General features: G+C 37.3%; 55 protein-coding genes and 1 tRNA gene (2 of these 56 only partly in view). 32 read left to right on the top strand and 24 right to left on the bottom strand.

Annotation, left to right across the window (positions count from 1 at the left end; all coding sequences use genetic code 11):
* From ND855_RS14130 to ND855_RS14110, 5 genes are all read left to right on the top strand, one after another.
* On the top strand, window positions 1-934 hold the 3' portion of the coding sequence (locus ND855_RS14130; protein WP_100715797.1) for a mannose-1-phosphate guanylyltransferase. It extends 137 nt beyond the left edge of the window; 934 of the gene's 1,071 nt are visible here — the last part of the coding sequence; the start codon falls outside the window, past its left edge; its stop codon occupies window positions 932-934.
* Between the two features lie 231 nt (window positions 935-1,165).
* Entirely contained in the window at window positions 1,166-1,843 is a 678-nt protein-coding gene (locus tag ND855_RS14125; protein ID WP_265358860.1) for a hypothetical protein, read from the top strand.
* A gap of 20 nt (window positions 1,844-1,863) precedes the next feature.
* The gene (locus ND855_RS14120; RefSeq protein ID WP_265358859.1) at window positions 1,864-2,340 is read left to right on the top strand and encodes a chemotaxis protein CheW; all 477 of its coding nucleotides are present in this window, start codon (window positions 1,864-1,866) and stop codon (window positions 2,338-2,340) included.
* A gap of 19 nt (window positions 2,341-2,359) precedes the next feature.
* Complete coding sequence (locus ND855_RS14115; protein WP_265358858.1) at window positions 2,360-3,076, top strand: phosphate signaling complex PhoU family protein; 717 nt, start codon at window positions 2,360-2,362, stop codon at window positions 3,074-3,076.
* A gap of 167 nt (window positions 3,077-3,243) precedes the next feature.
* The gene (locus ND855_RS14110) at window positions 3,244-5,019 is read left to right on the top strand and encodes a methyl-accepting chemotaxis protein (RefSeq protein ID WP_265358857.1); all 1,776 of its coding nucleotides are present in this window, start codon (window positions 3,244-3,246) and stop codon (window positions 5,017-5,019) included.
* A 12-nt stretch (window positions 5,020-5,031) separates the two neighbouring features.
* Here ND855_RS14110 and ND855_RS14105 read toward each other — a convergent pair whose 3' ends face one another.
* Window positions 5,032-7,080 (bottom strand): ATP-binding protein, encoded by a 2,049-nt coding sequence (locus ND855_RS14105; protein WP_265358856.1) that lies wholly within the window; start codon window positions 7,078-7,080, stop codon window positions 5,032-5,034.
* 150 nt (window positions 7,081-7,230) lie between these two features.
* Window positions 7,231-7,899 (bottom strand): hypothetical protein, encoded by a 669-nt coding sequence (locus ND855_RS14100; RefSeq protein ID WP_265358855.1) that lies wholly within the window; start codon window positions 7,897-7,899, stop codon window positions 7,231-7,233.
* A 176-nt stretch (window positions 7,900-8,075) separates the two neighbouring features.
* On the opposite strand from ND855_RS14100, the gene ND855_RS14095 reads away from it, so the two are divergent.
* Window positions 8,076-10,058, top strand: a complete 1,983-nt coding sequence (locus ND855_RS14095) for a tetratricopeptide repeat protein (RefSeq protein WP_265358854.1) — start codon at window positions 8,076-8,078, stop codon at window positions 10,056-10,058.
* On the opposite strand, the gene ND855_RS14090 is transcribed toward ND855_RS14095, so the two are convergent.
* From ND855_RS14090 to pgsB, 5 genes are read right to left on the bottom strand one after another with little or no spacing between them, the layout of a single operon-like run.
* Window positions 10,042-10,593, bottom strand: coding sequence for an LIC_12238 family plasminogen-binding lipoprotein (locus tag ND855_RS14090; RefSeq protein ID WP_265358853.1), 552 nt, complete (start codon window positions 10,591-10,593; stop codon window positions 10,042-10,044). The two genes, ND855_RS14095 and ND855_RS14090, sit on opposite strands and share 17 nt — an antisense overlap.
* Window positions 10,594-10,644: 51 nt before the next feature.
* Window positions 10,645-10,833 carry a hypothetical protein gene (locus tag ND855_RS14085; protein WP_265358852.1) on the bottom strand — a complete coding sequence of 63 codons (189 nt, stop codon included), beginning with the start codon at window positions 10,831-10,833 and terminating at the stop codon, window positions 10,645-10,647.
* A 6-nt stretch (window positions 10,834-10,839) separates the two neighbouring features.
* A complete protein-coding gene (gene pgsW, locus ND855_RS14080) occupies window positions 10,840-11,970 on the bottom strand; it encodes a poly-gamma-glutamate system protein (protein ID WP_322113575.1) in 1,131 nt (376 codons plus the stop codon).
* Window positions 11,970-12,434 (bottom strand): poly-gamma-glutamate biosynthesis protein PgsC, encoded by a 465-nt coding sequence (gene pgsC / locus ND855_RS14075; RefSeq protein WP_265358850.1) that lies wholly within the window; start codon window positions 12,432-12,434, stop codon window positions 11,970-11,972. The genes pgsW and pgsC overlap by 1 nt, the downstream gene beginning before the upstream one ends.
* On the bottom strand, window positions 12,427-13,623 hold the full coding sequence (pgsB, locus tag ND855_RS14070) for a poly-gamma-glutamate synthase PgsB (protein ID WP_265358849.1): 1,197 nt from the start codon (window positions 13,621-13,623) through the stop codon (window positions 12,427-12,429). Before pgsB ends, pgsC begins: the two co-directional genes overlap by 8 nt.
* Before the next feature lie 84 nt (window positions 13,624-13,707).
* Here pgsB and ND855_RS14065 point away from each other — a divergent pair, with 84 nt between their 5' ends.
* Entirely contained in the window at window positions 13,708-16,104 is a 2,397-nt protein-coding gene (locus ND855_RS14065; protein ID WP_265358848.1) for a SpoIIE family protein phosphatase, read from the top strand.
* 37 nt (window positions 16,105-16,141) lie between these two features.
* On the opposite strand, the gene ND855_RS14060 is transcribed toward ND855_RS14065, so the two are convergent.
* The 5 genes from ND855_RS14060 to ND855_RS14040 are packed head-to-tail and all read right to left on the bottom strand — an operon-like array spanning window position 16,142 to window position 23,554.
* A complete protein-coding gene (locus ND855_RS14060; RefSeq protein ID WP_265358847.1) occupies window positions 16,142-16,480 on the bottom strand; it encodes an STAS domain-containing protein in 339 nt (112 codons plus the stop codon).
* Window positions 16,481-16,524: 44 nt separating this feature from the next.
* Entirely contained in the window at window positions 16,525-18,573 is a 2,049-nt protein-coding gene (locus ND855_RS14055) for a serine hydrolase domain-containing protein (protein ID WP_265358846.1), read from the bottom strand.
* Window positions 18,574-18,588: 15 nt separating this feature from the next.
* Window positions 18,589-20,241: a 2,3-bisphosphoglycerate-independent phosphoglycerate mutase gene (gene gpmI, locus ND855_RS14050; RefSeq protein ID WP_265358845.1), complete on the bottom strand. Its 1,653-nt coding sequence runs from the start codon at window positions 20,239-20,241 to the stop codon at window positions 18,589-18,591.
* A gap of 35 nt (window positions 20,242-20,276) precedes the next feature.
* Window positions 20,277-21,476: a hypothetical protein gene (locus ND855_RS14045; RefSeq protein WP_265358844.1), complete on the bottom strand. Its 1,200-nt coding sequence runs from the start codon at window positions 21,474-21,476 to the stop codon at window positions 20,277-20,279.
* Window positions 21,476-23,554, bottom strand: a complete 2,079-nt coding sequence (locus ND855_RS14040; RefSeq protein WP_265358843.1) for a TonB-dependent receptor plug domain-containing protein — start codon at window positions 23,552-23,554, stop codon at window positions 21,476-21,478. The genes ND855_RS14045 and ND855_RS14040 overlap by 1 nt, the downstream gene beginning before the upstream one ends.
* Window positions 23,555-23,637: 83 nt before the next feature.
* Here ND855_RS14040 and ND855_RS14035 point away from each other — a divergent pair, with 83 nt between their 5' ends.
* On the top strand, window positions 23,638-24,639 hold the full coding sequence (locus tag ND855_RS14035) for an adenosine kinase (RefSeq protein ID WP_265358842.1): 1,002 nt from the start codon (window positions 23,638-23,640) through the stop codon (window positions 24,637-24,639).
* 9 nt (window positions 24,640-24,648) lie between these two features.
* Here ND855_RS14035 and ND855_RS14030 read toward each other — a convergent pair whose 3' ends face one another.
* Together ND855_RS14030 and ND855_RS14025 are read right to left on the bottom strand one after the other, a co-directional pair.
* On the bottom strand, window positions 24,649-25,044 hold the full coding sequence (locus ND855_RS14030) for a response regulator (protein WP_108959972.1): 396 nt from the start codon (window positions 25,042-25,044) through the stop codon (window positions 24,649-24,651).
* A complete protein-coding gene (locus ND855_RS14025) occupies window positions 25,041-26,555 on the bottom strand; it encodes a PAS domain-containing sensor histidine kinase (protein ID WP_265358841.1) in 1,515 nt (504 codons plus the stop codon). Before ND855_RS14025 ends, ND855_RS14030 begins: the two co-directional genes overlap by 4 nt.
* Before the next feature lie 32 nt (window positions 26,556-26,587).
* Here ND855_RS14025 and ND855_RS14020 point away from each other — a divergent pair, with 32 nt between their 5' ends.
* Genes ND855_RS14020 through pheS form a run of 7 tightly spaced genes read left to right on the top strand, consistent with a single transcriptional unit; the run spans window position 26,588 to window position 34,219 of the window.
* The gene (locus ND855_RS14020) at window positions 26,588-27,517 is read left to right on the top strand and encodes an ABC transporter ATP-binding protein (protein ID WP_265358840.1); all 930 of its coding nucleotides are present in this window, start codon (window positions 26,588-26,590) and stop codon (window positions 27,515-27,517) included.
* Window positions 27,514-28,245 (top strand): ABC transporter permease, encoded by a 732-nt coding sequence (locus ND855_RS14015; RefSeq protein ID WP_265358839.1) that lies wholly within the window; start codon window positions 27,514-27,516, stop codon window positions 28,243-28,245. The genes ND855_RS14020 and ND855_RS14015 overlap by 4 nt, the downstream gene beginning before the upstream one ends.
* 3 nt (window positions 28,246-28,248) lie before the next feature.
* The gene (locus ND855_RS14010) at window positions 28,249-30,120 is read left to right on the top strand and encodes a motility-associated ABC transporter substrate-binding family protein (RefSeq protein WP_265358838.1); all 1,872 of its coding nucleotides are present in this window, start codon (window positions 28,249-28,251) and stop codon (window positions 30,118-30,120) included.
* On the top strand, window positions 30,117-31,190 hold the full coding sequence (locus ND855_RS14005; RefSeq protein ID WP_265358837.1) for a hypothetical protein: 1,074 nt from the start codon (window positions 30,117-30,119) through the stop codon (window positions 31,188-31,190). Before ND855_RS14010 ends, ND855_RS14005 begins: the two co-directional genes overlap by 4 nt.
* Window position 31,191: 1 nt before the next feature.
* Window positions 31,192-31,806 (top strand): hypothetical protein, encoded by a 615-nt coding sequence (locus tag ND855_RS14000; RefSeq protein WP_265358836.1) that lies wholly within the window; start codon window positions 31,192-31,194, stop codon window positions 31,804-31,806.
* On the top strand, window positions 31,803-33,197 hold the full coding sequence (locus ND855_RS13995; protein ID WP_265358835.1) for a UDP-N-acetylmuramate--L-alanine ligase: 1,395 nt from the start codon (window positions 31,803-31,805) through the stop codon (window positions 33,195-33,197). The genes ND855_RS14000 and ND855_RS13995 overlap by 4 nt, the downstream gene beginning before the upstream one ends.
* A complete protein-coding gene (gene pheS, locus ND855_RS13990; RefSeq protein ID WP_265358834.1) occupies window positions 33,194-34,219 on the top strand; it encodes a phenylalanine--tRNA ligase subunit alpha in 1,026 nt (341 codons plus the stop codon). Before ND855_RS13995 ends, pheS begins: the two co-directional genes overlap by 4 nt.
* Before the next feature lie 109 nt (window positions 34,220-34,328).
* Here pheS and ND855_RS13985 read toward each other — a convergent pair whose 3' ends face one another.
* The 4 genes from ND855_RS13985 to ND855_RS13970 are packed head-to-tail and all read right to left on the bottom strand — an operon-like array spanning window position 34,329 to window position 38,082.
* The gene (locus ND855_RS13985; protein ID WP_265358833.1) at window positions 34,329-35,855 is read right to left on the bottom strand and encodes a thiolase C-terminal domain-containing protein; all 1,527 of its coding nucleotides are present in this window, start codon (window positions 35,853-35,855) and stop codon (window positions 34,329-34,331) included.
* Window positions 35,856-35,870: 15 nt separating this feature from the next.
* Window positions 35,871-36,665 carry a hypothetical protein gene (locus tag ND855_RS13980; RefSeq protein ID WP_265358832.1) on the bottom strand — a complete coding sequence of 265 codons (795 nt, stop codon included), beginning with the start codon at window positions 36,663-36,665 and terminating at the stop codon, window positions 35,871-35,873.
* Window positions 36,662-37,801, bottom strand: a complete 1,140-nt coding sequence (locus ND855_RS13975; RefSeq protein ID WP_265358831.1) for an LIC_10450 family protein — start codon at window positions 37,799-37,801, stop codon at window positions 36,662-36,664. The genes ND855_RS13980 and ND855_RS13975 overlap by 4 nt, the downstream gene beginning before the upstream one ends.
* The gene (locus tag ND855_RS13970; protein ID WP_100715768.1) at window positions 37,798-38,082 is read right to left on the bottom strand and encodes a hypothetical protein; all 285 of its coding nucleotides are present in this window, start codon (window positions 38,080-38,082) and stop codon (window positions 37,798-37,800) included. Before ND855_RS13970 ends, ND855_RS13975 begins: the two co-directional genes overlap by 4 nt.
* Before the next feature lie 120 nt (window positions 38,083-38,202).
* On the opposite strand from ND855_RS13970, the gene rpsT reads away from it, so the two are divergent.
* From rpsT to ND855_RS13930, 8 genes are all read left to right on the top strand, one after another.
* Entirely contained in the window at window positions 38,203-38,478 is a 276-nt protein-coding gene (gene rpsT / locus ND855_RS13965; RefSeq protein ID WP_100715767.1) for a 30S ribosomal protein S20, read from the top strand.
* 104 nt (window positions 38,479-38,582) lie between these two features.
* Window positions 38,583-38,655, top strand: a tRNA-Val gene (locus ND855_RS13960).
* A gap of 105 nt (window positions 38,656-38,760) precedes the next feature.
* Window positions 38,761-40,137, top strand: coding sequence for a phosphoglucosamine mutase (gene glmM, locus ND855_RS13955; RefSeq protein WP_265358830.1), 1,377 nt, complete (start codon window positions 38,761-38,763; stop codon window positions 40,135-40,137).
* Entirely contained in the window at window positions 40,122-41,957 is a 1,836-nt protein-coding gene (gene glmS / locus ND855_RS13950; protein ID WP_265358829.1) for a glutamine--fructose-6-phosphate transaminase (isomerizing), read from the top strand. The genes glmM and glmS overlap by 16 nt, the downstream gene beginning before the upstream one ends.
* Before the next feature lie 3 nt (window positions 41,958-41,960).
* Window positions 41,961-42,992: a GlmU family protein gene (locus tag ND855_RS13945; protein ID WP_265358828.1), complete on the top strand. Its 1,032-nt coding sequence runs from the start codon at window positions 41,961-41,963 to the stop codon at window positions 42,990-42,992.
* 3 nt (window positions 42,993-42,995) lie between these two features.
* Window positions 42,996-43,901 carry an alpha/beta fold hydrolase gene (locus ND855_RS13940; protein ID WP_265358827.1) on the top strand — a complete coding sequence of 302 codons (906 nt, stop codon included), beginning with the start codon at window positions 42,996-42,998 and terminating at the stop codon, window positions 43,899-43,901.
* Window position 43,902: 1 nt separating this feature from the next.
* A complete protein-coding gene (locus ND855_RS13935) occupies window positions 43,903-45,504 on the top strand; it encodes a carboxyl transferase domain-containing protein (protein WP_265358826.1) in 1,602 nt (533 codons plus the stop codon).
* A gap of 44 nt (window positions 45,505-45,548) precedes the next feature.
* Complete coding sequence (locus ND855_RS13930; protein WP_265358825.1) at window positions 45,549-45,908, top strand: STAS domain-containing protein; 360 nt, start codon at window positions 45,549-45,551, stop codon at window positions 45,906-45,908.
* Here the strand turns inward: ND855_RS13930 and ND855_RS13925 are convergent.
* The gene (locus ND855_RS13925; RefSeq protein WP_265358824.1) at window positions 45,905-46,462 is read right to left on the bottom strand and encodes a DJ-1 family glyoxalase III; all 558 of its coding nucleotides are present in this window, start codon (window positions 46,460-46,462) and stop codon (window positions 45,905-45,907) included. The genes ND855_RS13930 and ND855_RS13925 overlap by 4 nt on opposite strands.
* A gap of 123 nt (window positions 46,463-46,585) precedes the next feature.
* Between ND855_RS13925 and ND855_RS13920 the strand changes: the two genes are divergently transcribed.
* The 3 genes from ND855_RS13920 to ND855_RS13910 are packed head-to-tail and all read left to right on the top strand — an operon-like array spanning window position 46,586 to window position 49,659.
* On the top strand, window positions 46,586-47,734 hold the full coding sequence (locus ND855_RS13920) for a trypsin-like peptidase domain-containing protein (RefSeq protein WP_265355563.1): 1,149 nt from the start codon (window positions 46,586-46,588) through the stop codon (window positions 47,732-47,734).
* Between the two features lie 22 nt (window positions 47,735-47,756).
* Entirely contained in the window at window positions 47,757-48,761 is a 1,005-nt protein-coding gene (ruvB, locus tag ND855_RS13915) for a Holliday junction branch migration DNA helicase RuvB (protein WP_265359412.1), read from the top strand.
* Window positions 48,742-49,659: a TonB family protein gene (locus ND855_RS13910; RefSeq protein WP_265358823.1), complete on the top strand. Its 918-nt coding sequence runs from the start codon at window positions 48,742-48,744 to the stop codon at window positions 49,657-49,659. The genes ruvB and ND855_RS13910 overlap by 20 nt, the downstream gene beginning before the upstream one ends.
* 3 nt (window positions 49,660-49,662) lie before the next feature.
* On the opposite strand, the gene ND855_RS13905 is transcribed toward ND855_RS13910, so the two are convergent.
* From ND855_RS13905 to ND855_RS13885, 5 genes are all read right to left on the bottom strand, one after another.
* Complete coding sequence (locus tag ND855_RS13905; RefSeq protein ID WP_100726106.1) at window positions 49,663-49,974, bottom strand: hypothetical protein; 312 nt, start codon at window positions 49,972-49,974, stop codon at window positions 49,663-49,665.
* A 4-nt stretch (window positions 49,975-49,978) separates the two neighbouring features.
* Window positions 49,979-51,160 carry a serine hydrolase domain-containing protein gene (locus ND855_RS13900; protein ID WP_265358822.1) on the bottom strand — a complete coding sequence of 394 codons (1,182 nt, stop codon included), beginning with the start codon at window positions 51,158-51,160 and terminating at the stop codon, window positions 49,979-49,981.
* A gap of 73 nt (window positions 51,161-51,233) precedes the next feature.
* Window positions 51,234-51,647 (bottom strand): SufE family protein, encoded by a 414-nt coding sequence (locus tag ND855_RS13895; protein ID WP_265359411.1) that lies wholly within the window; start codon window positions 51,645-51,647, stop codon window positions 51,234-51,236.
* Window positions 51,631-52,014, bottom strand: coding sequence for a hypothetical protein (locus ND855_RS13890; protein ID WP_265358821.1), 384 nt, complete (start codon window positions 52,012-52,014; stop codon window positions 51,631-51,633). The genes ND855_RS13895 and ND855_RS13890 overlap by 17 nt, the downstream gene beginning before the upstream one ends.
* Window positions 52,011-53,027, bottom strand: coding sequence for a hypothetical protein (locus ND855_RS13885; RefSeq protein WP_265358820.1), 1,017 nt, complete (start codon window positions 53,025-53,027; stop codon window positions 52,011-52,013). Before ND855_RS13885 ends, ND855_RS13890 begins: the two co-directional genes overlap by 4 nt.
* A 70-nt stretch (window positions 53,028-53,097) precedes the next feature.
* Here ND855_RS13885 and ND855_RS13880 point away from each other — a divergent pair, with 70 nt between their 5' ends.
* The 6 genes in view from ND855_RS13880 to ND855_RS13855 are tightly spaced (at most 49 nt apart) and all read left to right on the top strand, a layout consistent with a single transcriptional unit that may run on beyond the window.
* Complete coding sequence (locus ND855_RS13880; RefSeq protein ID WP_100715752.1) at window positions 53,098-53,277, top strand: hypothetical protein; 180 nt, start codon at window positions 53,098-53,100, stop codon at window positions 53,275-53,277.
* A 49-nt stretch (window positions 53,278-53,326) separates the two neighbouring features.
* Window positions 53,327-53,806, top strand: coding sequence for a tol-pal system YbgF family protein (locus ND855_RS13875; RefSeq protein ID WP_265358819.1), 480 nt, complete (start codon window positions 53,327-53,329; stop codon window positions 53,804-53,806).
* Window positions 53,807-54,421, top strand: coding sequence for an RsmD family RNA methyltransferase (locus tag ND855_RS13870; protein ID WP_265358818.1), 615 nt, complete (start codon window positions 53,807-53,809; stop codon window positions 54,419-54,421). It abuts the gene before it with no gap.
* A gap of 37 nt (window positions 54,422-54,458) precedes the next feature.
* A complete protein-coding gene (gene pbpC, locus ND855_RS13865; RefSeq protein WP_265358817.1) occupies window positions 54,459-56,555 on the top strand; it encodes a penicillin-binding protein 1C in 2,097 nt (698 codons plus the stop codon).
* A 5-nt stretch (window positions 56,556-56,560) separates the two neighbouring features.
* Window positions 56,561-56,986, top strand: a complete 426-nt coding sequence (locus ND855_RS13860; RefSeq protein WP_265358816.1) for an acyl-CoA thioesterase — start codon at window positions 56,561-56,563, stop codon at window positions 56,984-56,986.
* A protein-coding gene (locus ND855_RS13855; protein WP_265358815.1) for a PP2C family protein-serine/threonine phosphatase crosses the window boundary here: on the top strand, window positions 56,983-57,671 show its 5' portion. It continues 595 nt past the right edge of the window; 689 of the gene's 1,284 nt are visible here — the first part of the coding sequence; its start codon is at window positions 56,983-56,985; its stop codon lies off the right edge, out of view. The genes ND855_RS13860 and ND855_RS13855 overlap by 4 nt, the downstream gene beginning before the upstream one ends.

Raw genomic sequence — 57,671 nt, 5'->3', positions numbered from 1 at the left:
GACAATCGACAGAGCCCTAACCATCACATCATTGGATCGCATTTACATTGGGACCAATGCAACTCTGAAGGCAGAAATTCTCAAAAAAGATCCTAAATTCCCATCTGGAAATTTTATCATCGAACCAGAAGGAAAAAACACAGCACCTATCATTGCCCTTTCTGCACTTTACTTCCAAAAAAAATACGGAAATCCCAACCTCATTGTACTTTCTGCAGATGCGTTTATTGATCCTGTCAAAGAGTTCACAAAAACCATCGAACAAGCCTTGTTCGAAACAGAAAATGGAATGGTTTTACTTGGGGTAAAACCAAACCGACCTGAAGTTGGATATGGATACATTAGTACGGGGAAACCAACTGATGTAGGTTACACGGTGAAAGCATTTTTTGAAAAACCTGATTTCAAAACCGCGCTTAAATACATCAAAAAGAAGAATTTTTATTGGAATCCGGGGATCTTTCTTTTCCGCACGGAAACCATTCTGTCGGAACTGGAACGACATGCGCCACATATCCTAGGTCCATTAAAAAATGGATTTCCATTTAAGAACTTCGGGGATTTAAAAACTGCATTCCAGATGTTACCTTCTGAAGCCATCGACACTGCGATCATGGAAAAATCCAATCGTATCCGAATGGTGGAAGCTACTTTCAATTGGGATGATGTTGGATCGTGGATGTCTCTCGAACGCATTTTGCCAGGGGACAAAGAGAAAAACCACCACCAAGGAAAAGAAGTACATTACCACAAAGCTTCAGGGAATATTTCCTCCGTTCAAAAAGAGCTCATCACATTTCTTGGTGTGAAAGATCTAATCGTTGTGGAAGAACCAGATGTACTCCTTATCACTTCGCGTGAAGGAGTGGGTGATATCAAAGCGATGTTATCCAATATGAGGAAAAATAAAGTTTTACAAAAGTACCTCGACTAGAAATTTGACAGAACAGGCTTGATATAAGGAGGAAGGAATGCCTTCCGGAAAAAAGAGAAAGCGTAGAAAAATCGCAACCCACAAACGTAAGAAAAAACGCAGAGCCAACAGACACAAAAAGAAGAAATAATCTTTCTTCAGTGACTTAATGTTTCCTCCGATAGATTTGTTATGAAACAAGTCTGGAGGAAACAGAAACCCCGCACCCCCGGTTTCATCCGAGCATTTACCATGGAAACACCTCTCGGGGATGTCCTGGAGGCTGAGTTCAACTTTCACGAACGACTCGTTCGTTTATCTGTCGAAATCAAAGAAGAGAAGGGACGTATGTACGGAGCCACTGTGAAAAACGGTACCGTACAAACTGAGAAGGATATTACTTCTGGGCGTGCCTACCCCGTCTTTCGTAAGATCTGGCCCTTTCGGGAATACTTCAGTTCTCTCCCTGACAAAGACATGTTGGTTAGCATTGGCGGAGCGTATGAAATTTACCCTCCCTTCCAACCAGAGGTTTCGGAAAAAACCAGGACCTCTCGTGGGCCATTGGAGTCGGCATTATTCCCCTCCACTCGGTATGATTCCATTTTTGGTATTATTCGGGAAACTCGGTTCCAACGTTGGAGACGAGAACGGAGAGAGGCAAGAGAAGCGCGAGGATCGCTCTGGACACGTTTCAAACGAAGGGTCTGGGGAGATTTGCAAGATGTTTGTCTTGGCATCGGATTTGGTTGTTTGGTCTATTATGTATACTATGATTATGTCGTATTAGGACTCAGTTTAGCAGTCTTAGGGATGATCGCAGGCCTACTCGATTTTCTTGTGAGAAAACGTTCTGTACTAATGACAAAAGTGTTGTCATTTCTCAGTTTCGGCTCATATTTTTTCTACAACGGCTACGTCTATTTTTAGACGTAGTAGTAGAAATTGATATGGCCAAAGAAACATCCCAAGCAAACCAATTCATCCATGAGCAATACATCATTTTCAATTTGGGAGATGAAGAGTATGCCATCCCCATCACAATTGTTGAAGAAATTGTTAAAATCACAAATTTAATCCGCGTTCCACAATCCAAAAGTTACTTTGCCGGGATCATGGACATCCGAGGCAAGGTGGTAAGGATGATTGATCTTGCCAAACGATTGAACATCAAAAATGTAACAGAGTCGGCAGACCGTGCGATTGTAATCAATGTATCAGGTAAATCAATCGGTGTGATTGTGGACAAAGTGTCCCATGTCGTACATTTTCCAGCTAACCAAGTCGATCCACCACCTCCATCTGTAAAAGGGATTTCCTCTCGTTATATCACAGGTGTTGGAAAAAAAGACAACCGGTTCATCATCCTAATCGATATCGAAAAAATTCTCACTGTTGAAGAGATGACGGAACTAGCTACCATATAACGGAAGTTAAAAAATTCACATGATCATCTCTAAATTTTATTACTTACGTAAAAACTTATATTCCATGGCGGAACTTGTTTTGGAGCAAGTGATACTACTCAGTGAGGCTCTCGAATCAGATGATTATGCCCAAGCTGAAAAAATTGTAGAACGTGATGACCTCATCGATGATTTAGAAAAGGAAAACGATAACCTTTCCCAAAATGCCATATTAGAAGCCGTGAGTAACCGTAACATTCTTGGGATGGGCGATGTGGACAATGACATCGTTTTGAAAAAAGATCCTTTGCGATTTGCTCTTTCTGCTATACGGATTACTCGGAATATGGAACGGATGGGAGACCAAGTAGTTAACTGTGCTGATGTATTTCGTCATAAAACCATCCGCAAAGGCCTCTTTAAAAATGAAGAACCAATGACTTTGATTCTTTCAAGAGTCACGACTCTTGCAGGAATGGCGATCGAATCTTTAGTAGAAGAAAAAGAGAGGTTTATGGGGAGTGTGAATTCTCTGGAAGACGAACTCAATGACCTATGTGACCAAGCATTCCAAAAATATCGATCTGTCCCTGATATGGAAAAACAAGAATTTGCCGACGTGTATAGGATCATTCTCGCACTTGAAAGGTTAGGTGACTATGCTGTGAATGTGGCGGAAGAACTTGTCAGGTTGAATACTGGAAAAGACATCCGCCATTTAGAAAACGTCAAATCAAAATCTTCCACTTACCCTTAAACCTTTTCCCCAATCAATTCCAAACAATTGTCCATGTTTCGCACAAACTGTACGGATGGGATCTAAAGTATTAGAATATTTCTGAATATAAAATCATTATGGAATGTGAATGAAGCTTTAATTTCAATTGACAAAGGAAAATGCTATTGTTATAGAATTCACTGCCAATGAAACCAAAAGAGTATGTTTCCCAACCGAAACAAAAAAGTTTTTTCCTTTCTTACTTACTCATCACCAATCTAGATCCTTTTCTTTTTTTTGCTGGAATGTTACTTATCTTTGGATTGGGTAATTTTGAATCCATACTGAAAATTTTACTCTACTTGGCCCCACCCATTATTGGTGCACATGCCATCATTTTCTTTTTCAAGGATAGAAATTTCAAAAAACAAATGAATCGTCCGGAAGGAATCATTTATACAGACAAGGAACTTACATTGATTCGGAACCATTCTAAAAATGGAGCTCTCAATATTCTATCCACCAATGTTGGCGGACCTATTCTCACGATGGTACTTTCATATCAGTTTGGTTTGGTCAAAACATATGGGGAAGTTCTGTTTTTTTCCCTACTTGGTGTATTACTTGCAATGGCGATTTCATCCTTCTTCTACATTTATGTTGAGAAAAAGATGTATGATGTGTACAATGAATTACGTTTAAAACCACTTAGTTTGTTTGCGAATTTGCTTTTTCCTATTTTTTCTACATTTGTAATCGAATACTTTATGTTTTCATTTTATATCTACTCTCAGTTTAGAAACTTCGTAAGTGATCACCAATTGGAAATGGTATGTCTGGGTTTAAGTGCTTTTCTTCTGATCATGATTTCTATTTTGTTTTTTGTGTTATGGAAACTGACTGGAAATACATCTGCAACCATTAGGGATGTATCAAATATTTTAAAATTATTTGCGGAAGGAGATTTGAGATCAGATCTTCGCATCAATCAAACTAGAAATGAGATTGGTGTGATCTCTCTTTATTTGGAAGAAGCAAAAATCAAACTCAATCGATTATTAACATCCATTACCAAACATTCTACAAAAATTCAGACAGAAGCAAAAACACTTGAAGGTTTATCCGGTGATTCCGCGGAACATTCACAAGTACAAGCAGCATCTTTGGAGGAGGTAGCAGCAGCATTAGAAGAAAACGGTTCTTCTATCAATGGTATATATACCGATGCGTTAGAACAAAAAAAATTAACGGCTGCCACTAATGAATCCATCGAACATCTATTTACCATTTCATCAAGTGTGAAAGAAATATCACTCCATGCAAAATCGAAAGCAGATTCAGTTGAAGCAGAAGTCATCAAAAGTGGAAAATCAATTTCTAGTGCGATCCAATCTATCGAAGAAGTAGATAAAAATGCTTTGGAAATTGGAAAAATATTAGAAATCATTAAAGATATTTCGGAACAAGTCAACTTACTCGCATTAAATGCGTCCATTGAAGCTGCTAGGGCAGGTGATGCTGGAAGAGGGTTTGCCGTTGTTGCATCGGAAGTGGGTAAACTGGCAGAGAGAACTGCTTCTTCCACAAAAACAATTTCAGAGCTCATCAAAAAAGTTTCGATTTCCACACATATGTCAGTTTCATCAGTTAAATCAGCAAGTGAAACCTTTCAATATTTATCAGAGAGTGTCATCGAGATCATCAACAATATCGATAGAGTGAACCAAGCAAATTTAGAACAAATTGCTGAAGTTGAGGAAATTAGAAAACAATCTGAAAATATTGTCAACAGATCCACTTCCGTTTCCTTTGCTACCGAAGAACAAAAGAAAGTAAATGAAGAAATGGGAACCTCTGTCCACCACTTGGCAAATGATACTGCAAAGTTATCGATGATGTCAGAAAAAACAGCAAAATCTTCTGCAGAATTAAATTCTCTCATTGTCGAATTGAATCAGGAATTATCTATGTTTAAATTATGATTTCTGCTACCTTTATTTGAGTCGTTTATTATTTAATACTTTCGTATATGTCTGCAATAAATCATCAATGTAAAACGGTTTGCTGATAAAACCATCCATCCCTACTTCAGAACACCTTTGTTTATGTTCATTTAAAACGTGTGCTGTGACAGCGATGATGACTGATTTTTGTTCTTTATTTTTTTCTATTTCCCTAATTTTGGTAGTAGCTTCAAATCCGTCCATGATTGGCATTTCACAGTCCATTAAAATCAAGTCATAGTGTTTCTTTTGGAACATTTCAACAGCTATTTTCCCATTCTCGGCCAAATCAAAATTGATGTTTTGTTTTTTTAGTAATCCACCAATCACCTTCTGGTTCAAAACATTGTCTTCTACAACTAAGAATGATTGGTTGGTAAAATTTTCAGAATCATTTTGTTCTGTGCTTTTATCTTCTGTATCTTCTCGACTAAGTATTTGATTAGAAACTGTTTCCTCCGGTATGGAAAGGGGAATCATACACCAAAATGTGCTACCAACTCCTTTCACACTTTTTACGCCAATTTTCCCATCCAATAACTTTACTAAACGTTCTGAGATAGCCAAACCAAGTCCAGTTCCACCATACTTTCGTGAGGTGGAGGCATCTAGTTGTGAAAATGTTTGGAATAAAGACGAGAGTTTCTCTGATGAAATGCCAATTCCAGAATCCTTAATTTCAAAGAGAATCATTTGGTCTTTGATTTCGACATGAAGGATAACGTATCCAGTTTCTGTAAATTTGATCGCATTTCCGATTAGATTAAATAAAATCTGACGTATCCTACTTGGATCTGATATAATGGTATCAGGAACCTTGGAATCAATTTGATAGGAAAATTCTAAATGTTTTGCTTGAGATTCGATCACAAATAAATCGAAAATTTCTTTGATTAAATTTGGTAAATGGAATGGTATATTTTCAATTTTTAATTTCCCAGCATCAATCTTAGAGAAATCTAAAATATCGTTTAAAATATTTAAGAGAGCTTTTCCAGCATCGACAATGGTTTTTAGATAGTTCTTTTGTTCTGTATCTAAATTGGTTTTAAATAAAATTTGAGTGATACCAATGACTCCATTGAGAGGAGTGCGGATTTCATGGCTCATGGATGCTAAAAATTCTGATTTTGCATGACTTGCCATTTCCTTTTCTTCATATAACTCTTGTAATCTTTTTTGTGTGATATTTAAACTGTTTAAGATTGAATTTTTATTATTTATAGTTTGAATTTCTCCTGTAAATTTACCTTCGCCAAGTAAAGAAATTCGTCGGAATACTTCATCAACACTTCCTCCCATAATGGACACTAATGATCTATGGGTTAAATATAAACTAATACCAAAAATCATTCCAGAGAGGATTAAGACAGTACGTAAGAAAAAAACTTTTTCTTTTGCATCTAAGATTGCTTGTGAAGTCCTTTCGTCGAGTTGGACATACAAATCATTAATTGGTTTCATGATCTCTGCTTTGCATTTCAAATAATGATCATCAAATAAAATCCTAATTGCTTTTGGGTTTGACCTTCCTGTTTTTAATTCTTCTTCTATCAAAGACATAGATTCAAATTCGATTTTGGTAAGTTGGTCTGATTTTTCTTTTGATAAGGAGAGTAGTGAATAATCCGATTCATTAAAACCAGCTTGTTTCATTGCATTATAAATACTGATCTGTTCCCCTTCTTCTTGTGGAGGAGGTAATTCATCTGCGATGACTAAATCCCAATATGCATAGTCATAACCTTTTGGTCTTGGTTTTTCTCCATTTCGAATTTCTAAAATTCGTTGGAAGTAGTCTTTATATTTAGGTTTTTTCTGAATAGCATACAAACGAACTAAGTTTGTTAGTTGGTCGGAAGATTGCCTGAGTTCGTTTGCAATTTGTAAGGATTTATAACGATTTTCTTCTGCAGCATCTATGTTTCTTTCGCTGGCAGTATAATAGGCAAAAGCAATGGAGACAAAAATAAATAGTACAAAATTGGTAAGTAAGTAAGGGAACAGTCTCCCTTTGGGCATCCAACTTGCATCCAACATGGCGACACTCTAATGAAAAAAGAAAAGTAGTAAAGAATAATATTCAAATCAATACTAAATTTGGTGATGAGACAAAATGAATACTAAATTCTGAATTTTTGTATCATGTACGGGCATAGTCATTGTTGTTTCTACTAAATATGCTATGTTCTAAGACTCACCTTCCATATAGGCTTGCAGTTCTTGTTGTAATCCTTCTGGAAGGCTTAGGCCTCGGGCACGGATTCTTTCATTGTACTTATTAAAAGACATACGATGTTGGTTGGTATTTAGATAACCTTCCAAAGCTTCTGAAGCCCAAGGAATGATTTCTTTTACAAAATCATGATTCTCCTCTAACTGATCACAAAAAGGAATAAAAAGTGGTCGATTGACAGGTCTACCGATATTGCGATAGAATAACAGGCAATAAAGTGTCTCATCACCTAGGACAGTTTCTGTTCTGATTTTTTCTTCTACATATTTTAGATTGATAGAATCTAAATAATCAATATTAAACGATTCAGGTGCTAATCGTTTTGTGACAAATTTTGAGATTTCTGTCTTAACGAACGTTAGATTGTTGCAATGGTGGGGGCATGATCCTTGGTCTTTGTGTAAATCACATTCGAGTAATAATATGCAATCCACATCGGAAGTTGGATCAACAATCCCAAAATTGATGGAGCCTAGTAACTCAAGAGCAACTTCATAACCCTTTCTGGAAAGTTCTTGAGTCGCAAGTCGAAAAGCTTGCATCCTTTTTAAGGCATATTTTGTATCATAATTCCTGTATTTATTTTTGAGAACGAGATACCTTTCGACTATATTTTTTGACATGAGATTTTTGTTGATTGGGTTTGGATTTGTTTTTTAGTGAACGCCATCTGGCAAAAGAATACAACACCTTTTGTATTGGGAAAATTGAAATTTCGCCGATAATTGACTTTAGGTAGGAATCACAATTGGAGTTTTCACTCTCGGACAATCAGGTTTCAAAAAGAAATAACTCCAAGTTGTCCATTTGGTTCCTTTTTTTCATTTTACAATTTTCAATTTGGGCAGGGGAAGAAGACCGCAGGAATCCACTCTCAGGTTTGTATCTCTCTCCCCTCCAGGTGATTTCCATGGAGGAAGTCAAGTCTCTCGACTCAGAAAAAAGAATCAACATCGATGAAGATTCAGGGATTGCCCTTCGAGATGAACCAAAACCAGTGGACCCGAATGCACCCGATGTACCTGTCATCCCTGGTGCTGATTTACCTGTGGATCCAGGACAGGAGACAGGTCCAAAAAATTTGGAGACTAAGATCCGTGAGGCGGAAGGTCTTCTGAAACGATATTATAGCCAATTCATCGAAGAAAAACGAATTTGGGAAGATCGCGAAAAAGGAAATGTTTATAATTCTCGCACTGAGATGAATGACATTCGGTTATTACTTTGGCAAAGTACACACAAACATTCTGAAACCTTTATCGTTCGTGACTCACCACTTTTGTATTATTTGCATACCAAACTCGCAAAACTATATGTAGAATCTGAAAAGTTTGCCCCTGCTCTAAGGCATTATATCGCTGCCTTCCGTTACCATCCATTAGAGATGACCGAAGAAGGATTCCGAATGGGAGAATGGCAAAGAGAAGATGTACTTGGATATGATGAAAGTTCGGCAAAAGAACATGAACGATTGTACAAGGAGTGGATCCAATCAGAACAAAAATTAAAAAAAGCAAAGGATGACATTCATCTTAAAGAAAGTAATTGGATTCGAGAAGGAAAACAGTTATCAGATTTAGTACCTCAAAGAAAACTTTGGAATGATGAAGTTCGTTTGATAGAAGAAACTAGAAAAAGTGCAAAATCAAATTATGAAGATTCATATAATAAAAGGTATTTGGTTTACCTTAACAAACGAAAACAAATTGAATCAAATGATCTTTATGCTTTCGCCAATGTTGTTAAAAAACTAGAAGATGATAACAAAGAAAGACTCAAAATTGTAAATAAATTAGGAACCGCAGGAAAAGGGATTTACGTTCTTTTTGATTATAAAAGAAATACTGATTTTTTTGCTTATGAGCTGATTTTAGAAAGAGCTTATCGTATTTGGAATGAAAACCCTAATGTATTAAATGACATCGCTGAACAATTTAGGCAAGATGGGAAAAAAGAAAAAGCTGCTGATTTTTATGAAAAAGCTTTAAATGAGTATTTAAAAAATCCAAATCCAACTGAAGACGAGAAAGAAAAAATAATAAAAGCCAATTTGCGTTTAGCAACGATTAATGCAGATTTAAAAAGAAATATTTTAGCTGGAAATTATTATGAAACATTTTTTAAATTAAGTCCAGATACACCTGAAAAAACAAGGGTTTCTTATGAAATCGGTGTGTTTTTTAATCAAAAGATTGGAGATCCTGAAAGAGGTGCCAGTTTTTTAACCTATTGGTTAGAGAAAAACAGTAAAGATTGGAATCCATCCCTCACGGAGGATACAGGGCTTCCAGAAATGGAATCGATTGCTTATTTTCATCTTAGTAAAAAAGATAAAAAACTCAAACAATTCGAATTAGAACAAAACAAATTAAACATTGCTCTCATGCAATGGAAAAAAATAGATGAGAAACTCATATTAGCAGAAAAAGAACGTTTGGAATTGATTGAGAAAAAACAATCTTTGAAAAAAGATTTAATGGTAACAACTCTTGATGATGCTTTATCACAATATAGATTAATGGATTTAAAAATTGAAGACCAAGAAGCTGTGATACGTGTTTTAGAAACGAAACGGAATAAAATTCCTCTCATTAAAATATTATTTCGATTGGGGGTTCTCTCAGAGGAAAACCGTGATTATAAAAAAGCCCAAGAGTATTACGAATTTGTAATCAAAGAAGGTGGGGAAACAGATATCCGTGTAGCATTAAAAGAATTGGAACGAATCAAAAAAATATTAGAAACAGGAAATATCCAACCACCGATTAACGAGAGTATTTAATGATTTCGTCGGTTTGATCACCAGCTAATTCTTGTTCTAGATTTTCCTGTGTATATCCTTCATCAGGCAAAACTCTAAATTTTACTTCATCGACCGTATCACCTTCGTGTACGATTTTAATTAGGTATTCACCAGTTCTTAATAAAGAAAATTCATCTCGTATTGCCAGACTATCTGGTTCTACTCGTTTCTTTTTAATATCAATTTCCACAAAATCCAATTCATATCGGTTGAGTGAAATATGAAAATCTGTTTCGAGTCCAGGATTCCTTGAAAATTGGTAAACATAATGAATGGTATCAGTTGGTGAAAAAATAAGATCATCCCTCATCATTTTATAATCGGTGATGGTTTGGATGTGTTGTTCCAGAATGTCCATTTCTTCCATTTTGGTAGTTGTCCAACCAAATTCACCTTTGGGAACACCACATTGGATAAATACTAACAAAGATAATGTGAATAGGAAACGAGTGGCGTTTTTTAGGTGATTCGTGTGGAAACAATGGGCAAATTTGGCCGACGAATTCTGTCTCATCTTATTTAGAATTTCGTCCAAATTGGAAATTTTCTCGTCTGAAATTGGAGGTTATTCGATTATTTTTCCACGGTCAGAGATGTCTTTTTCTTTGGATGGGGATGAATTTGGCCTATTTTGGAATGTTTCCCTTTGGTTTTTACCAAGTTCTTCTGCAATTTTTGCAGGTAAGATCAAAATGCGACTCACCCAACGTAAAATGAAAAAAAGTAAAATTGATAATACAATGATCTTTGCCATATGGAATCACCTGGAACGGAGTGTGATCGGAAGGTAACGATCTTCTTCATTTTCACCCCAACCGAGTCTCGTTACTCCATACAATCCAATGAGCAAAAAAAGGAAAACAGAAACATACAAAAACGGATTGTATTCTTCTGAATAAAATACTTTTCCTTCACCTGGTTTTGGAACTTTTTTAGGAGTTAATGGAAGCCCGAATTTTCTCGCTAATGATTCAATCTGAATGAAATTGATAACAGGGATTTCCCGTTCTAAAAACGACTTAATCACGGAATTGGGAATATGAACCTCTTCCGGTAAATCAGTGATCAATCCATTTTTAAAAACTTGTTTGCCCAAACTTGTTCCTAAAATCGTTGTACCCCCACCTACATTGATAAAAAGTTTGATGGGTTTTCCTTGCGATAACTCATCATAGTATTTCATTCTTTTTTCAATTGAGTCTTCAAAGTGGATTGGATCTAATAATTTGACTTTGTTACGTTTTAGCGCACGTAAAAGCATTTCTTTCCCTTCTTTTGAAGTTCCTGCTGCTTTGTCTTGGATACCACCTAATGATGCATAACTGGAACGATAGGAAAATATACCAGAAGATTCTAATTCATTTTCCATATCAAGCCATAACATTTGAGGATGATTCGCTCCAAATTGAGATGCGGAAGCACTCGATACAATGATAGGTTTTAGTTTTAAAGTATCTAATGCAGCAAACAAACAAATGTTTAATGCAGGAAATGAACCTGAGATGGCAACAGCTACAGTGTCACCTTCCTCTACTTTTGCTTTTTTCAGGAATTGAACCATTACAGCAGCAAAATTTGGGTTTACGGAAGTTTGTTTTGCCTGCAATGAACCACTGTTACTCGTCACTTGAGTTAAAAATTCTCCAATTAAACCTGAATTCGTTGGATCAAATTCTCTATAATCAGGTTTTTTATGTTTTAGAAGTTCGGGTTTTAAGATTTGGAACCCACGTTCAGCTAATTTAGCTGCATGTAATTTTTTTTTGAAGTAAGGTTGTTCTTTTTTTACCTTACACGTTTCGATTAATAATAATCCCATTACACCAAGGACGGCCAGTAAAAATAATGCTACACGTGAATGTTGCCAAGGTGACCAATAAACTTTTGTAATCATAAGTTTTCTAATTCATTTCCTAAAAGAAAAATTAAAAGAATTTTTACGAATATGGCAGCTAAGATTAATACGGAAGTAGTTTCCAATACTCCTTGTCTTTCATACCATACAGCAATGAGTCCAGGAATGATGAATCCGATCCCTCTTACTTCTGATAAATACGATAAATCTATGTCTGGTAAAATTTGATAATTTAATAGGTAACCAAAAAAGTATCCAAATAACAAAATGAAGACTATCTTTCTTTTGCCAAAGATCATTAAAAATTTTGAAAGAAGCTCAACACAAATAAATGATAAAAATGCGATAAGAAACGTGAGCGCGATATTTTTGGGATGTGTGAGAGATAAGGCAAGGTATCCAGGTACAACGAGTCCCGTACCTAAAATACCAAATAATTCTGAAAAAACCAAACTGATCACCAAACTGAGTCCAATCGACAAAGGGAGAATTTCATTCATATGTTTGTTCTGACCTATTCTTAAAATATAAAGACAAATCCATACCAAGTCCCACTATATTCCCCATTCCAAATACCAATGATTGTTTTGGAAGTATTGAAAGTAAAGATTCAAATATTCCATCTAAACTTAAGTGTTCCCATACATAAATAGGAACATCCGTATTCGAATATGATTTTAAACATTGAAACGCAAGTGTAGTAGATGAACCAATTAAAATGATGGCATCATAACCTTCCCAATTAGCAAACTCTTTTGTGAGTTGTATGGTTCGTTCTGGGCGATCTTCTCTTGTATGGAATAATATGAATCGTTTTTTAATATCAGGATATCTCTGTAAAATAGAATTCCAGATGAGTTTTGTGCTACTAGGATCATTGGCCGCCATTGCATTTGCATAGATAAACTCTTTCCCAAAAAAGTGAATTGGTAATACGGAAAGTGCACCTGGATCTGGATTTACTTTCCACATTGCATTTAAGGCATCATTACGTTCCACTCCCAATAATTCACAAACTTTAAGTGCAAGATATACATTCTCTTTGTGTTCCCAATATGGAAACTTTAGAATTTCTTCATCAGTAACAGATTCAATCTCTTCTTTCGATAGAATGATTGCTTTTGTATTTCGGTCCAAACAAACATCTAGGACTTCTTTTTCAAAATCGTTTGGACCGACAACAAGTGTTCCATTGATTGGGCTTGCAGATAACAATGTTTTTGCGACATCAATTAATTTTGGTCCCATAATTTCCAAGTGATCTTCTCGAATGTTTGTGATCACTCCAATGTCAGAATGTAAAATTTGACCTTCACTTGCCCACTGGTATCGTGGTTCCAAAGCCATACACTCCAAAACAACTATATCTGCCCCAGATGCTTTTGCTTTTTTGAGAATTTTGATTTGTTCCAATATGGATGGTTTTCCAAATCTTGAAATGGATTTTTCGGAACCATCCGGGAATATCATACGAGCAAGTGTTCCTGTCGTTTTTGCAAATACTGAATGTCCAGATACGGAGAGACCAGCTCGTATAAGTCTTGTTACGCTCGACTTCCCTCTTGTACCATTGACATGGATTCTATGTTTGAATTTTTTTAAAGTTAGATTATGTAAAATCACCTCAATTGTATAATAAATTACTAAAACCAAAATGATGAGAAAAAATAAGGTGGCATTTGGTTTCATATTAAAAATTCCAGATGATACATTTCCTTCAAAGGAATGTCATTTGATTGTAACGTAAATTTGCGAAGATGCACGTAGTTTTCTATGAGCATACGTTACAAATTCTTATTAATATTGAGTGTGAGTCAAATTCTTCTTGTAATTGCTCTCACAACTAGTTTCGCCTACCTTTTACAATCTGTCAAAAATATCCCGCAAACACAAAGAGCAGAAGACTTATCACGGAACTTTCAGCGAGAGTTAGAGTTCAAAGAAGAAAAACTCAGGTTATTATTAGAAGAAATTACCTTTAATGCAAGAACAAGGGAGATTTTGGAACGAGGACTTAGTGATCGTCAAGTTTTACAAAGAGAACTTCCTTATTTGCAACAAATCTTAAAACGTTATGGTCTTTCCATTTTTGAACTAGGTGATAACCAAGGAAAAGTAGTCTTTCGTGTTCATAGGCCAAAAGATTTTGGGGATGATAAAAAAAACCAACCAATCATTCAAAATGCTCTGAATGGCCAAGCGACTGCAGCCTTAGAAGATGGGCATAGTGGACTTGGATTTCGTTTGGCAGCACCTCTTTTTGGTCGAGGCACAATTCTCATTGGACAAGTCGTTGATGATAACTTTACAAAAACAATTTCAAAAGACAATCGGATCCATCTGGCAATTTTTCAGGAAGGAAAGGTGAAAACTGTAGGATCGGATATGATCCGAATGGTGATGAATGAAAATCCAGACTTACTTTTAGAAGAACAAAGATTTCATTTCCAAAATAAACCTTATTATTTAGTAAAAATTCCATACGTTGGAAGTTCTCAAACGATCAAACAACTTGTATTTCATGTGATGATTGATGAGAATGAAGTAGAATCGAAAACGTGGAAAATTTGGTCTTTTTTTGTAGTCGCATCTATAGTGTTATGTGGCGTTATCTTTCTGATCTCCTTTTTATTTTCTCGGGATATGGTGGAAGCAATCAAACTACTTACATCAGCTATGGTAGATTTGGACCAATGGAAACCTGAAACTTTACCAACCCATAGAAGTGATGAAATAGGACAAATGGGGCGTGTTTTTGTTGAAATGAAAGAGGAGTTAGCCGAACACCAAAATCATTTAGAAGAGATGGTAAACCAGCGCACGAGAGAACTGAATGATACTTTATCTGAAATGCAAAAGATGCAAGAAAAACAAGATGGTGATTATTTTTTAACGTCACTACTCATCAAACCACTCAAAGGATCTTTTGCAAAATCAGAGACCGTTTCGATTCAAATTTTCGAAAGGCAAATGAAACAGTTTCAGTTTCGAAATAAACAATCTGAGATTGGTGGTGATTTATCTGTTTCTGATTCAATTTATCTCATGGGGAAAAAATACACTGTATTCTTAAATGCAGATGCAATGGGAAAATCCATACAAGGTGCTGGCGGTGCATTGGTTATGGGAACTGTATTTAAATCAATTATCACTCGTACACAGAAACTAAGGTACATGCAGGACAGGCACCCCGAACGTTGGTTAAAGGAATGTTTCCAAGAAGTACATAATGTATTTATTAGTTTTGATGGTCATATGTTACTTTCCGCTATTTTAGGTTTGGTGGACGAAGAAACTGGTACTTTGTATTACATTAATGCAGAACACCCTTGGATTGTTTTATACAGAGACGGTGTGGCAAGTTTTTTGGAAAACGAACATTCATTGCGTAAGATTGGTTTTACGGAAATGAGTGGTGATGAAGTTGTCATTCAAATTTATCCGTTACGTCCAGGTGATGTATTGATTTTGGGGTCTGATGGCCGGGATGATTTGTTTGTTGGGCATTCTGGTGGAAACCGAATGATCAACGATGATGAAACAGTTTTTCTTCGCCATGTCACAGAAGGTGCTGGAGATTTAGCAGAGATCTGCCGTGTGATGATGTTATTCGGTGAACTAACTGATGATTTGAGTCTGATGAGGATTTCATTTTTAGAGGAAGTTGCATATGCTGCAAAAGAATCTGCAAAAAACAATACATACTATAAAATGTTAGGTGAAGGAATACAGTCCTACAGAGATGGTGAATGGAATAATGCTATTTTTGCTTTGGAACTTGCCTTGGAATCTGAACCAAATGATTTGTATTGTTTGAGAGAATTATCCAAACTCTATATGAAATCTAAGGATTACGAAAAAGCAATTGTTCTCGCAAACCGATATCTACAGTTAAATCCAGGTGATACAGACTTTTTATTTTACATCGCTTATGCCCATAAACAAAAAAGAGATTTTGTTCTTGCGACAGACTATGCAGAGAGACTTAGGTATCGTGATCCAAAGAATTTTAACAACTTACTACTATTAGCAGAGATATTGATGCATAGAAGAGACATCGAACGATCCAAAGAAGTTTTACTGGCGTTACAGGAAATGGCACCAGAAAATCCAAAAGTATTAAAACTCAAAAACTTTTGGAAAAAAATGGTAACAACGTCTGTCACTTAAAGTTAATGTTTATTAAGTGTTAAATATTTGAGAAAAATTAAGGGTGAAAGGACTCGATTGCTTCTTCTGTGGATTCGAAGATTTGGATGACAGATGAAATTTTTGAGATTCTAAAAATTTGACGGATGGTTTTTGAAACGTTTACGATTCTCAAACCTCCTCCTAATTCGGTGAGTTTGTCATTGAGAGACATGATAAGTCCAAACCCAGAGGAATCGATAAAACTGACTCCTTCCAAATCAAAGATAAATCGATGTTCGGATTGGGACGCAGATTCTTTGATCCTTTCTTTGAGAATGCCGGCATTTAACATATCTAAGTTGCCAAACAATTTAAGGACTACAATTCCGTTAGATTTAGATTCTGTATATTCCATCGAATCGCTTAGAGAATAGCCAATTTAATAATTTGGTCAATAGTTTAATTCACAAACTTATCCCATTTTTCATCCACAGAAATGGTCCTTAAAATCCGCCAGATCAGTTTGGATCCATTCTCTGAATTGGTCATGATGACCATTCCATACCCCTTTTCAGCGTTAAAAATGGCTAAAGACTTATGTCCCTTTGTATGGCCTCCATGGAAAAAATACTCTGTTTTGCCGGTCCGGTTCAGAAAAAATCCATGGGCGACTAGTGCATGTACAGTTAAACTGGCAGCACTCATTTTGGGTGAAAGTAGGTATTCAGCTGATTCTTTGCTTAAAAAATCAGAACGGCCTTGTTTGGCTTTTGCCACTTCATTAAAAACAGTTCCAATGTCTTCTGGAGTTGTCCATAAACCACCAGAGGAAAGTTCAGGAGTTACGAATTTTTTTTCAGGTAAAATCTTTCCAAGTTCATCATAACCATCACATCTATCATCTTTTTCTGTTAGATTTTGACGAAACGTACTTCGTTTCATATGTAATGGATTGAATACATAATCCTCCATCAAAGTGGGAAACGGTTCTCCTGTTCGTTCTGTTAAAATTTCTTGGACAATACTATACCCACCACCCGAATAACGAGATTTTGTTCCAGGTCTATAATAAAGTTTGAGCCCGTTCCCTTTTGAAACATTGGTATCCTTTAAATCTCTCAGGTGTTTTTTATCAGAGTTAATTGGATCATCCCAATTCCCTTTTTCAGTTAACCCACTTGTATGTGATAAGAGTAAATCTAAATTCACAATACTTCTTTTTTTGCCCTTTGGAACGGACACTTTGTACTGTTTTAGTTTGTTAATCCAATTGGAATATAAATCTAACTGCCCCGATTCAACTAATCGTAATGTTGCAGTTGCTGTCATAGTTTTGGACAATGATCCAGCTCGAAAAAGTGTCTGTTGTGTTTTTGTTCCATACATCTTTTTCCATTGTAAGTTATAATTTTTATAAACAGCAATACCAAGAGATGGAACTTTTTCTTCTTTCATAAAATCTTCAATGTACAATTCGTTTGGAGAGTTTGTCTTTTTTCTGAGATTTAATTTTTTGGCACTGAATATAATTTCAGTTAAGGTTGACTTGATTGAAGACAAATCACCTTTACTAACTCCATAAGGACTCACGATAGTGATAAAAATTCTACTCTTTAAGTCATGGTAAATGAAATTGGAAACTCCGTTTTTTTTCCCATAAGCCCAATAAAAATAGTCTCCAACATAAACTCCTTCTCCGAATGCGATTGGATCTTCTGATATAACATCCGTAAGAACAGTTCTTTTGATAAGAGATTCTTTTCCTTCTTTGGAAATTCCATTATTATTCCGAATTGCTTCTGAAAATAATTTTAAATCTTCTGGTGTACTTAAGATACCACTGTTGCCAAGGAGAAGGTCGTTTGGATCCACTTGCGAATGTTTCATTTCCAAAGGTTCAAAAATTTCTTTTTTCACAACACTTGCATAAGGTTGATTGGTTACAAACTCGATGAGATAAGCCAAAAATAAATAATCCAATCGACTGTACTTCCAATATTCACCAGGTGCAAAGTTTGGTTTGAAGTTGGATTCTAAAAATGACCTTTTGATATCATCTCGTTTTAAGTTTGATCTTTCAGAGTCAAAATTAGGCATAAACTCAATAATTTTTGGAAGGCCAGATGTATGACGTAACAAATGTTCAATTGTGATTTTAGGATTTGGAAACCATTTAAGGTGTTTTTGAATGGGATCGGCAATGTTTATTTTTTTTTCTTCTGCCAATCGATGGATTAAATAAGTAGTGAATAATTTGGAAGATTCACCTAACGGAAAAGCATGTTTTTGGAAGAGTTGTGAACGTTTCCTTCGTTTTCCAGAATAAATGGTTTCTCGGAATAATACTGTATCATCCTGGGAGATAAGGACAACACCCTGGAACCCTTCCTGTTTGATTTTTTTACGGATTTTTTCTTTGGTTTCTTCGGAGAAAGATCCAATCCCATCTTCTGAACAGTTCCATACAAATACACTGAACAAAAGATAGGTAAAGATTCGAAACATCATAGGAATTAGGAAAAATTAATTTCTATGAATTAGACTTGGGTGGTAACCTTCTGGAGCCTCATAACCTAATAAATCCATCATGGTAGCGGCTACGTTTGCAAGACCTGCTTCCTTTGAATTTGATTCGAGTTGGATTTTACCTTTTGGATCATACAGTACAAACTGTACGGGATTGAGGGTGTGACTTGTTTTGGGAACAGGTTTACCATCTTTTGCAGTTTGAGCATTTCCTTTTTTGTCTAATTGGTACATCTCGTCAGCGTTACCATGGTCAGCAGTGATACACAAAACCGTATTTGTTTCATCACAAATTTTTTTGATTCGATCCAAACAAACATCTAAGTATTCCAATCCTTTGATTGTTGCATCCATATTTCCAGTATGTCCCACCATATCTCCATTCGCATAATTCACTCTTAGGAATGGAAATTTGTGTGAAGTGAGAGCAAGGACCAAATTGTCAGTGATCTCTTTTGCTTTCATTTCAGGTTTTTGGTCAAAAGGAATGATATCAGATTTGACTTCTTCATATGTTTCTAAGTTTTGATTGAAGTAACCAGATCGGTTCCCATTCCAAAAAAAAGTCACATGGCCAAATTTTTGTGTTTCGGACAATGCGTATTGTGCTATCCCTTCATTGGCAAAGTATTCACCCATTGTGCGGTCAATAGTTGGTGGAGCAACTAAGTATTGTTTGGGGATAAATAGATCACCATCATATTGCATCATTCCTGCAAATTCTACTTTTGGAAATCGTTTACGATTGAGAAGTGGTAAATTTTCTTCTGTAAATGCCCTTGAAATTTCAATGGCTCTATCACCTCTGAAATTAAAAAATACAACAGAGTCGTTATCTAAAATTTTTCCAACAGGGTTACCACTTCCATCACCAATCACAAATCCAGGCAGGTATTGGTCGATCACAGAAGGATTTTCAGTGCGGAAAGTTTCGATAGCTTCTTTTGCAGAAGGGAATATCCTTCCTTCACCTTCCACATGGTGTTTCCATCCTCTTTCAATCATGGACCAATCTGCATCATACCTGTCCATAGTTAACTCCATCCGACCACCACCAGATGCAATGAATATGTCAATGCCTGATTTTCTATGGGAATCCAAATAGGTTTCAAATGGGATTAAGTAGTCTAACGCGGATTTTTCGGGAACGTCTCTTCCATCTAATAAAATATGTAATCTTATTTTCTTTATATTTTGTTTGATCGCATTGTCGATGAGTGCTTTTAAGTGATCTATATGGCTATGAACATTACCATCAGAAAAAAGTCCGATCAAGTGAAATGTGGATTGATGATCCAAACAATTGGAAACAATTTTATTCCAAACAGGTCCGTTGAACAAACTTCCATTCTCAATGGATAAAGAAACAAGTTTTGCCCCTTGGTCAAAGATACGTCCTGAACCAAGCACATTGTGACCCACTTCAGAGTTTCCCATGTCTTCGTCGCTCGGCATACCAACGGCTGTCCCGTGAGCTTTTAGTAATACAGTTGGGTGGTTTTTCCAAAGTCCTTTTAAAACTGGCATATTTGCCTTGGCAACGGCATTCCCATTTTCAAATCCTTTTTCTGTGTAACCCACTCCATCGAGTACGATGAGTAAAACTTGTTTGGTCAATGCACCTTGTGAATGTTTCTTAAGAGTTAACATAAATTAGATTCCCCTGTCTTTTTCCATTTTGAAAATTAGGGAAGATTTTGCAACTGGAAGATGTCGAAAGGAGTTAACTCCACGGAACTAGGAATCGGGTTTAACAAAACATTTCCAATGTTCGTGTCATACACATAAATCCCTGGCCTTGAAAAATCCGTGGAACCCACGAGTAGTTTGCCCTCGTTTGTGAGTAACAAACCCGATAAACTAATTCCAATATTGCCTGGGATTTGTAATAGAGTTCCTAGTTTTTCACCAGTGCGTGGACGAAAGACTTGGATGGTTTTGTTAAATCCTGAATCAAGTACGGACGCATAACCATACTCTTCATTTTTAATCTGAAACGATAGGATATCACCACCAGCTGTTTCTTCTGCAAACAATCGATTGGGATGAAACTGTCTTGTGCTCAATCGGAAGGCAATGATACCTGCATCAATTTGCGAAATGAAACCAACTCTCCCTACACATGAAAATACTAAATGTGGTTCCCCGAATAAAAATACTTTTTGGATTTTGGAACTTGGATTACGATAGGGAAGTGTATACACTGCTTTGATTTGATTTAAATCCATATCCACTTCTACTAAATAGGAATCGGAATTAGGAGGAAGGTAACCAGAGACATCGTTTCGATCAAGTCTTTGCAGTAAAACAAACAAACTTGAACCGTCTTGGATCATATAGGATGCTTCCACGGAACTATCTGGAATTCCGGATGTAGAAAAGGTTTCTCGAAGAGATGTAAATGATACACTCCCAGTTTTGATTCCTGAAGAGCGGTTATAAATCACAAGTTCATCAGCATTGTACAAACTGATAAAATATTTATCATTCCAAACAGATATATCTTGAGGATTTTTCCCTTGTCCAACACTAAACTCTTGTTCGGTGAGAAAACCGAATTGAGGATTTAATACTTGGATCGAATCACGATTCAATCGATTGACGATAAAAACTCGGTCATTTGTGTATCTGCCAACTGCATCAGAATGAATGGGGATCGAAGTTGGAAACGTGGTAAACGAATTTGGTTCGAAAGTTTTGAACCTCCCACCACTGGCAAAATCGGAAGTGACAACACCTACGGAAGTAGGGGATGCAGATAAAAATAAAAATTGGAATAAACTTGGTTTTTCAATTTCTAACTGGCTACACTGCACAAAAAGAAAAAGTATTATTGGGATGTTAACTAATTGTTTCCAATTTCCGTATGAACTTTGAACTTTCATTAGAATCGATAACTCCCTGTCACATAATAACTGCGACCTGGTAATGGATAACCAACCAAATCTTCTACACGTTTGTCAGTAAGGTTTCTCACTTCAAAACTTAAAATCAATTCATTTCCAGTTTCTTTGTTTTTGTAAGGTGAATACTGAACATATAGATTCCAAAATTGGCGCGCTGGTAAGTAACCCAAATATTCATTGGTTCTGTCTCGGAAATTTGCCCCAATGTACTGGTATTCAATTCCTAATTCCGACTTTTCATTAAAAAAAGCGAGTAAGGCACTGCCTTGGCTTTTGGAACGAAGTGGAAGGTATTTGCCATTTAACGCAGGTGAATCGGAGTAATTTTTTGCATCTTGGTATGTATAATTTAAATTAAACTTAACTCCTTTTTTCCAAATGATGTTTTGATTTGTTTCAACACCACGAATAAAAGCTTGGTCCACGTTTTCTGGGCGTAATGTAAACTGAGAGTTTGGCAAAAACAAAATCATATCATATATTCGTTTTTGAAAATAGGAAATGTCAGACTGAATTTTCCAATTGGAATCAATTTTTGAATTAAGATAAAATCCAATATCACCATTTCGACTTTGTTCAGGTCTCAGTTTTGTATTTCCTACGATACTTCCTCTCTCACCGAATAACTCTAAAAAGCTGGGTATTCTAAAATCCTTGCTGATATTAGCAAGTGATCCAAATTCCAAATTTTCTTTTTTAATCCATATGAATTTGATCCCGAAACTTGGATTGGTGAAGTTTTGTCTGACATAAAAAACATCAGAAGTAGGATCCAAAAGTTGATTTCGTATACTTGTTTCGTCTTTTCCAAATCGATCAGTGTATCGTTCAAAACGTACTTGTGGGACTAAAAACAATCGGTTCGAAAAGAGACGGATTTCATCTTGGAAGGTGAAACTTTGGGTATCCCTTCTTTTTTTTGGTTCCTTACGTTCTGTTTCGTGATTTGCACGTTTTTCGTATCGAGTAAAAAACTCTTGTTCTGTTTGGATCGATGTTCGCAAAACTTGATAATAATCTAACAAGTACAAAGTGGGAGAGATTTGAAATCCATATTGGTTTGTTTTTGTAAAAGAATCTGGTGTTCCAAAACTAAATTCTGATTTTGGATCAAACAAATCATCTTTTGCAAAATTCCCATAGGTTTTCGTTTCCAATGTCAAATTTGTTAATAAAAACTCATTTGTTTCTGTCGTAACTGCTGAAGATAATTTGCTAAATACCCTACCAACCGAAGTGGTTTGCCGATTGCCTGGACCTGGTAACCCTTGTTTTCTGTGGATATAATCGTTTAAAAAATTAATTTTTGTTTTACCAACTTCAAATGATACATTACCAGTGAAGCCAGTTTTCCGAAACTGTGCATTTCTCCTTTCATCGATGGTATCATCATAGGTATTAAATAATACGGTTCCTTTGTTATTCAAGTAAGCAAAGTTTTGGTCTGAAGTTTCCTGTAATGCCTGGATAAAATAAGAACCACCTGAGAATTGGTCCATATGGGTAACGGTTGCCTTTGCCGTTTTAAAACTGCCTCCCATCAAATTCACACGTGTGATTGGTTTATCAATTTTAGTTTTGGAAACCAAATTGATACTACCACCAATGGCAGATCCAGAAAACCCGGCAGGTGTTCCCGATTTGTAAATTTCAATTTTTTCCAAATTATCAAAAGGTAAGTCGGCAAGATTGATTTCACCACCTAACGAGTTGTTGATAGGAACTCCATTCCAATACACTTTTGATTGGTTGGGATTTGTGCCACGTAGGGAAAGTGTCGAATAGGAACCAAGCCCACCGTATTGTCGAACTCTGACTCCCGCTTCTCGATTCAAAATATCAGGAAGACTCATGTAGCGAGTGTTTGTTGAATCGAGATTGATCTCTTTTTGAAAACCAGTTGGATTTTTACTAAAATTTGTATTTTTAGAGGAAGATTCTACATTCGCTTTGATTTCAACTGTTTCTGGTTCTTTTGAAGGCGCAGATTGAGAAAATAGAAAATTTGGTCCGAGGAACAAACAAACTAGCAAAAATAAATTGAATTTTGAAATCATGAAGCCGTTTTTTCTCGGTACCTAGCCAAACTGGAATAGGAAAATTGAGTGTCAATTCCCTAAAGGAAAAAAGCATTGTACCCATGAGACATTACGACGTATTCGGCGTAGGAAACGCCCTGGTAGATATCATTGCTTTCATCGACCCAAACTTTTTAGAAAAACAAAATATCACAAAGGGAGTGATGACCTTAGTTGATGAAACGAGACAAGGTCAAATCCTTGCCGACCTCCATAATGAGAAAAAGGAACTTCGCTCTGGTGGAAGTGCTGCCAACACGATGATTGCAATCGCCAATTCTGGTGGGACTTGTTGTTATACTGGCAAAGTCACTCACGATACATATGGTGAATTTTATAAAAAAGATATGGAAGATGCGGGAGTTTTATTTGAAACCACTCCTGACAAAAACGGACACACTGGTACTTGTGTTGTTCTCACCACTCCTGATGCAGAACGAACAATGCTTACGAATCTTGCCATTTCAACATCTCTTGGACCAAATGACATCGATGTGGAAAACTTAAAAAAAAGTAAGTATGTTTATGTAGAAGGTTATTTGTGGGATGGGGATTCTACGAAAAAAGCAAGTGAACTCACGATGAAACTTGCAAAAGAAAATAATATCAAAGTTTCCTTTACTTATAGCGATCCATTTTGTGTAAATCGGTCTCGTGATGAATTTATCCACCTAACCAAAGAATATGTTGATGTAGTTTTTTGTAATTCGGAAGAAGGGCTTGCTTTAAGTGGAGCAAAAACTCCAGAGGAAGCCGTACAATTTGTATCTAAACTTTGTCCATTGGTATTTATGACCGCAGGAAAAGATGGAGCTTATGTAGCAGAAAATGGAAAAATTACTTTAGTTCCAGGATTTCCAGTCAAACCAATTGATACCACAGGAGCAGGGGATGCTTTTGCTGCGGGAGTTTTGTATGGACTCACACAAGGGTATTCAGCACAAAAATCTGCGAGATGGGGCAATTATGTTGCTTCTCGAATTGTTTGTGAAGTAGGTCCAAGGTTATCTGTAAGACTTATGGGTAGACAAGATGAAATTTTAACTGGGTTCCAAGACAAATAAGGAATCGATTTATTTTTTGTGAAAATCCATCCATAAGGTTTGGATTTTATCTGCAATTTCAAGAGGGGCAAACGGTTTTTCAATCACACCAATGCCCCCTCTTTTTTGGTATTCCAAAATTTCATTCTTTAGCACACGTGATGTGATGAATGCAACTGGAATCTCTTTAGTTTCTGGAAAAATTTTTAATTCTTCAATCAGTTCCATTCCATTCATTCCAGGCATCAGTACATCAAGCAAAATTAAATCAGGTTGTAGGATAATGGCTTTTTGTAATCCCTCTGGGCCAGTCTTTGCAAAACTCACTTCGTAACTTGAGTTAAATGCTAATGCAATTCTTAGAATTTCAACTATGTCTTCTTCATCTTCTACGATTAATACATGTTTTAAGTTAGGAAGAGTCATTGGCCAAATCCTGCAGGAATTTGTCCTGGTTTTACGATGGGTAACTCAATCGTGAAAACAGTGCCAGTATCATCTGATAAAAAGTAAATAGTCCCTTTCATTGCTTCAACAAACCCTTTTGTAATCGATAAACCAAGTCCAGATCCACCTACGAGTTTGTCTTTTGGAGGTGCACCTTGTGCAAACCTATGAAATAATCTAGGAGCAAAATTTGGATCGATACCAGGTCCATTGTCTTTGATTAGAATTTTTGCCTTTGTTCCCTCTGATTGAACGGAGATTGTCACTTCAGAAAATTTAGGTGTGTATTTTACGGCATTGGAAATCAAATTGGTGATGCAGTGATTTAACCTATCTTCATCCACATAAACAGTTGTTTGTGGAAAGTTAGAATCAAAGTTTAACAAAACATGGTATTGTTCGGCAAATGTGCGCATACCATCCACTGACGTTTGTAGGATTTCTTTTAATGAATAGGTTCTAAATTTAAAATTAATATTCCCTGAATCTAAGGCTTCGATATCAAGTAAATCCGTAACAAAACGAACGAGTCTTTGTGTGTTTTTCCTACAGATATTGAGTAAGGACTTGGTTTGGTTGGAAACTTCTCCGGCAACTCCCGCAAGTAACAAATCAATCGATCCTTTGATGGAAGTAAGTGGGGTTCTCAGTTCATGGCTTACCAAACTGATAAATTCATTTTTTAATGCTTCGGCTTTTTTTCGTTCCGTGATATTACGAATGATGGCAAGTGCGTCCACATCTCCAGTTTTGGTAAATCGTGCTTCAAAACATTTTTCACCATCAGAATCATGGATGGAATATTCTACTGTTTTAGTTCCTCCTAAATCAATGACCTGTTCCAATATGGAACGAATTTCCTCTAATTTGTTTTCTGGGAAAATTTCGCTTATGTCCGAATAACGAAGGTTTGTTTCTTTGTTCTTACAATCCCATCCTGTAAAATGTGGGAATTCTTTATGATTAATGGTTTTTCCATTCCTATGGATCCCATACAAGGAGTCTGGTAAGGCATTTAAAATGGTTTTGTTTTTGGTGATGATTTGGCTAAATTCATCTTTTGCATTTTTAGCGTGTGTGACTTCTGTTGCGATGATGATTGTGAAATTTTCCTGTGGGAAAACTTGCATATCATACCAACCCATTCCATCAAAGTATGTTTCCTCTGAGCGAAAGGTTTTTTTTTCTTCAATCGCTTCCATGAGATGTGTTCCGAATTCGAGGGTTTTTAAAACTGGAAATAAATTCCAGATGTTCTGCCCTAACATTTCTTCAGCGGATTTGCCTGCCATTTCTTCCGCTTTGGCATTGACATAGGTATAATTTCCTTCTCTGTCTAAGACAAACACCGAATTCGTACGTGTTTCTAGGATTTTGTCAAAGTATTGTGGGACAAAATTGTGCCAATTTTGGCCTAGAAGTTGCTTTGCATCAAAAAAGCTCTCTTCATCCTTGAAAAAGCTTTTGATTTTTTCTAGAAATTCATTCATAGGTGCAGGTATACGAAAACTAAACCAAAGTTATGATACAAGTCAGCAATTTATCCAAATTTTACGGCGAAAAACGAGCCATCTCAGGGCTCAATTTTAAATTAGAGAAAGGTGAGATTGTAGGTCTCCTCGGTTTGAATGGCGCGGGAAAAACCACAACCATTCGGATCCTCACAGGGTATTTGATCCCAAGTGCGGGGGATGCCTCCATCGATGGTAAGTCTATCTTTGATTATCCATTGGAAGCAAAACAAAAGATCGGTTATTTACCAGAAACTCCGCCACTGTATGAGGATATGACGATATCCGAATACCTCCAATTTGTAGGTAGGATCAAAAAAATTGAAGAATCAAAATTACCTTTAGAGATCGAGAAGGTGATTGAAAAAACAAATCTGAGCCATGTAAAAGACAAACTCATTGGAACCTTATCCCTTGGGTACCGCAAACGAGTGGGAATTGCACAAGCCATCTTAGGGGATCCCGAGATTGTCATCATGGATGAACCTATCTCAGGTCTCGATCCAAAACAAATTGTCGAAATTAGAAGTCTTATCAGAAGTTTGGCGGGAAGTCACACGGTTCTTATCTCCAGTCATATCTTGACAGAGATTTATAAAACCTGTGATAAATTTTTGTTCCTCCATAAGGGAAGTTTAAAACAAGAACTTTCTCTCACTCGATTAGAGGAAGAGATGAACCGTCTTGCGGGTTGGGAAGTGGGACTATCAGGGAAACCAAAAGAAGAACTAAACCAATTTATGAAATCTGTACTTTCAGATGCTGATCATTATAATGAAATGGGAACAAACAAAGAAGAAGAAATGTTTTTAGTTCGCACAACAAATCCAAAACAATTCAAAGAGTCTTTGTTTTCGAAAGCATTGTCTCTTGGGATTCAAATTGAATCTTTAAAAAAACAAGATGTGTCACTTGAACAAATTTTTATGGAGAAAATATGAACTGGCAAACGGCTGTTTGGATCTATAAAAAAGAATTAAGATTATTTTTTGGAACTTATATGGGTCCACTTGTGTTAGGTGGAACTGCTTTTTTGAATGCATTGTTCGTGATGATTCTTAATTTTAATGGAACTGCCAATTATGAAATCGCAACCTACATCACTTTTATTTCATTTATGACAACCATCCTAATTGCCATGGTGATCATTTCCATGGGTTCAATAGTGGAAGAAAAAAACAAAGGAACCCTTGAGTTACTATTTACTTCTCCCATTACGGATCTAGAAATTGTCTTCGGTAAATTTATGTTTGGTGTGACTGTATGTGGTATCATTACAGTTTTCATCAATGGACTATTTCCTCTTTTACTTTATGCGTTTTGGAAGGCACCATTTTATATGGTGGCATCGGGGAGTGTAGGAGTATTTTTACTTGGTGTTTTTACATTCGCGATAGGAATGTTTGGTTCTAGTCTTGGCAAAAACCAAATGATCTCACTTCTTATCTCAGTGCTCATCATTTTGACACTTTGGGTAGTGGGTTATTTCTCGCATTTGTTCCAAGCTACTACAAGAAAAGTTTTATTCCATTTGCATATATTTTCCCACTTCGCTGCGTTTGCCAAAGGTGTTTTGCCTTTGACGGGGATTGTATTTTTCTTAAGTGGAACTTTCCTATTTTTATACTTAACCGTAAAGGTCTTGGAATCCAGGAGATGGAGAGGTTAGATCATGTTATTATCAGCTGATAGAGTTTTACCGTTTGTAAGTTTAGTTTCTCTTTTCGCCTATTTCTTGTTTGATGGAATGGTGGTGGATCCAAAACGAAAAATCATCTTTTTGGGTGTGGTGTTTTTATTTTTAGCATCAGACACAATCGTTCGTGCGTTTTCTAAAGGGATTAGAAAAGAAGACCAAAACCGATACATTGCTGCCGTATTTGGTATTGCAGCCTTTTTGTTATCTGTTTTACGTGATTTTTTAGATTTAAAACCAGTTGTTGGTTTTAATGAAGAAGTGAGCGCCATTCCAAAAGTTAGAGAATTCCTCTTATTATGTGTGGTTCTTTTTTCTTTGGTTTTCCTTTTACAAATCATCCTTCTTGAGATTGGCAAATCCTCTCTCGAAGCACAAAGTAATTTAGCAAAATCGAAAAGTTCCTTATTACAAAATGCAGTATTAGGATTTTTGTTTGTATTACCGATTCTTGTGGCAGTCAATTATTTTGCGATCAAACGGAATTATAATTTTGATTTGAGTAGCCAAGGGAAATTTTCTCTTTCCCAAATTTCAAGAAACCTCATCAAACCAATCACGCAAGATGTAACAATTACAGCGTTTTACCCAAGGCCTCTCGAAGCCGATGGGCCAGCGAATGGAGATAAATTAGCGGCTTTTGCCTTAACACGCGTAAGACCAGACATTGAGATTTTACTCGACCAAATTAAGTCTGAAAATTCTCACATTACAGTCCAGTTCATCAATGCGGATGTAGAAATTGATTTATTAAAAGAATTTGGACAAGTTTCTAATGGAACCATTTTTGTTCGTTCTAAAAAACAATCTGTATTAACATCTGCCATTCCTTTTGCAGAAGAAAGGGTAATTGCGAAAGAACCAAAGGATCTGGAAGACTTAGAACGTAAGTTAGTTGGTGCTCTTCTCAATGTCACAACCGAACAAAAAAAAGTTTATTTCACTGTTGCCAATGGGGAACGATATGGAATGGCTTTTAGGGCACTTCCAAACGAACAGGTAAACCGATTTGTATCCGCTTTACAATTCTTAAATTTTAAAGTGGCAGAACTTGGATTTGCACAAGGTTGGCCTTCCAAACTTCCAGAAGATGCAGATATGCTTGTGATCCTTGGACCAACGGTTCCGTTTTCGAAAGAAGCAAGAGATGAAATCACCAAGTACGTTTTAGAAAAAAATGGAAAAATTCTCATCACCATGGAACCAAAAGGGAGTGAGGATTTTGGTTGGTTATTACAATCAGCAGGTTTGAAGTTTAATGTTTCTCCAATGATTGAAAGGGAAGAAAAACCTGGATTTATTGTTGCAAAACGTTTCCCTGAAAATCCAATCACAGAACTTTTACAAAAAAAAGATACGGGGATTTTGTTTCCTTACAGTGGTTATTTGGAAACCGAACCCAATGCACCAACTCCATTTGTTTGGAAATCTGCCACCTTACTTGAATCTGGTTTTGATGCCTACCAAGACCTAAACAAAAATGGTAAAATGGATGCAAACGAAAAGAAAGAAAGTAAAATCCTTTCGGTAGTCTTGTCTCCTATGTCACTCACAGGGGAAAAGTCAGGAAAAATCATTCTGCACACAGGGACTAGTTGGCTTACCGATCAATTCATACCTTATGTGATGAACTCGCAATTTTCAACAGTTTCGATAACTGGTTTATTCCAAGATAATATTGTCGCTGAGATTCCATTAAAAAAGGAAGAAGTGGATACCATTTCATTATCCGACAATCAAAAGTTAGTTGCTTGGGTCATTGGAGTATTTCTATTCCCAGGATTCATTTTGGCAGTTGGATCTTACTTTGTCTACACAAGGCGTAAACATTCTTTATTAGAAGTATGAAACAAAAAATTAGTTTAGTTCTCGTTGCATTTATTGGGTTATTCCTCCTATTTTATTTAATGGAGGAACATCCAGAAAATATTTCTGAAACCAATTATTGGAAAGAAGATTGGAAATCGATCCAATACAATCCTCCAAAGTCCGATTGGTGTGGAAACTTGGTTCCTAGTTTTGCCGAATTCCCAATGGTGTTTCGAAAGATTTCACGTGGCTGGAATGAACCAGCTTTGTTTACAGTCACAACTCTTGTGAATGGAAACAATGTTGCCTATGAAGGGAATTATAATGTGAAAAATAGTTTTTCCGAACTTAGTGTACTCAAAACAAAACTCATTGAATCCTCAACAGAAGAAATCAAAAAAACTTACTGTTTGGGTGAGAATTCTCCTTCCTTATCATTGTCCGAAGAAAATGGAGCAGATATAAAATTTCAGCCTAATAAACAGTTGTTATTTGGAAAGAAGATAGGAGCTGAGGAAGGACGGATTGCGGTTTTAGTCAACGATGAGATCATTGCTCCTTATCAGTACATCATCGAAAAATTCAGAACACCCGTTTCGAATTTTAGAGAAAAAATGTATGTCACTATGAGTGAAGGTTTTATCCAAGAGCTCAAATTCACAGGACAAGGCATCACTGTCCAAGTCGAAAACAGAGCTAAAAAAAACCAATACAATGTATATGTAAATGAATGGAGTCGCACCACTGGGGAACGGATTGTATTACCTCCAGATGTGGGGAACCAATGGGAATCGGTTGTAAAAGGTTTAAAAATAGAATTTTATCCTGACGAAGTTGGGGCACCCAAGTTTCCGAGTTTGACTGAAACGACTAACCCAGAGGCCGTTTTAGAGATTACCATATCTGGTGGGAACAAAATCCGATTGTCTCTTTTCCCTGTTTGGGAATCGGAACAAGGAAGGTGGCGGCCAGTCCGAAGGCAGTTTCCTCCCTATTTCGATGAGTCCATTACTTGGATGAAAGAAGAATCCTTCCAAAATTTAGTGAATGCAGTCATGAAAGTGAAAAGTGCTTCCCGATACGAGCGTCCCAACCAGAAAATCCAATAAGGTGCAAAAAGTTTCAACCATCACACAACGGATGCAACTCATCCGTGATTTGTTTTATTCCCCGATGTCTGCTTTCGAATCGTATTACCACAAAGCAGATTTGGGTGGGCGTGACCTATGGTTTGCTCATTTGCAGTTGATGTTACTGGCACCGATTGCCAAGTTTCTAGGTAATTGCATCCAAATTCTGATTTTTAAAGTTTCGTTTGTGGAAGAGGAAACAAGACTCACTTATACCCAAGGGGTTGGAACTGTTTTCTTTTTTTACCTTGGATTCTATTTTGTCATTCGCCTTGTGGATAGTTTTCGGATGTACCACCAAATGCGTGATCGTACAAAAGATTGGGAGGGACCTGAACCTCATGTCTTTATCATATCCTTTTTGGCATTTACTGCTACATCAATCTTTTGGATTTTCCCTGCACCAATCCCCTTGTTTATGTTAGCCGTTGGTTTCCTATATTCTTTACATTTGTCTTATTTTTATTTATCCATTCGAAGGACTTGGAGTTCTTTTGATTTTTTGTTTTTTTTAATGAAAGTAGTCTTATTCTTTTTGGTTCTACTTTCGATTCCTTTATTCCTTTATAACCTCATTAGGACGGTACTCTTTTGAAGATATTTTTGGTCGGAATCGGCGGAATTGCCATGGGCAATTTAGCATATATGCTCAAACAACAAGGTCATGATGTTTCTGGTTCAGACCAAAACCTATACCCTCCAATGTCTGATAAATTAGAGGAGTGGGGTCTTTCACCTAAATCTGGTTATCGCAAAGAGAATGTAAAAGGGGCAGACCTTGTCATCATAGGCAATGCCATCTCTCGTGGAAATCCAGAGGTCGAAGAAGTATTAAACACAGGGATTGAATACATGAGTATGGCGGAAGCCATTGGACATTTTTTTCTGAAAGGGAAAAAACCAATCGTGATTTCTGGGACTCATGGCAAAACCACTACCACCTTTCTCACACATTGGATTTTGGAATCCATTGGACTCAAACCCGGCCTCTTTGTAGGTGGAATTCGAAAAGATGGATTCCCTGGATTTGCTCTAGGAGAGGGAGATTATTTTGTCATCGAAGGTGATGAATATGATTCTGCTTTCTTTGATAAAAGTTCCAAGTTTTTACACTATAGACCTTATTACCTTGTAATGAACGCACTTGACTTTGACCATGCTGATATTTTTGCCAATTTGGATGCTATCAAAGTCATGTTCAAACGGTTGTTAAACTTAGTTCCTAGTCGTGGGAAGGTTTTTTATTGGAAAGGATCCAAAAATTTAAGTGATATTACAAAAGACTACCAACATGCACCTGTCGAAACGTTTGAGTTAGGCGATAAAAATTCCATTTTTAAATATGAAAAAGGAATTTTAACAGAGATCCGCACTAAATCCAAGTTAAAACCATCTCTGATTGGATCACATAACTACCGAAATGTGGAAGTAGCAGTACGTGTTTGTTTGGAAATTGCCCCCCAAAAACGAAAAGAAATTTTGGAAGCAGTGGAAACATTCCCTGGTGTCAAACGTAGACAAGAAAACCTATATGTGTCCGACATGAGTTTACTTGTGGAAGACTTTGCCCACCACCCTGTTGCCATCCAGGAAACCATCAAAGCACATAAAGAAGCCTATCCTGGTTACAAAATCATTTCTCTTTTTGAACCAAGAAGTGCTACTTCTCACAGAAATGTGTTCCAAGATGATTTTGCCAAATGTTTCAAAGGAAGTGATGTGAGTATTGTCACAGAAGTTTACCAAGTAGACAAAGTGAGTAAGTCTTTTCGTCTCAATGTGAAAAAATTGGTAAAGGACATCAAAACCAATACCAAAAAAGAGTCTGTTTACGCTCCATCTCCTAAAGACATTCCTTCACTTTTAAAAAAGATATTACCAAAATACAAAAATGACAAACTCATCATCCTTGCCATGTCGAATGGTGCGTTTGGTGGAATTTATTCTGAACTAAAATCCTTAATGGAATCACGAGAATCAATATGAGCCTATCCCAAGAAATCGCATCACTCGTCAAAGAGGCAGAAACTGTATTAAGTTCTGCAACGAATGAACAAGAGTTAGATGCATTTAAAAATCAGTTCCTTGGTAAAAAGGGAAAACTTACCTCTGTCCTTAAGGGCCTTGCGTCTCTAACTGTGGAAGAAAAAAAGACGGTCGGAAAAGAAGCAAACGAAGCTCAAACGCGGCTTGAATCCTTTGTTGAAACCAAACGAATTTCCCTCAAAGAAAGTTTTTATGAGAACCAATTGGGTAAGGAATTTTTTGATACACTCCGCCCACTTCCTAAAAAAGAAAGAGGGAGTTTACATCCTATTTCCCAAATCCAATACGAGATCGAAGATATCTTCACTTCGATGGGTTTTTCTGTGATGGATGGACCCGAAGTGGAAACGGATGAAAACAATTTTGCTGCCTTAAACTTTACGGACGACCACCCTGCACGTGATATGCAAGATACGTTTTATACAGTGGATGGCAATTTACTTCGAACTCATACATCCGCCATCCAAGTACGTGCCCTACGAAAACTAAAACCACCTTTCCGTATCATTGCACCTGGTCGTGTATTTCGGTATGAAGAAGTGGACGCCTCTCATGAAAATACCTTTTACCAAGTAGAAGGAATGGTAGTGGGAGAAAATATCTCCGTTGCCCATTTGATTTATACGATGGAGACACTTCTCTCTCGTGTGTTCCGTAAGGAAATCAAAACAAGACTTCGCCCCGGTTACTTTCCGTTTGTGGAACCAGGGTTTGAACTCGATATCAATTGCCTTGTTTGTAATGGAGATGGGTGTAGTGTTTGCAAACAATCGGGTTGGCTCGAACTTCTCCCTTGTGGGTTAGTCCATCCGAATGTCTTAGAAGCCGCTGGTCTTGATTCCAAAAAATGGACAGGGTTTGCCTTTGGACTCGGACTTGACCGATTGGTGATGATGCGTTACGGAATCCATGACATCCGTTATTTCCAATCAGGGAACTTACGTTTTTTGAAACAGTTTTAGTTAGGAAGCTACAAAGCGATAGGATAGGATTCAATTCAATCCGTACTTGAATCGATGATCAGAAAAAACCAGTGAAGGACAAACAATCCTCACTGGTTTTTTTGTATCCTTACACCACCACTGCTTGGATTTTACCATCGATCACTTGGAATTCCACTTTGGTTTTTCCAAGTTCCAATCCATCCTTCGATACGATCTCTTTTCCTTCTTTGTCATAAAGATTGGTAAGTACCATTTCTCCATTCTCTTTGGTCGAACAGACAATGAGATACGGTGGTTTTTTTTCTCCGCCTGGGTTGAAGTAAATTGTCGTCGCAGAAAGAATGGTGGCTTTTTCCTTTTCCTTGGGACTTGGAACATTCACCTCTAATGGTTTTAAGTTCATAGGTTCTTTTGGTGTTTTTTCGATTTTGTCTTTGGAAAAAAGGATCACAGAATTGATGCTATCAATCCCACCATTGCCTCCAAGCAAACTCACCTTAGGTGGTTCACTCAAACCATTTGGCAGAGGATGGACAGAAAGTCCATATTGGCTACAGACATCCACAAGTCCAGTTGCACCAGAGAGTGCCATCGCTGCTTGGTAATTTAAAATCCCACCACCTAAATTGATAGGGATCTCCTTTGTTCCATTGGAGATTTTCCCTTGGCGAAGGGCAGTGGCTGTTTCTTTGGGAGACACTCCAAAATACAAAGAAGCCTCATGGATGATCATCCCTGTAAAACAATCATAAATCCACGCATATTCAATCTCCGATCGATTGATTCCACTGGAAGCAACTGCCCTTTCACAAGCAAGGCCAGCAGGGCTTTTTAAATCCTTTTTTTGGATGAGGTATTCGGCATGAGCACTATGTCCAGAACCAATCACATAGATGTGTTTGGCATCAGATTTTATCACCTTATTTTCAATTAACTTCTGTTTCATGGCCTCAGACGTAATGAGGGTAGCAAATCCATGATCCGTGACTATGGCAATCATCGGCGTGCTATAAACCCCTGAAAGTGGTTTCTTTAGTTGTTTCTCCACCAATGGTTTTTGGTATTGGAAGGCACGAGGATTGGTTTCTGCTAATGATCGAAAGTGTTTTGTGATCTCTTCCAAGTCATCACTTGTCACACCAGTATCGAACATCATCCGTTCACATAACAGTGAATAGAGACCAATGAGTGTAGCTCCATACGGCATCTCCCAATCTTTATGACAAACAGTCGCTGTGAGTCGTTTTAAGTCGGATACCTGTTTGAACACTGACTTTGGAATATCAGCTGCAGCTACAAGAACCACAGCATAGGGATTGGCTTTTACAATCGTATGAGCTTGTTGGATTGCCCCACCCACACTTGCCCCACCTAGGTCCACCGTATGGCAGGCAAGACCTCCAAATCCCATATCGTTTGCATCTTTAATCGTAAACCCATACCCTTCTCTGCCGAGGGACTGCGCTTCGACTGAGACAAAATCGGTAAGGTAGGGTTTGATGGTGTCTCTATTGGTTCCTAAGAATCCAAACAGTTTGTCTACTGAGTTAAAAAGTAAGGAATGGTATTTCTCGAGGGAAGTTAGTTTTTTATAAACTTCCGCATCAAATTCTGATTCAATTGTGTCGCTGACACCAAGTAAAATAGGGTCCATGAAGCCACATTTGAATCAACCTTCGATATTCATCAACGCATTCATTCGAAAATCTTGTATGATTTGTTTGCATCGTTCAGTGATACGGTTCAAACTTTCCCCAAACTTTTTGCCGTTGTATGCATTAAAGGCATTTGGGTATTCTTTTTCATTCACTTGCACAATCATGTCTGGATTAATTCTGTTTTTTGCCACTAAGTCTTGGACAGCAACAATGATATTCTTTAGGGCAATACAGCCATCTTTTAAAAGATTTTGAGATGCCTTTTCAATCACGATAGCATTGCCATTCGCATCTAACAAGGTTTTCATGAACTCTTGCATTTTCATGGAAGGTAATCCTCGGCGAGTGAGTCCAATTCGTTCCACTTGTAAAACTGCATCTTGTAAATGTGAGTATTCAGGTGTTCCCTTAAAAACATAAATGAGAACAGGCAGTTCGATTTCTGTAAAATCCAACATAGCGCCATAAAAATATCGAGTTTCCACTTTTGCCAACGGATGGAAGTCTACCTTTTTATAATTGGCTAATTTCTCAATCGACTCATCCATAATACGATTGAGTGTTTGGGCTTTTGCAGCTTCTTTTTTGGCAGCAAGTTCTTGGAATTTTGATTTGAGTTGTTCTAAAAAAGTAACTTCTTCTGTGAGAAATTTTGAAATGTTTCCACGAAGTTTCAATACTTGTAAGTATCGTTGTTCAAAGCCTGTTTGGTCAAATGCCTTAGGATTGAGTTTTCCATGTTCTCTATATTCTGATCGTATTTTTTCTAATATGGCTTTTGTTTCTGCTTCTGACAGTTCTTTCATTTCGATTGTTTCCAGTTTTCAATTTCCAAAATGGTTTTGTCTAAATCCTGTGCAAAATATAGAGACGCGTTCTTTGCATCTACAAACATTAATTGGTTTGCATACTGTAATTGTTTAACTTGAATTTCATTTTTGAGATTCAATATATTCAATAACTGCAAACTCAATTTTTTAAGATCTTTGATGATCGCATCGGTATGCCTTTGCATTTCAAACAAGTGTAGGTTGTTTAATTTTTCCTTATCCGATTCGATTAACTTCATCTCTTCCCGTTTTTCCACAGGTGCTTTGGAAATGTAATAGGTAATTGGACGAGGATAAGAGGTCATTTCCTTATGCAAATCGATCATTTTATCGATGGCTTCAAAAACCGTTGCTTCCATTTCTCTGGAAAAATTCCCTACAATATTTTTATTTTCGGAAGGGTCCCCAGTGAGCTCAAAAATACGAGAGGATTGTAAGTTACGAATGATGGCAGTGATTCTTTCTCTGTAAGTGGCGATGATTTTTAAAAAATCATCAATTCGTTGTTGGGCCGTTTTTTCCCCGGTTCCTTCTTCGAGTCTGGTGTTTGCATTGATTTGAGTGTGGTCAATGTCTTCCTCAGGTTTAGGAGGTTCGGGTGTATTTAACAGACCTTCGTGTGAGAGAGTTTCTTCTGGTTTCGGAGGTTCTTCCCCATCAAAGATATCCAAATCCACATCCTCACGCATCAGGTTTTCCTCAACAACTGGAGAAAGTTTGTCTTTGGAAATCTCAATTGTTTTGGAGGTTTTTTCAGGTGTGGTTGGTTTTGGGTCTGGTGTGGAAATTAATTTCCCTAAAATTGGATTTGCCCTTAGGTCCTCTGAAATGATGGGTGGAGGAGGCGGAGTTTGGTTACCAGATTTTGTCTCGTTTGATGTTCCTTCCCCTTTGGGATTTGTTGTTTGGTGGTGAGGGACAAGTTCAAAATGATTCCCAACTAGTTTTAGGATCTCAATCCTACGGATTTCTTTGTTGAATCTCAGGGCATAACGATTGTTATCTTTATCAATATAACGTTGTTGGATTTGTGAAATGGATAATTTAAGTGGGTCGATTTCTGAAATCGAATCAATTTTTATATAATGATATTTTGATCTTTCAGGAGTCACAATCGTAAAATTTCCAACAAAGCTTCTGTGAAAGCATATGAGAGTAACACGTTCGGGTCAACTTCCTTCTCCCTAGAAATCATACTTAATGTAAAAAAATCATACCTCGATAATTCCAACCTCTCATAATGCCCCATCTCACCTCTCGGAAAGACCCCAGGTTCCAAACCCTCTAACTTTAAGGATAAGATAGCCATTTTTATGACAAGACCGAGGTCTAAGTGGCGCTCTTTCAAAATTTTGTAGAGTTCGGAATCAATCCAGATCAGTGCAGAAAACATACAAACCTCTTAGGAAGGAGGTTCGAGCCGGGGGATTTGGTTCTCATTTTTTTCTCTTTCGCCTTGACCGTCAGAGTGGTACTCAAAAGATAAGTAAAAATTCCTCATAGGGGACATTCCTTGGCTAATTTAAAATCATCTAAAAAAGACATCCGTAGAACTGCTCGTAGAAAAGAGCGAAATGGGGAAGACCGTAGTGAATTACGCACTTACGCACGCCTTCTCATTAAGGCCATTAAGTCTGGCGACAAAACGGAAGCATTATCTGTTTTCTCAAAACTTTCTTCAAAATTGGACCGTGCAGCGAAAACAAAACTCATCCATAAAAAAAATGCAGATCGTAAAAAATCTCGTATGGCACTTCGCATCAATTCAATTGAGGCAAAAGCCGCCTAACATTCGCTTTTAGCACCTTGGAATGAGGCCACCACCGTGTGGCCTTTTTTATTTCTATTTCTCATTTACAGAATTCGAACACCTAATTTACTGGTCATAACAACGGGCGATTAGCTCAGCTGGGAGAGCAGCTGCCTTACAAGCAGCGGGTCGGCAGTTCAATCCTGTCATCGCCCAAACCGTTTACCTCACACTCTATTTTTTATTTCCACATCACAGACACATCTCACAAAGCAAAAAGATAGACTTACAGTGCGAATCCACGAGCCTTGATAGTATTGTATGCATTTTACAAAAGAGTATGATCTGTCCTCCCTTATGATTTCGATCTCCGGTGTTCGGGGAAAAATTGGACAAGGATTTGGATTGGAGGAAGCACTCGCTTTTTCGAAATCCTTTGCAACCATCATGAATGGTGGAACTGTAGTGATTGGTAGGGACTCAAGGCCAAGTGGCCCTTATTTAGAATCCCTTCTCACCTCAGCTTTGTTAGCCTCTGGAAGTTCTGTATTAACCTTGGGTCTTGTTCCCACACCCACAACAAAAGCAGTTGTCAATTTAGCAAAAGCAAACGGTGGGATTATGATTTCTGCATCTCACAACCCAATGGAATGGAATGCCTTTAAATTTATTTCCAAAAAAGGGTTTTTCTTTTCGGCAGAAGAAAATCAAAAATTACTTTCGATCCTGCAATCAGGAAGTTATACCAAAGAACAAATTTCTCCTAAAGGTTATCTTGATTCTGGTGAAGACTATATCGAATTACATTTATCATCAGTTTTAAAACGAGTGAACGTAAACAAAATCAAAAAGAAAAAGTTCACAGTATTTGTAGATGCAGTGGGTGGAGCTGGGTCTTATGTAGTTCCCAAGTTTTTACAAATGTTAGGTTGTAAAGTAATCTCACATAATTGTAAACCAGATGGAACGTTCCCTCGTCCTCCAGAACCTACAGCGACAGCTTTAAAAACAGTAGAACCAAGTTTTAAAAAATCCAAAGCAGATATTGGTTTTGCTCTTGATCCAGATGCTGACAGGTTAGTTTTATTCACTCCAAAAAGAGGAGCAATATCAGAAGAATACACTCTTCCTCTTGCCCTTATGAATGTTCTCTCATCAAACAAAAAGAAATCGAAGGTAGTTGTGAATCTTTCGACTTCTTTTTTAAATGAAGAGGTTACCTCTCGTTTTGGCGGAGAGGTGATCCGAAGTAAAGTAGGTGAAGCGAATGTTGTGGAAGAAATGATCAAAACCAAAGCAGTGTTTGGTGGAGAAGGGAATGGTGGAATTATAGATCCAAACATTCCTTCTTTTGGTCGTGATACATTATCTGGCATTGCCCATATCCTAAATATCATGGCTGAAACAGGGAAGTCCATTGATGCACTTATGGATGAGTTACCGAACTTGTATATGGACAAACAGTCCTTCCCATTGGCAAAGGGAATGTCTTTAGAAACTTTATATGAAAAATTTCAATCTGAGTTTTCTCCCAAACTCATTTCCGATAAAGATGGATTGTGGATGTATGTTTCCGATTCTTGGATCCACATTCGACCTTCCAATACGGAACCAATCTTTCGAGTGATAACAGAAACAAAATCCAAATCTGATTTGGAATCTACCTTAAAGAGGGTAAAACAATGTGTGGAATCGTAGGTTATTTAGGAAAAAGACAGGCATTACCTGTCATTATCAAAGGTCTTAAACGTTTAGAGTACAGAGGTTATGATAGTGCTGGTGTTGCTCTTTTAAATGGCGGTTTAGAAATCGTCAAAAAAAAAGGAAAAGTTGCCGACTTAGAAACCGAAATCGGAAATCGAAAATTAGAAGCAAGCCTTGGAATTGGACACACTCGTTGGGCGACACACGGTGAACCTAATGATCGTAATGCGCACCCACATACTAGTTCAGATGGTAAGTTAGCCATCATTCATAATGGTATCATTGAAAACTATAGTTCCATCAAAAAGGAACTCGAAAGTAACGGCCACGTTTTTAAGTCCGATACTGATTCTGAAGTCCTCATCCACTTAATTGAAGAAATCAAAAAACAAAACCAATGTAGCATCGAGGAAGCGGTTCGTCTTGCTTTAAACGAAGTTGTTGGTGCATATGCAATTGTTGTTCTTTCTAAAGACAATGAAAGGAGTATGATTGCCGCAAGAAAAGGATCACCCTTGGTCATTGGTATTGGTGAAGATGAATACTTTGTTGCGTCTGATGCAACGCCTATCATTGAATACACAAACAATGTTACCTATCTCAATGACCAAGAAATGGCTATCATCAAAGACGGAAGTTTGGTTGTTAAAAACTTAGAAAATGTAACGAAAACTCCTTTCATTCAAAAATTAGAATTAGATTTAGAAGACATTGAAAAGGGTGGATACCCTCACTTCATGCTCAAAGAAATTTTTGAACAACCAAAATCAATCCAAGATGCAATGCGTGGGCGATTGGTTTCTCGGGAACACCATTTGTTCTTAAGTGGGATTGACCAATACTTAAATCGATTTTTAAATGCGGATCGATTGATTTTGGTTGGTTGTGGAACATCTTGGCATGCGGGTCTCATTGGAGAGTATTTATTTGAAGACCTAGCACGGATTCCAACAGAAGTAGAATATGCATCTGAATTTCGTTATCGAAATCCAATCGTAACAGAAAGAGACGTGGTAATTGCAGTGTCTCAATCTGGAGAAACAGCGGATACTCTTGCAGCGATCGAATTGGCCAAATCAAGAGGTGCTCTGATCTTTGGTGTTTGTAATGTTGTGGGTTCGTCCATCGCAAGGGCATCCCATGCTGGAGCTTATTTACATGCCGGTCCTGAAATCGGAGTTGCTTCCACCAAAGCATTTACATCTCAAGTTTCGATCCTCACGATGATGGCATTGTATTTAGGATTAAAAAAAGGATCAATTTCCTTATCTGATTACCAAACACTTTTATTAGAGCTTGATTCCATCCCTGATAAAGTGGCAAAAATTTTAACCAAAGATGAAGAGATACGAAATATCTCTGAACATTTTTATCGGGCATCTAACTTTCTTTATTTGGGACGTGGGTTTAACTTCCCAGTTGCTTTGGAAGGTGCTTTAAAGTTAAAAGAAATTTCCTATATCCATGCAGAAGGTTATCCTGCAGCAGAAATGAAACATGGCCCAATTGCACTCATTGATGAAGATATGCCAGTTGTTTTCATAGCTACAAAGGATAGTTCCTATGAAAAAGTGATTTCCAATATCCAAGAAGTAAAAGCAAGAAAAGGTAAAGTCATTGCAGTTGTTACGGAAGGAGATACAGAAATCAAAGGAATGGCAGACTTTACTTTCGAAATTCCGAAAACGGCAGATGCCTTAGTTCCTTTACTCGCAGTCATTCCATTACAACTTTTATCTTACCACATAGCAATTCTTAGGGGATGTAATGTGGACCAACCTAGAAATTTAGCAAAATCTGTTACTGTGGAGTAAAATGTGAATCTCCTATTAGATGATTCCAAACGAAATCCTTCACTAGAACCACTTTCCAGGTTCCATTCTTTTTTTGAATGGAATTTGGGAGGGATGACTCTTCTTGAAAAGTTAGAAAGAAAATACCCTGGTGCCAAAATTTATTATAAAGGTCCCAATGAAGATTTTGAAACTTTAATTTTTAATCGTTACCCTCATGTAATACCAGCTAACTTAGATTCATATGATTCTATTTATAGTGCAGACTCTTTTTTGCCTTGGGAACTACTGGGAACAGTGACATCTATTATTGAAGACACACTTACCATCGAAAAAGAATGGAAACGTTTTAGGCAAAAATACAAAGCAAAACAATCTGGATTTCACATTGTAGGAAAAGACAAACATTTATACATCCATGCAGGTGCCACTGTGTATCCTGGAGTTGTTTTTGATACAACACATGGACCAATTCTCATTGAAGATGGTGCCAAAATTTCCTCATTTAGTTTTTTAGAAGGACCATTGTTTGTAGGTAAAAATAGCCAGATTGACAATGCTCGAATAACTGGTGGAACTCTGATTGGTAACCAGTGCCGTATTGGTGGTGAAGTAGAAAATTCTATTATTTTGGATTATACCAATAAACACCATGAAGGTTTTTTGGGTCATAGTTTTGTTTCTAACTGGGTCAACTTAGGAGCCTTATCAACTACAAGTGACTTAAAAAATAATTATGGGATCGTAAAACTAAAGATAGGTGATTCGGTGATTAACACTGGAACTATTAAGTTTGGCTCTATCTTTGGTCCATTTACGAAGTTAGCAATTGGTGTGATGTCTAACACAGGAACAGTTTTCGATGTTGCTAGTAATATCGTTGAGTCAAGGATCCAAGGGTATGTTCCTCCTTTTACTTGGATCAAACCAGGTGGTCGTTATCGACTTGAAGAATTTTTATTTGATACAAAAAAAATCATGGCTCGACGAGGCGTAAATTTATTTGAGTTCGAAGATTTTTATCTGAGAAAACTATATGGAAAATGTACGGAGTGAAACATGACACCTAGTTTGCAGTCACATATCAATTCCGGAAAATCTGTTGAAATTGATGGTTTAAGTTTTTTTTATTTAGATGAAGGAAAAGGAGATGAAATCATCCTCCTGTTGCCTGGTTTTTTGACTACTTCCTATAATTATCGCAAACTAATCGAATTGTTATCGACTCATTACCGAGTGATTGCACTTGATTTTTTAGGAACAGGATTTAGTAGTCGCCCAGATGGTCCGTTATCTCATCGATTACAAGCTCATTATTTGTCTCCTTTTTTAGAGAATGTTGTGGGTGATAAAAAGGTACATGTTGTTGCTTTTGATTATGCATTACCAATTATGTGTTTTGCATTTAAAGACCAAACAAACCAATATAAATCATTATCCATATTAGGTGGGTTTATGAACTTACCTAAATTTAAATTCTACTTTCCGTTACATTTTCTTCGTTTGCCAATCATTGGGGAAATTTTTTCATTTTTGTTTCGCCCACCTCTACTTCGATTTTTTTATAAATGGTTTCTCGTAAAAAAAAGCCACCATTTCACAAGCGAATGGGAGAAGACCATGTATCACTTGTTATTTGAGGGAAAAAATCGCAAAAATACATTAGAATTCATTCGTAATGTAGACAGATCCACTCATGCTCTTCGTGAGATTGAGGAAGGTGCCAAACAATTTGTTGGATTACGGCAAATTTATATTGGGGAAGAAGATTTTCGTATTTCTCCAAACCAAACTGAATATATGAAAGAAACTCTAAGGACCAGTAGTTTAGTGTTTTTGCCTTGTAAACATCTTGCTATGGAAGAATGCCCTACAGTTGTCTTCGAAAAACTTCATTATTTCGTAGATAGTTTTTCTCATAAAAAAACCAAAACATTCCATTTTAACAAAAACAATAAGGACTAATATGGAAAGACTGATCTCAAAAATTAATCCACTCTCTTCCGATTTTATATCAAATCGAACTACTTATTTAGAAATCCTTGTGCCTATACGAAAAATTATCGAACAAGTGAAGTTAGGTGGTGGCAAAAAAGCACTTGAGAAACATAAATCAAGAGGTAAACTCACTGCTCGCGAACGAATCAATGAATTGATTGATGCAGATACTGAATTTATGGAAATTTGTGGCCTTGCTGCCGAAGGTGTTTACCCCGATCCAGTTCCATCTGCTGGCATTATCACAGGGATTGGAAAAGTAGAAGGTGTAGATTGTATGATTGTTGCCAATGATGCAACTGTCAAAGGGGGAACCTATTATCCCTTAACTGTTAAAAAACATGTAAGGGCACAAGAGATTGCAGAAAACAATTCCTTACCATGTATTTACTTAGTCGATTCTGGTGGAGCATTTTTGCCAATGCAAGATGAAGTGTTTCCAGACAAGGATCATTTTGGTAAAATCTTTTTTAACCAAGCGCGAATGAGCGCAAAGGGAATTTCTCAGATAGCAGTTGTTATGGGTTCTTGTACGGCTGGTGGTGCTTATATTCCTGCAATGTCAGATGAGTCAGTGATTGTAAAAGGGAATGGAACAATCTTTTTAGGTGGTCCACCACTTGTGAAAGCAGCAACAGGTGAAGTTGTGACTGGTGAGGAGTTAGGTGGTGCCGATGTTCATTGCCGTATTTCGGGTGTTACTGATCATTATGCAGAAGATGATTATCATGCATTAGAAATTACTAGATCCATTATCAAAAATTTAAATGTAAAAAATCAAACATTATCGAAAGAAACAGAAGAACCACTCTATCCTTCTGAAGAAATTTATGGAATCATTGAACGTGATTCTAGAAAATCTTATGATCCAAGAGAAATCATTGCACGTTTGGTGGATGGTTCTCGGTTTCATGAATTTAAAAAACTATATGCAACCACAATCGTAACAGGTTTTGCTGAAATTTACGGATACCCAGTTGGAATCATTGCCAATCATGGAGTATTGTTTTCTGAATCTGCACTAAAAGCATCTCATTTTATTGAACTTTGTGACCAACGAAGGATCCCATTATTATTCCTCCAAAACATTACTGGTTTTATGGTAGGAAAAAAATATGAAAACAATGGGATTGCACGTGATGGTGCAAAGATGGTGAATGCTGTTTCCACAACAACAGTTCCCAAGTTAACAATTGTTACTGGTGGATCGTATGGTGCAGGGAATTATGGTATGTGTGGTCGTGCCTTTGCTCCTGAATTTTTATGGATGTGGCCCAATGCCCGTATCTCTGTGATGGGGGGAGAACAAGCCGCCAATGTATTATGGACTGTGAAAAAAGACCAAAAAGAAGCAGCGGGCGAAACCATCCAACCTGAAGAAGAAACTACTTTCAAAAAACCAATTTTGGATGATTATGAAAAAAAATCGTCTGCTGTATACAGTTCGGCAAGGTTATGGGATGATGGAATCATCGATCCTGCTGACACTCGCAAAATTTTGGGTAGGGCACTGTCTGTCCTCAGTAGAAGAAAAGAAGAAAGAAAACCATTCGGTGTCTTTAGAATGTAATTTTTTTCCTTTTCATTTCTTTTTAAGGAGCCAACGTACATCAAATGGTCATTCACGAAACGTCTTCCAATCAGGTAGTTGTCATCACCATTGAAGGTGAAGTCGATTTGTACAATGCAAAAGAATTAAAAGACATTCTAGATGACAAAATGCGCAAACACCAATACGAGATTGTTGTGAATTTGGAAAAGGTTCCGTTTATGGACAGTTCTGGAATTGGAACTCTCGTTACCGCTATGTATAAATTAAAAAAATACCATGGCAATTTAAAAGTATGTAGTGTGCATGGTTCCGTTGCAAAAGTTTTTAAAATGACTGGAATGGAAAGTCACTTAGAAGTTTTTGATACAGAAGAAATGGCAGTCACTTCCATGATCAACGAACGTAATACTCATTCGGATTAGGGTAATAACAATCCCTGTTTTACCTTTTCCATTACCTCTTTCCCTTCGAATAATTCTAAAAGATACAAAGCAAACTCAAAAGCAGAACCAGGTCCGACACTCGTATGGATGTGGTTATACGACTCAATCCGTTTTCCTGTATACTTTCCACCGGCTCCACTCACCAAATCCTCAGTCGATGGAAACGAAGTATATGGATTTTCTCCCGACAGAATCTGAAACTTTCTTAAAACAGCAGGTGCTGCACAGATGGCACCAATTGTTTTTTTCGATTGGTGGAAGGAATGTAATAGAGATTCGATTTCAGGTTCGGCCATGAGGTTCTTTGTGCCGTTAAGACCTCCTGGTAGAACAATGGCATCAAAATCATTGGGAATGATTTCTGAAAATGTTTTGTCTGCCAGGTGAATCGTATGACGCGATGCAACCACTGGTTCCTTTGATTTGCTAATCGAGACAACGTTTACGTTTCCTCGGCGCAGGACATCAATCAAAATGATCGCTTCCATTTCTTCAAAACCAGGACAGAGGGGAATTAAAACCTGAGTTGCCATACAATGACTTGTTTGGCTTGTTACAAAATGTTCAAGTTTTTTTATGAAAAAACGATTCCAAGAAATGGGAACTTTCCCCCCGTTTCTGGGGTCTGATAGAATAGGAGAGAGTGTTCATTGTCTATGACTGAGAAAAAAACGAATCCTTTACGATATATAGCCATTGCGTTCAGCTTTTTATTACTTGGGACATTTTTGTCTCCCATATTGACGTGTGGAAATTCAAACGAGAACCCGTTACAACTCAAAGCAGATGGTGGAGAAAAATTATCACCAGCTCAAACCCAAGCAGTTGCATTAGAAGATGCTTTCCAAGAAGTGTTTGATCGAGTTTCTCCCAGTGTTGTTTCCATTGCAACGGAAGGAACCGTAAACGTTCCACTCCATCCGTTTGAATATTTTTTTGGCAGACAAGATCCAAGAAGGAGTTCACGCCAACAAAAACTTTCAGGCCTTGGTTCTGGAATTGTTTTAAACGAAGATGGTTACATTATGACAAACCATCACGTGATCCAAAACATGGATAAATTCACTGTTAGGTTAAAAAACAAAAAAGAATTCGAAGCGAAATTGATTGGTTCGGATTCCACTGCAGACATTGCGATCTTAAAAATCAGTGCACCAAAAGGAAGTCTCACTCCAAGTTTGATTGGTGATTCTAGTAAAGTGAAAGTGGGGAACTGGGCGATTGCCATTGGAGCACCACTTGGACTCGAACAATCTTTTACTGTTGGTGTGGTATCTGCCATCCAACGCGGAGGACTTGATACTTCTGGACTTTCCTACATCCAAACGGATGCAGCGATCAACCAAGGGAATAGTGGAGGACCACTTCTCAATATCCGTGGAGAAGTTGTGGGGATCAATCGTATGATTGTGAGCCAGTCTGGAGGATCAGAAGGGATTGGATTTGCCATTCCGATCAACGAAGCACGCCGTGTGGCAGAGGAAATCAAAACCAATGGAAAGGTCACCAGGGCTTGGATTGGAGCAGGTGTTGACAATATTGCAGAAGAAGACATCCGCCAGTTCCAATTAAAAGACAACAAAGGTGCCATCATCCGCCAAATTATAAAGGGATCCCCAGCGGATAAAGCAGGTCTCACATTAAATGATGTCATCCTCAGTTTTGATGGAAAACCTGTCCGTTCCCCAGAAGAATTGGTAAGTTTTGTTTTAGCGTCTCCGATTGGCAAACGTATCGAACTAAAAATCATTCGAAATAAAAATGAAATCTTGACGTCCATCACTCCAGAGAAGAAACCCAATTGAGGTGAGTTTACGAGAAGATTGGATGCAAGCGGGCGAAGAGGAACCAAACCTTCGCCCCACAAAACTGTCTGAGTTCATTGGACAAAAAGAGGTTCTAGCCAATCTTTCGGTATATGTTGAGGCGGCTCGCAAACGAAAGAGCCCTCTCGACCATGTTCTCATTTCAGGTCCCCCTGGACTTGGCAAAACCACCCTCGCGAATATCATCGCCAACGAGCTAGCAGTCGCATTTACACCCACCTCGGCACCTGCCATTTCGAAAGGTGCTGATTTGGTTCGGTTTCTTACCTTACTCAAAACAAACGAAGTCCTTTTCATCGATGAAATCCATGGTTTTATCAAAAAACAGGAAGAACTTTTATACCCTGCCATGGAGAATTTTTTTGTGGATTTAGTTGTGGGAGAAGGTGTTACCGCCAATGCTTTACAAATCCAACTCCAACCGTTTACCTTAGTGGGTGCCACAACGAGGTCTGGGCTTGTCAGTGATCCTTTAAAATCAAGGTTTGGCATCCATCTCAAACTTGATTTTTACACAGATGAAGAAATGCAAATCATCGTAGATCGTTCGGCAAAATTACTAGGAGTGAACCTCGGCGAAGGTGTGGCGATGGAAGTGGGAAAACGCAGTCGAAAAACCCCAAGGATAGCCAACCATCTCTTAAAACGAGTTCGGGATTTTGCAGAAGTAAACAATGAAACGTCTGTTAGCTTAAAGACATGTCGTTATGCATTTGAACGTATGGGTGTGGACCATTTGGGACTTGATGCCGTAGACAGGCAAATTCTTGATATTCTCATTTCCCGTTACGGGGGTGGACCTGTCGGGATCAAACCAATTGCCGTTGTCCTTGGCGAAGAAGAACGAACCATCGAAGATACCTATGAACCTTTCCTTGTGCGTGTGGGTCTCATTGACCGGACTCCACAGGGTCGTGTGGCTACGAAAAAAGCTTACGAACATTTAGGACTTCCTTATATTGGAAATACGGGAGAAAATCGTGAAAATGGCCCCACTCTCTTTTGATTTCCGATTACCCGAAAAAGAAGAAGGGGAAAAACGTCTCTTTTTTGCATTCACATTTGTGATCTTACTTGCGTCCTTTTTTTTAGCTCACCTCATCACGAGGAATATGTTATGGAAGATGTGGGCAGAAGAACAAACTCTCGAAAACCTAAGTCCCAAAGAACAAGAAAAAATATACGAAGTATTAGTAGAACAACAGTTCATCAATCCCGATAAAAAAGATGAATACAAAGCTTTGTCTAACAAGGATTCGGCGGGAGGTGGAGGGATCACTGAGAAACAAGGGTTTCATACATTAACCCAGTTCCGAGAGTTCATCATGGGAAGTGCCACTTCCACACCAAGTAAAACACAGCCAAAATCAGAAGAATCTAAAGAAGACGAACTTTTTGAATTTGGTATTTTCAAAGCAGACCCAAAAACCAATTCCAATTCAGAGGAACGTCCGAACCAGGCTGCAAACGCTGGTCAGATGACAAAAATTCCATTTAATTATCGTTTCCAACAAGATTTCTTATTTCGTTGGGATGGAGCAAAAGCACTTACCATTCCCACCAAACAATTAGCAGGTTATTATTATTTCAAAAATATGTTAAAACGGATAGAAGAATCCTTTGCGCCTCCCGGTGGTGGAAACTATGCCTATCGTGATATGGCAGGAATTGTTGCCAGAGAAGGAATTAAGGAAGGAGAAACTAAAGTATTGTTTATGTTAAGTGAACAAGGACAAGTTTTGGATGTTCGTTTGGTTTCTTCACAAGGGCAAGTTGTTGTCGACCAAGCATGTTTAGATTCCATACGAGGTCAAAACTTTGGTCCCGTCCCAGAAGAAGTGAAGGCTAAAGGATTAATCTTTGGCATCAATTTTATTTTTCCAGGGATGCGTTATTACCGCTAAGGATTATTCATTCAGTAAGGTACAACCATATTCTTTGGATTGGAATTTTGCTGTATTGGTTCTACCCAGACCTTTTACTGTCACCGATTGATTTTCTTTGTCTAATTTGAATTCACTGATGGGAACCCACTGTCTTGCAAAATCATGGCACTGTTCTTCTGATAACTCCATCACAAAGTAACAACTACAGTATTCTTTTGAGTAAAAACTGGAGATGATGGATGGAAAACTCGATAGGTGTTTCCAATTCCATTGTGACCAAAACAGAACAATTAAAAAGAATAAAGCTAAGAAAATTGAAATTTTACGTTTCATAAGATTACCGAATCACTGATTCCTTGATCAATTTTAAAAATTCATTTTTGATAAACGCTTTTTCGCGGTCATCACCAAACCGAACTACTACGAGGTCTAAACTTGGAATCACATACATCATTTGACCCCAATGTCCAAGAGCGGCGAAGGTATCTTTGGGTGCATCAGGCCAAGGCTCATGGATACCTCGATCAGGAACTCCAGTATTTGCATACCAATGTGCAGTATAATTATCCTGTGATAAATCATCTGAATACGGTGTTGTTTTATAACCTGGGGAAGGTGTCCTTGTAAATGTTAACCAACCCTCAGGTAAAAATCTTTCTCCATTCCACACACCATCGTTTAAATACAAGTATCCAATTTTGGCAAGATCCCTTGCTGTCATATAAAGATAAGAAGAGCCTACATACGTTCCAGAAGCATCTCTTTCAAACGTTACATTAGAAATTCCAAGTGGTTTGAATATTTTTTCAAAGGGAAGTTTGTCATATTCTTCTTTGCCATATACTTTCTTCAATATCGCAGAAAGGATATTGGTATCACAACTGGAGTAATATACTTGTGTTCCAGGTTCGGCGCGAAGGGGAAGGTTGGCGCAAAAACTCCCCATGTCTTGTCGGCCTCTCGTATACAACATGGCAATCACAGAGGATTTGAGTGGACCACTTTCATACCCTTCTTCCGCAGCAAGACCTGATGACATATTTAAAAGATGACGAATCGTAATTTTTTTATGTGCTTCATCTCTACTAAGCGGTTCATAATGATAATAACCAGGGTCGTCTAACTTGATAAGTCCATCTTTGACTGCAATTCCATACATCGTTTGTAAAATACTTTTTGAAACTGACCAAGTTAGGTGAAGTTTGTCTTCCTTAAAGTTACGAGCATATTTTTCATAAATGAGTTTTCCATTCCGAAGGATGACAACTGCATCAGTTCTTCTACCTTTTCTGTCTGTTTCATCACCAGTACGCGCAAATGCATACTCTTCAACTAATTTAAGTTTTGCGGAAGAAACACCAACTGATTCAGGAGTGACAATTTTCCAATTTGGACTCGGCCATTCAGGTTTGATACGTTTGGGTAAGGGAGATACATTTACTTCTCCACCAAAGGGAGAAAGGTCTTTACTACATTGGATTGTAAAAAGAACAAAGAATAGAATCAGAATTTGTTTCATAGAAGTCCTAACGTTCATTCGAAAGAGAATTCTAAGCAGATAAAACTAGTTTGCAAAGGAAAAAAGAGGAATTTTATACTTTTTCTGCATACCCCTTTAGTTTTTGTACCATAGAAAAAAGACCATTCCGTCTTGAGATCGATAAAAACTTTGCAAGACCAACTTCTTCTATAAAACCAAGTGAGGCTTTTGCTATATCTTCTGGACTTTGTCCTGAAAATACTCGTATTAGAATAGCAATCAGTCCTTTCGTAAGTGCGGTATCACTATCTGCATCAAACTCCAGTTTTCCATCATTCAGTCTTGGTGCGACCCAAACCCGAGATTGGCATCCCGGTACTAAATATTCTTCTGTTCTTTTTTCATCAGGAAACTTTGGTAATTCCTCACCTAACTCGATTAGGTATTGGAATTTTTCTTCCCAATCAGTCAGATCCGAAAATTCAGAGACGATTTCTTTTTGGATTTCTTCAATGTTTTGTTTCATCATTAGAACTTCCTTTTGGGATATCAGTGAATTTTTCTTTTTTTCTCATGTAGAACTGATTAAAACCAGAGCGGGATAAATTTTTAATTTCGACTCTATTGACTGTAGCGACTGTTAGTTCGTATAAATCATCGTTTTTATGAAAGAAATAATCCATTCGAAGTTTTTCTTCCAAAGAATATTCAACATTTTCCCAGGTGAGTTTTTTCTCTTCGAAGTTGACATACAAACATTCAGGTGGTTTTGAAAGAACATAACAAAATTCACCCGGTTTTGGGACTCCTTTGTAAAATATTCCACAACCAATACTTGTTACAAAACTGAAAACAACACCTAATAAGTGTAACTTGGATAAGAGACGTTTCATTCTTTTTTATCCAAACTTAGATCCAGTTTAGTTTTTAGGCCTGGTTTTTCTTTGATGAATTGGGAAATTAAGATTGGGATTTCTGTATTTTTTTTGCCAGTGGCAAGGTAAAACTCTTCTAACAAATCAATTCCTTTCTGCGATAAATTTTGCAGGTGGAATATAGTAGCTTCTGTGATGATGGATGTTTCCGTAATGGTATCTGGATTATTGGTTTTCGCTTGTCTGAGCAAAGACAAAGCTCCCACATAATCTTTTTTATAATACTTACCAAGACCCCGTAAGAAGTTTTCTTCTCTCGGAGAAAATTGAATTCCTAATTTAAAATTCGGATCTTTTGTAATGGTGATTAAATGATCGAGACCACTTGCATCACCAGCAAGCATCGTATTAAAGGTTAGTAACCAAATGTAAACAGTTTGTAGTTCGGGAGATAATTTAGAACGATCGATGTTTCCATATTCTCCTACTAAAACTTGAGGGCGTTTGACACTCCGATGAGTTTCTCCGAGGAATAACAACACTCGGTTGTTTTCCCAGTCAGTAAAGGGAGAGGAGGAATAAGATTCTGCAGTCCTTGCATTCCAAAAGATAGAGTCTAATGTCGATTCGGCGAGAACTGAACTTCCGATGAATTCACGAAATGGAGAACCTAAATGTAAGATCAAACTGTCGTGGTCAAATTGGATTCCTAATCGATTTAAATTCCAAAACAAACTCCTTGCGATCAAATGAAAAGCGACAGGATCAGTTGGGTCTTTTTCTGAGTAGTTGGTTGCAATTGATTGGAAGTCTTCTATCTCTTTTTCTTTGAGATTCCCTGATTTCCAGAGTTCGATCGTTTTTTCTTTGGTTTTTTCTGCTCTGACACTTTGGTCTTTGGCAAAAAGAAAATAAATTTCTTTTCTATAGGTAAACCCTAAAGCGGAGAGGCCAAGCGCTAAAACCAATAAAAATAGCGGTGCCTTTGATTTCTTCTTTCTATGTGGTTCGTACCGGGAGTAAATCGCCATCGTTTGTTCCCATTTTTTTTTGCCCTCCCCACTTGACACGGCTTTTTCTTTGTGATTTAGTGAGAAGGGTATGGAAGATGATTTTTTAGATGATGACGAATTCGATGCAGAGAGCCTAAACGAAGACGTTGTAACGTATGCTTGTGAGGACTGTGACCATCGTTGGGAAGCCGAAGGTGAGGATGAATACCTCGATTCATGGGAATTGATCTGTCCAATGTGCGGATCAGCCAATATCACCGAACTTTAAATTGACTTTTACCCATTCTCTTTTTTGTATTTTGGTCGTTCCGTCCGTTTTGTGGAGCGACTCTTCTCCATTTTCGACTTTGTATTCAGAATTCAAAAAAGGAAATTATTCTCTAGTATCTAGACAATCGCTCCAATACTTAAATGGACGAGAACCTGAAAAAGATCCTCGGATATTTTTTCTCTATGTTTCTACAGAAGAAAACTGGTCAAAACTCAAATCCAATTTAAGTAAGGAAAACTCACCTAACTTTAGATTATCGCCACATTATTGGAATGCAGTTTATTTGTTTATGGAGAGAGCTTTGGTATTTGGAGAATCTGATTTACTCATAGAATGGGGAAAGGATTTTCAAAAAAATGGAAAACAAAGTCCAAAATACAATGATGCACTTTTGTTATATGGACTTGGTTTGATGGATTTAAAAAATGAATCCGAAGCCAAAAAGGTTTTTTCAGAAATTGAATCAAACTCTCCTTCCAAACATATTTTGGTCCAATTGGAAGAGATCAAAACAGTTGGGAAATAAATGAAAGGTCTGCGTGTTTCACAAGGGAAGTGGAAAGGAAAAGAAATTCCATCACCACCCGATGTATCCGGTCATCTCAACTTTACCAATAGCCTCGTTAAAAAAGCAATTTTTTCCCTTATGGATTCACGGTTATTATCTTGGGGACTTGGTTTTGAATCGGTTTTGTTTTGTGATTATTTTGCCGGTAGTGGGCAAATCTCGGCAGAGGCGTATAGCCTTTCTGTCAAACGACTTCTTACTTACGAATTAGACCAAACAAGATTTCGAAATTTACATACTTTATTTCGTGGACTACCGAATGTCCAATTGTTTCGAAAAGATGCCACCAAACATGCGTTAAAGTGGGAATTGGGGGAAGAATCGGCATACATCTTTTACTTAGATCCACCTTACACCTATTGGTCAGAAACTCCAATGCGAATGAAAGAAATGTTGGAAGATTTATACCAATTTTGCCTTTCGACAAAGAAACCATTTTTGATTCTTTGTCAAATTCCAGAACACCAATCCACAAAAAACATTTGGGTCAATGTTCCTTACAAAATCAGAGAGTATGGTAGTCATTTCATCATTGAAACAGGTTATGAACCCGTGGAAACTTTGGAAGAGTAATCTTCCTTTGGAAAAAGGTACGGTGGAATTGGAAACAATGATCTCATCTTTTCACCGAATGGCCTTCGCAAATCTCGTTACACTATTTTTATTTTTCCCTTCCATTGTATGGGCACTTCCTACGTATCAGGAAGTAAAAGCAAGTTTCACACCATCTGACATCAGTTTGTATGACAGAAAAAATGAACTCATCCAACGCCTTCGGATCAGAAAGGATTTTCGATCAGAAGAGTGGGTGGAGTATTCAGAATTCCCAAAATTTTTAATCGATTCTGTCATCCATGCGGAAGATAAACGTTTTTTTGAACATGGTGGAGTGGATGGAAATGCAATCTTATCTTCCATTTTTGCAGGTTTAAAAGGTTCTTCGATACGAGGTGCATCCACCATATCAATGCAACTTGTCACTCTTCTTGATCCAGAGTTACAACCAAAGAAAAACCAAAGGAAATCCATCTTTCAAAAACTCAAACAAATCAATCGAGTTATGGAACTAGAATCAATTTGGAACAAAGAAGAAATACTCACTGCCTATCTAAATTTGATTTATTTTCGTGGGGAATTAAAGGGAATTGCTTCCGCTTCCAAAGGATTGTTTCGTAAATCGGTTTCATCGATCACTCCCAATGAATCCTATTTACTTGCAGCATTAATTCGTTCTCCACAAAGTCCCATTGAAAAAGTATCGAAGCGAGTTTGTGCCCTTAAGTGGGAACGAGATGGGAAAACATCCGATTGTGAGGAACTTTCTCGTTTTGTTAGGGAAAGTTTGTTTCGTAATTTAGATTATCCCCAACATCCTTCCCTTGTCCCACTTTTTGCAAAAACAGTAATTGAATTAGGTGGTCACAATCAATTTCAAAATCAGAAAATAGAAACCTCTTTATCCTTAGTTTACCAAAAGAAAATCGAAGAAATTCTAAGAAGGAATATTAAAACATTAGAAAATAGAAATGTAAAAGATGGTGCTGTGATTGTATTGGAAAACAAGACAGGAAATATTCTTGTGTATGTTCCCAATATTGGGCGAGAAAGTTCTGTTTCTCAATTGGATTTAGTTCGTACCAAAAGGCAAGTTGGATCCACTTTAAAACCATTTGTTTATGCTTTAAATTTTGAGCAGAAAAAACTTACTCCTCAATCCATTTTATCTGATTCTCCCATTGGAATTCCTGTTTACCAAGGTATTTATAGACCACTAAATTATGACAAATCATATAAAGGAAACGTGACAGTAAGGGAAAGTTTAGCATCCTCTTTAAATATTCCTGCCATTCGAGCTTTGTCTTTTTTAGATGTTAATGAATTTGTATCCCTTTTAGAAAATCTTGGAATCCAGGGATTACAGTACCCAGAGTTTTATGGTCCATCACTTGCACTAGGTGCAGCTGACATTAGTTTATTAGAACTTACCAATGCATATCGGATGTTTGCAAACGGTGGTATATATTCCCAAATCCAATGGAAAAAATTGGAAACAAACCTTACCCAAAAAAGAATTTTTTCCCCACAGGTAAGTTATATGATTTCTGATATTTTATCAGACAGAGAAGCAAGGTCTCTTGGTTTTGGATGGGATAATTTTTTATCCACCTCTTATTTTACGGCAGTGAAAACGGGAACAAGCCAAGATATGCGAGATAATTGGTGTATTGGATATTCAGAACATTATACTGTTGGTGTGTGGGTCGGTAATCCGACTGGAAGTCCAATGTTGGATGTGTCTGGCATCACAGGTGCAGCACCTGTTTGGCGAGAGACTATGGACTTATTACATGAATCACTCAGTTCAAAATTACATCCCATCGAAGTATCCAACTCTAATGAGATGGAACCAGATCTTGAAATTTTTTCGTCTAATAGTAATCAAATTGAGAAAACAAAATCGTTTCGAATTTTGACACCTGTGAGTGGGAGTATTTTTGCTTTGGATCCAGATATTCCGAATGGTCGACAAAAAATCCTCTTTACAATCAGTTCCTACGATGTTTCGTATTCTTATCATTTAAACGATGTCTTTCTTGCAAATGCAAAAGAACCATATCTCTGGGAGCCAAAAAAAGGAGAGTATCGATTGGAAATCAAAGACAAAGATCATAAGGTTGTATCCTTATCTTTATTTGAAGTTCGGTAATATACATGTCAAAACCATCCAAGTACAAACATAAATTCACACAACAAGTGGTCTGGGGAGAGATGGATGCTTTTGGCCATGTCAACAATGTCACCTACGTTCGTTACTTTGAGTCTGCAAGAGCAGATTATTTTACAAAAGAAGGACTTTGGGATTCTCCATTAAAACCTGTAAAAGCAGGTCCAGTACTCACCCATTTGGATATGGACTATCGTAAACAAGTTGTTTTCCCTGCTACCTTAGAAATCACTCTTGAAGTGAATGCCATTTCTTCCAGAGCATTCTCTGTGATTTGTTCTATGTGGAATGAAGAAAATGAATGTGTTTTAACTGGGAACGCATCCTTTGTTTGGTTTGATTTCACACTACAAAAACCTTCTGCATTACCAGAACATTTCAAAACAAAATTTGGAAGTTCAAATTTGGTATGATGTTACAATCAATACAAGATCGTTTCAAATTAGATGATGAGGTTTTAAAAATCTCTAGGATCTGCCTTGTTGTGTTTTCTAGTTTTATCGGATTTGGGATCTTTGCCCCTGTCGATGAATTGGGTTTATATGATCCTAAGTGGATTCGAGTGATCCATGCTTCGATTACGATTTCATTTTTTATAGCTACTTATTTTGTGAGTTGGGTACGAAAAAATATCCAAACCATTATGTTGGTATTTTTTTATACAATGAGTGCTCATTCTTTAATCCTATTGTATTGGAATTCATTATACATCGGTTATTTGGTTGGAATGATTTTGGTTCTCTCTTGTATTGGTGTGAGTTTTGTGGACAGACGTTCTCTAGTTTCTTATCTGGGCACTGTTACTTCTTTTGGAATATTAGTTGGAATTTATACAAAAGAACACCAAGTCGACCTATCCTTATATTTATCTGCAATCATAACACCGGCCTTGGTTTCATACCTAACACTGAATATACGGCTGAGTTCTGTTGAAAAGTTAAGAAGTTCAGAATCCCAACTTAAAAAATTCCAAGACCGAATGTTAAGTGAATTGGAATTAGCAAATGAAACCCAATCAAACTTAGTTACAACCGAGTGGCCCAAAAAAAAGGGGATTAAATTTTATTCTTTTTTTCGTTCCTTTGACCAAGTGGGTGG

The organism is Leptospira paudalimensis (assembly GCF_026151345.1).
Taxonomy (GTDB): domain Bacteria; phylum Spirochaetota; class Leptospiria; order Leptospirales; family Leptospiraceae; genus Leptospira_A; species Leptospira_A paudalimensis.
The sequence above is the reverse complement of the archived record's forward strand: the minus strand, read 5'-3'. Positions and strand labels throughout refer to the sequence as shown.

Bases quoted from the DNA above. Each gene is read 5' to 3' on its own strand.
- ND855_RS13920 (WP_265355563.1), top strand. From the start codon at position 46,586: ATGACTGAGAAAAAAACGAATCCTTTACGATATATAGCCATTGCGTTC.
- ND855_RS14040 (WP_265358843.1), bottom strand. From the start codon at position 23,554: ATGATTTCAAAATTCAATTTATTTTTGCTAGTTTGTTTGTTCCTCGGA.
- ND855_RS14005 (WP_265358837.1), top strand. From the start codon at position 30,117: ATGAAACAAAAAATTAGTTTAGTTCTCGTTGCATTTATTGGGTTATTC.
- glmM (WP_265358830.1), top strand. From the start codon at position 38,761: ATGCATTTTACAAAAGAGTATGATCTGTCCTCCCTTATGATTTCGATC.
- ND855_RS14010 (WP_265358838.1), top strand. From the start codon at position 28,249: ATGTTATTATCAGCTGATAGAGTTTTACCGTTTGTAAGTTTAGTTTCT.
- ND855_RS13970 (WP_100715768.1), bottom strand. From the start codon at position 38,082: ATGTTTTCTGCACTGATCTGGATTGATTCCGAACTCTACAAAATTTTG.
- ND855_RS14045 (WP_265358844.1), bottom strand. From the start codon at position 21,476: ATGAAAGTTCAAAGTTCATACGGAAATTGGAAACAATTAGTTAACATC.
- ruvB (WP_265359412.1), top strand. From the start codon at position 47,757: ATGCAAGCGGGCGAAGAGGAACCAAACCTTCGCCCCACAAAACTGTCT.
- glmS (WP_265358829.1), top strand. From the start codon at position 40,122: ATGTGTGGAATCGTAGGTTATTTAGGAAAAAGACAGGCATTACCTGTC.
- ND855_RS13910 (WP_265358823.1), top strand. From the start codon at position 48,742: ATGGCCCCACTCTCTTTTGATTTCCGATTACCCGAAAAAGAAGAAGGG.
- ND855_RS13905 (WP_100726106.1), bottom strand. From the start codon at position 49,974: ATGAAACGTAAAATTTCAATTTTCTTAGCTTTATTCTTTTTAATTGTT.
- ND855_RS13925 (WP_265358824.1), bottom strand. From the start codon at position 46,462: ATGGCAACTCAGGTTTTAATTCCCCTCTGTCCTGGTTTTGAAGAAATG.
- ND855_RS14025 (WP_265358841.1), bottom strand. From the start codon at position 26,555: ATGAATGAATTTCTAGAAAAAATCAAAAGCTTTTTCAAGGATGAAGAG.
- ND855_RS13980 (WP_265358832.1), bottom strand. From the start codon at position 36,665: ATGAAAGAACTGTCAGAAGCAGAAACAAAAGCCATATTAGAAAAAATA.
- pgsC (WP_265358850.1), bottom strand. From the start codon at position 12,434: ATGAATGAAATTCTCCCTTTGTCGATTGGACTCAGTTTGGTGATCAGT.
- pheS (WP_265358834.1), top strand. From the start codon at position 33,194: ATGAGCCTATCCCAAGAAATCGCATCACTCGTCAAAGAGGCAGAAACT.
- gpmI (WP_265358845.1), bottom strand. From the start codon at position 20,241: ATGTTAACTCTTAAGAAACATTCACAAGGTGCATTGACCAAACAAGTT.
- ND855_RS14115 (WP_265358858.1), top strand. From the start codon at position 2,360: ATGATCATCTCTAAATTTTATTACTTACGTAAAAACTTATATTCCATG.
- ND855_RS13860 (WP_265358816.1), top strand. From the start codon at position 56,561: ATGTCAAAACCATCCAAGTACAAACATAAATTCACACAACAAGTGGTC.
- ND855_RS14125 (WP_265358860.1), top strand. From the start codon at position 1,166: ATGGAAACACCTCTCGGGGATGTCCTGGAGGCTGAGTTCAACTTTCAC.
- ND855_RS14120 (WP_265358859.1), top strand. From the start codon at position 1,864: ATGGCCAAAGAAACATCCCAAGCAAACCAATTCATCCATGAGCAATAC.
- ND855_RS13880 (WP_100715752.1), top strand. From the start codon at position 53,098: ATGGAAGATGATTTTTTAGATGATGACGAATTCGATGCAGAGAGCCTA.
- ND855_RS13930 (WP_265358825.1), top strand. From the start codon at position 45,549: ATGGTCATTCACGAAACGTCTTCCAATCAGGTAGTTGTCATCACCATT.
- ND855_RS13900 (WP_265358822.1), bottom strand. From the start codon at position 51,160: ATGAAACAAATTCTGATTCTATTCTTTGTTCTTTTTACAATCCAATGT.
- ND855_RS13870 (WP_265358818.1), top strand. From the start codon at position 53,807: ATGAAAGGTCTGCGTGTTTCACAAGGGAAGTGGAAAGGAAAAGAAATT.
- ND855_RS14020 (WP_265358840.1), top strand. From the start codon at position 26,588: ATGATACAAGTCAGCAATTTATCCAAATTTTACGGCGAAAAACGAGCC.
- ND855_RS14055 (WP_265358846.1), bottom strand. From the start codon at position 18,573: ATGATGTTTCGAATCTTTACCTATCTTTTGTTCAGTGTATTTGTATGG.
- ND855_RS14030 (WP_108959972.1), bottom strand. From the start codon at position 25,044: ATGACTCTTCCTAACTTAAAACATGTATTAATCGTAGAAGATGAAGAA.
- ND855_RS13890 (WP_265358821.1), bottom strand. From the start codon at position 52,014: ATGAAACGTCTCTTATCCAAGTTACACTTATTAGGTGTTGTTTTCAGT.
- ND855_RS13935 (WP_265358826.1), top strand. From the start codon at position 43,903: ATGGAAAGACTGATCTCAAAAATTAATCCACTCTCTTCCGATTTTATA.
- pbpC (WP_265358817.1), top strand. From the start codon at position 54,459: ATGATCTCATCTTTTCACCGAATGGCCTTCGCAAATCTCGTTACACTA.
- ND855_RS14060 (WP_265358847.1), bottom strand. From the start codon at position 16,480: ATGGAATATACAGAATCTAAATCTAACGGAATTGTAGTCCTTAAATTG.
- ND855_RS14015 (WP_265358839.1), top strand. From the start codon at position 27,514: ATGAACTGGCAAACGGCTGTTTGGATCTATAAAAAAGAATTAAGATTA.
- ND855_RS14110 (WP_265358857.1), top strand. From the start codon at position 3,244: ATGAAACCAAAAGAGTATGTTTCCCAACCGAAACAAAAAAGTTTTTTC.
- ND855_RS14085 (WP_265358852.1), bottom strand. From the start codon at position 10,833: ATGGCAAAGATCATTGTATTATCAATTTTACTTTTTTTCATTTTACGT.
- ND855_RS14065 (WP_265358848.1), top strand. From the start codon at position 13,708: ATGAGCATACGTTACAAATTCTTATTAATATTGAGTGTGAGTCAAATT.
- ND855_RS13985 (WP_265358833.1), bottom strand. From the start codon at position 35,855: ATGGACCCTATTTTACTTGGTGTCAGCGACACAATTGAATCAGAATTT.
- ND855_RS14090 (WP_265358853.1), bottom strand. From the start codon at position 10,593: ATGAGACAGAATTCGTCGGCCAAATTTGCCCATTGTTTCCACACGAAT.
- pgsB (WP_265358849.1), bottom strand. From the start codon at position 13,623: ATGAAACCAAATGCCACCTTATTTTTTCTCATCATTTTGGTTTTAGTA.
- ND855_RS14035 (WP_265358842.1), top strand. From the start codon at position 23,638: ATGAGACATTACGACGTATTCGGCGTAGGAAACGCCCTGGTAGATATC.
- ND855_RS14105 (WP_265358856.1), bottom strand. From the start codon at position 7,080: ATGTTGGATGCAAGTTGGATGCCCAAAGGGAGACTGTTCCCTTACTTA.
- ND855_RS13940 (WP_265358827.1), top strand. From the start codon at position 42,996: ATGACACCTAGTTTGCAGTCACATATCAATTCCGGAAAATCTGTTGAA.
- ND855_RS13885 (WP_265358820.1), bottom strand. From the start codon at position 53,027: ATGGCGATTTACTCCCGGTACGAACCACATAGAAAGAAGAAATCAAAG.
- ND855_RS13895 (WP_265359411.1), bottom strand. From the start codon at position 51,647: ATGAAACAAAACATTGAAGAAATCCAAAAAGAAATCGTCTCTGAATTT.
- ND855_RS14100 (WP_265358855.1), bottom strand. From the start codon at position 7,899: ATGTCAAAAAATATAGTCGAAAGGTATCTCGTTCTCAAAAATAAATAC.